Origin of the sequence: Nostoc sp., assembly GCF_036919555.1 — a bacterium.
Taxonomy (GTDB): domain Bacteria; phylum Cyanobacteriota; class Cyanobacteriia; order Cyanobacteriales; family Nostocaceae; genus Nostoc.
Genome location: NZ_JBALCS010000104.1, coordinates 115,343 through 173,013 on the forward strand (window position 1 = coordinate 115,343; position 57,671 = coordinate 173,013).

At 43.0% G+C, this 57,671-nt stretch carries 56 protein-coding genes and 2 pseudogenes (2 of these 58 running past the window's edge); 30 read left to right on the forward strand and 28 right to left on the reverse strand.

The features are described from left to right. Positions 1–42 (forward strand): annotated as a pseudogene (tnpA, locus tag V7K36_RS29485) (IS200/IS605 family transposase) (its annotated part extends 237 nt beyond the left edge of the window); the annotation flags it as partial. Positions 43–234: 192 nt separating this feature from the next. Here the strand turns inward: tnpA and V7K36_RS29490 are convergent. Continuing rightward, positions 235–378: a hypothetical protein gene (locus V7K36_RS29490; RefSeq protein WP_335121198.1), complete on the reverse strand. Its 144-nt coding sequence runs from the start codon at positions 376–378 to the stop codon at positions 235–237. A gap of 66 nt (positions 379–444) precedes the next feature. Here V7K36_RS29490 and V7K36_RS29495 point away from each other — a divergent pair, with 66 nt between their 5' ends. Both V7K36_RS29495 and V7K36_RS29500 read left to right on the forward strand, forming a co-directional pair. Further along, positions 445–903: a Panacea domain-containing protein gene (locus V7K36_RS29495; protein WP_335121199.1), complete on the forward strand. Its 459-nt coding sequence runs from the start codon at positions 445–447 to the stop codon at positions 901–903. Continuing rightward, positions 903–1,343 (forward strand): MAG6450 family protein, encoded by a 441-nt coding sequence (locus tag V7K36_RS29500; RefSeq protein WP_335121200.1) that lies wholly within the window; start codon positions 903–905, stop codon positions 1,341–1,343. The genes V7K36_RS29495 and V7K36_RS29500 overlap by 1 nt, the downstream gene beginning before the upstream one ends. Positions 1,344–1,799: 456 nt before the next feature. Here V7K36_RS29500 and V7K36_RS29505 read toward each other — a convergent pair whose 3' ends face one another. From V7K36_RS29505 to V7K36_RS29515, 3 genes are all read right to left on the reverse strand, one after another. Then, positions 1,800–1,925, reverse strand: coding sequence for a hypothetical protein (locus V7K36_RS29505; protein WP_335121201.1), 126 nt, complete (start codon positions 1,923–1,925; stop codon positions 1,800–1,802). 87 nt (positions 1,926–2,012) lie between these two features. Beyond that, on the reverse strand, positions 2,013–3,608 hold the full coding sequence (locus V7K36_RS29510; protein ID WP_335121202.1) for a nickel-dependent hydrogenase large subunit: 1,596 nt from the start codon (positions 3,606–3,608) through the stop codon (positions 2,013–2,015). Positions 3,609–3,765: 157 nt separating this feature from the next. Beyond that, complete coding sequence (locus V7K36_RS29515; RefSeq protein WP_335121203.1) at positions 3,766–4,728, reverse strand: hydrogenase small subunit; 963 nt, start codon at positions 4,726–4,728, stop codon at positions 3,766–3,768. A 675-nt stretch (positions 4,729–5,403) separates the two neighbouring features. Between V7K36_RS29515 and aroA the strand changes: the two genes are divergently transcribed. The 3 genes from aroA to V7K36_RS29530 all read left to right on the forward strand — a co-directional run bounded on the left by aroA (position 5,404) and on the right by V7K36_RS29530 (position 9,746). After that, the gene (gene aroA, locus V7K36_RS29520; protein ID WP_335121204.1) at positions 5,404–6,684 is read left to right on the forward strand and encodes a 3-phosphoshikimate 1-carboxyvinyltransferase; all 1,281 of its coding nucleotides are present in this window, start codon (positions 5,404–5,406) and stop codon (positions 6,682–6,684) included. Positions 6,685–7,228: 544 nt separating this feature from the next. Further along, a complete protein-coding gene (locus V7K36_RS29525) occupies positions 7,229–7,795 on the forward strand; it encodes a PEP-CTERM sorting domain-containing protein (protein WP_335121205.1) in 567 nt (188 codons plus the stop codon). A 361-nt stretch (positions 7,796–8,156) separates the two neighbouring features. Then, entirely contained in the window at positions 8,157–9,746 is a 1,590-nt protein-coding gene (locus V7K36_RS29530; RefSeq protein WP_335121206.1) for an alkaline phosphatase D family protein, read from the forward strand. Positions 9,747–9,906: 160 nt separating this feature from the next. Here the strand turns inward: V7K36_RS29530 and V7K36_RS29535 are convergent, their stop codons facing one another. Then, on the reverse strand, positions 9,907–11,589 hold the full coding sequence (locus V7K36_RS29535) for a DUF262 domain-containing protein (RefSeq protein WP_335121207.1): 1,683 nt from the start codon (positions 11,587–11,589) through the stop codon (positions 9,907–9,909). Between the two features lie 282 nt (positions 11,590–11,871). Between V7K36_RS29535 and V7K36_RS29540 the strand changes: the two genes are divergently transcribed. The 4 genes from V7K36_RS29540 to V7K36_RS34340 all read left to right on the forward strand — a co-directional run bounded on the left by V7K36_RS29540 (position 11,872) and on the right by V7K36_RS34340 (position 14,633). After that, positions 11,872–12,051, forward strand: coding sequence for a high light inducible protein (locus tag V7K36_RS29540; protein WP_334943517.1), 180 nt, complete (start codon positions 11,872–11,874; stop codon positions 12,049–12,051). 338 nt (positions 12,052–12,389) lie between these two features. Next, complete coding sequence (locus V7K36_RS29545) at positions 12,390–12,713, forward strand: hypothetical protein (RefSeq protein WP_300420998.1); 324 nt, start codon at positions 12,390–12,392, stop codon at positions 12,711–12,713. Positions 12,714–13,757: 1,044 nt separating this feature from the next. Further along, a complete protein-coding gene (locus V7K36_RS29550) occupies positions 13,758–14,054 on the forward strand; it encodes a hypothetical protein (RefSeq protein ID WP_335121208.1) in 297 nt (98 codons plus the stop codon). 306 nt (positions 14,055–14,360) lie between these two features. Further along, positions 14,361–14,633 carry a DUF3011 domain-containing protein gene (locus V7K36_RS34340; RefSeq protein ID WP_442948530.1) on the forward strand — a complete coding sequence of 91 codons (273 nt, stop codon included), beginning with the start codon at positions 14,361–14,363 and terminating at the stop codon, positions 14,631–14,633. A 182-nt stretch (positions 14,634–14,815) separates the two neighbouring features. On the opposite strand, the gene V7K36_RS29560 is transcribed toward V7K36_RS34340, so the two are convergent. The 7 genes and pseudogenes from V7K36_RS29560 to V7K36_RS29590 form a co-directional block, all read right to left on the reverse strand. Next, complete coding sequence (locus tag V7K36_RS29560; protein WP_335121210.1) at positions 14,816–16,030, reverse strand: glutathione S-transferase family protein; 1,215 nt, start codon at positions 16,028–16,030, stop codon at positions 14,816–14,818. Between the two features lie 509 nt (positions 16,031–16,539). After that, a complete protein-coding gene (gene chrA, locus V7K36_RS29565) occupies positions 16,540–17,751 on the reverse strand; it encodes a chromate efflux transporter (protein ID WP_335121211.1) in 1,212 nt (403 codons plus the stop codon). Positions 17,752–17,915: 164 nt separating this feature from the next. Then, a pseudogene (locus tag V7K36_RS29570) lies at positions 17,916–18,252 on the reverse strand (XisI protein). A gap of 37 nt (positions 18,253–18,289) precedes the next feature. After that, positions 18,290–18,928: a Uma2 family endonuclease gene (locus tag V7K36_RS29575; protein ID WP_335121212.1), complete on the reverse strand. Its 639-nt coding sequence runs from the start codon at positions 18,926–18,928 to the stop codon at positions 18,290–18,292. Positions 18,929–19,079: 151 nt separating this feature from the next. After that, the gene (locus V7K36_RS29580) at positions 19,080–19,715 is read right to left on the reverse strand and encodes a transaldolase family protein (RefSeq protein ID WP_335121213.1); all 636 of its coding nucleotides are present in this window, start codon (positions 19,713–19,715) and stop codon (positions 19,080–19,082) included. Between the two features lie 86 nt (positions 19,716–19,801). Continuing rightward, entirely contained in the window at positions 19,802–20,053 is a 252-nt protein-coding gene (locus V7K36_RS29585) for a type II toxin-antitoxin system RelE/ParE family toxin (RefSeq protein WP_335121214.1), read from the reverse strand. Further along, positions 20,050–20,340 carry a type II toxin-antitoxin system Phd/YefM family antitoxin gene (locus tag V7K36_RS29590; protein WP_442948528.1) on the reverse strand — a complete coding sequence of 97 codons (291 nt, stop codon included), beginning with the start codon at positions 20,338–20,340 and terminating at the stop codon, positions 20,050–20,052. Before V7K36_RS29590 ends, V7K36_RS29585 begins: the two co-directional genes overlap by 4 nt. 906 nt (positions 20,341–21,246) lie before the next feature. Between V7K36_RS29590 and V7K36_RS29595 the strand changes: the two genes are divergently transcribed. Beyond that, a complete protein-coding gene (locus V7K36_RS29595; protein WP_335121215.1) occupies positions 21,247–23,772 on the forward strand; it encodes a cyclic nucleotide-binding domain-containing protein in 2,526 nt (841 codons plus the stop codon). On the opposite strand, the gene V7K36_RS29600 is transcribed toward V7K36_RS29595, so the two are convergent. Continuing rightward, on the reverse strand, positions 23,759–23,971 hold the full coding sequence (locus V7K36_RS29600; protein ID WP_335121216.1) for a hypothetical protein: 213 nt from the start codon (positions 23,969–23,971) through the stop codon (positions 23,759–23,761). The genes V7K36_RS29595 and V7K36_RS29600 overlap by 14 nt on opposite strands. A gap of 74 nt (positions 23,972–24,045) precedes the next feature. On the opposite strand from V7K36_RS29600, the gene V7K36_RS29605 reads away from it, so the two are divergent. After that, entirely contained in the window at positions 24,046–24,384 is a 339-nt protein-coding gene (locus V7K36_RS29605) for a hypothetical protein (protein WP_334826753.1), read from the forward strand. A gap of 241 nt (positions 24,385–24,625) precedes the next feature. Here the strand turns inward: V7K36_RS29605 and V7K36_RS29610 are convergent, their stop codons facing one another. Beyond that, positions 24,626–25,063: a hypothetical protein gene (locus V7K36_RS29610; RefSeq protein WP_335121217.1), complete on the reverse strand. Its 438-nt coding sequence runs from the start codon at positions 25,061–25,063 to the stop codon at positions 24,626–24,628. After that, positions 25,060–25,761 carry a DUF433 domain-containing protein gene (locus V7K36_RS29615; RefSeq protein ID WP_335121218.1) on the reverse strand — a complete coding sequence of 234 codons (702 nt, stop codon included), beginning with the start codon at positions 25,759–25,761 and terminating at the stop codon, positions 25,060–25,062. Before V7K36_RS29615 ends, V7K36_RS29610 begins: the two co-directional genes overlap by 4 nt. Before the next feature lie 185 nt (positions 25,762–25,946). On the opposite strand from V7K36_RS29615, the gene V7K36_RS29620 reads away from it, so the two are divergent. Both V7K36_RS29620 and V7K36_RS29625 read left to right on the forward strand, forming a co-directional pair. Next, on the forward strand, positions 25,947–26,090 hold the full coding sequence (locus tag V7K36_RS29620) for a hypothetical protein (protein ID WP_335121219.1): 144 nt from the start codon (positions 25,947–25,949) through the stop codon (positions 26,088–26,090). A 99-nt stretch (positions 26,091–26,189) separates the two neighbouring features. Next, on the forward strand, positions 26,190–26,351 hold the full coding sequence (locus V7K36_RS29625) for a hypothetical protein (RefSeq protein ID WP_335121220.1): 162 nt from the start codon (positions 26,190–26,192) through the stop codon (positions 26,349–26,351). A 631-nt stretch (positions 26,352–26,982) separates the two neighbouring features. Here the strand turns inward: V7K36_RS29625 and thrS are convergent. Further along, positions 26,983–28,833: a threonine--tRNA ligase gene (gene thrS / locus V7K36_RS29630; protein WP_335121221.1), complete on the reverse strand. Its 1,851-nt coding sequence runs from the start codon at positions 28,831–28,833 to the stop codon at positions 26,983–26,985. Between the two features lie 393 nt (positions 28,834–29,226). On the opposite strand from thrS, the gene V7K36_RS29635 reads away from it, so the two are divergent. The 4 genes from V7K36_RS29635 (at position 29,227) to V7K36_RS29650 (ending at position 31,654) form a co-directional block, all read left to right on the forward strand. Continuing rightward, a complete protein-coding gene (locus V7K36_RS29635) occupies positions 29,227–29,544 on the forward strand; it encodes a DUF2605 domain-containing protein (protein WP_335121222.1) in 318 nt (105 codons plus the stop codon). A gap of 303 nt (positions 29,545–29,847) precedes the next feature. Then, on the forward strand, positions 29,848–30,177 hold the full coding sequence (locus tag V7K36_RS29640) for a DUF2973 domain-containing protein (protein ID WP_334823531.1): 330 nt from the start codon (positions 29,848–29,850) through the stop codon (positions 30,175–30,177). A 386-nt stretch (positions 30,178–30,563) separates the two neighbouring features. Beyond that, positions 30,564–30,974, forward strand: a complete 411-nt coding sequence (locus tag V7K36_RS29645; RefSeq protein WP_335121223.1) for a RusA family crossover junction endodeoxyribonuclease — start codon at positions 30,564–30,566, stop codon at positions 30,972–30,974. Then, positions 30,974–31,654: a hypothetical protein gene (locus V7K36_RS29650; RefSeq protein WP_335121224.1), complete on the forward strand. Its 681-nt coding sequence runs from the start codon at positions 30,974–30,976 to the stop codon at positions 31,652–31,654. The genes V7K36_RS29645 and V7K36_RS29650 overlap by 1 nt, the downstream gene beginning before the upstream one ends. Positions 31,655–31,783: 129 nt before the next feature. Here V7K36_RS29650 and V7K36_RS29655 read toward each other — a convergent pair whose 3' ends face one another. Next, the gene (locus V7K36_RS29655; RefSeq protein WP_334823525.1) at positions 31,784–34,075 is read right to left on the reverse strand and encodes an amylo-alpha-1,6-glucosidase; all 2,292 of its coding nucleotides are present in this window, start codon (positions 34,073–34,075) and stop codon (positions 31,784–31,786) included. 856 nt (positions 34,076–34,931) lie between these two features. Here V7K36_RS29655 and V7K36_RS29660 point away from each other — a divergent pair. From V7K36_RS29660 to trpE, 3 genes are all read left to right on the forward strand, one after another. After that, a complete protein-coding gene (locus V7K36_RS29660) occupies positions 34,932–36,944 on the forward strand; it encodes a DICT sensory domain-containing protein (RefSeq protein ID WP_335121225.1) in 2,013 nt (670 codons plus the stop codon). A 173-nt stretch (positions 36,945–37,117) separates the two neighbouring features. Beyond that, positions 37,118–37,540: a photosystem I reaction center subunit II PsaD gene (locus V7K36_RS29665; RefSeq protein WP_335121226.1), complete on the forward strand. Its 423-nt coding sequence runs from the start codon at positions 37,118–37,120 to the stop codon at positions 37,538–37,540. Positions 37,541–37,684: 144 nt separating this feature from the next. Then, complete coding sequence (gene trpE, locus V7K36_RS29670) at positions 37,685–39,199, forward strand: anthranilate synthase component I (RefSeq protein ID WP_335121227.1); 1,515 nt, start codon at positions 37,685–37,687, stop codon at positions 39,197–39,199. Positions 39,200–39,660: 461 nt separating this feature from the next. On the opposite strand, the gene V7K36_RS29675 is transcribed toward trpE, so the two are convergent. Further along, the gene (locus tag V7K36_RS29675; protein WP_335121228.1) at positions 39,661–39,900 is read right to left on the reverse strand and encodes a hypothetical protein; all 240 of its coding nucleotides are present in this window, start codon (positions 39,898–39,900) and stop codon (positions 39,661–39,663) included. A gap of 63 nt (positions 39,901–39,963) precedes the next feature. Continuing rightward, on the reverse strand, positions 39,964–40,176 hold the full coding sequence (locus tag V7K36_RS29680) for a high light inducible protein (protein ID WP_335121229.1): 213 nt from the start codon (positions 40,174–40,176) through the stop codon (positions 39,964–39,966). 893 nt (positions 40,177–41,069) lie between these two features. Between V7K36_RS29680 and V7K36_RS29685 the strand changes: the two genes are divergently transcribed. Then, positions 41,070–42,032 carry an orange carotenoid protein N-terminal domain-containing protein gene (locus V7K36_RS29685; RefSeq protein WP_335121230.1) on the forward strand — a complete coding sequence of 321 codons (963 nt, stop codon included), beginning with the start codon at positions 41,070–41,072 and terminating at the stop codon, positions 42,030–42,032. A 4-nt stretch (positions 42,033–42,036) separates the two neighbouring features. On the opposite strand, the gene V7K36_RS29690 is transcribed toward V7K36_RS29685, so the two are convergent. After that, positions 42,037–42,183, reverse strand: a complete 147-nt coding sequence (locus V7K36_RS29690; RefSeq protein ID WP_335121231.1) for a hypothetical protein — start codon at positions 42,181–42,183, stop codon at positions 42,037–42,039. A gap of 63 nt (positions 42,184–42,246) precedes the next feature. On the opposite strand from V7K36_RS29690, the gene V7K36_RS29695 reads away from it, so the two are divergent. Beyond that, positions 42,247–42,378: a hypothetical protein gene (locus V7K36_RS29695; protein ID WP_335121232.1), complete on the forward strand. Its 132-nt coding sequence runs from the start codon at positions 42,247–42,249 to the stop codon at positions 42,376–42,378. A 422-nt stretch (positions 42,379–42,800) separates the two neighbouring features. On the opposite strand, the gene V7K36_RS29700 is transcribed toward V7K36_RS29695, so the two are convergent. The 3 genes from V7K36_RS29700 to V7K36_RS29710 form a co-directional block, all read right to left on the reverse strand. Next, positions 42,801–43,256: a nuclear transport factor 2 family protein gene (locus tag V7K36_RS29700; RefSeq protein ID WP_335121233.1), complete on the reverse strand. Its 456-nt coding sequence runs from the start codon at positions 43,254–43,256 to the stop codon at positions 42,801–42,803. 333 nt (positions 43,257–43,589) lie between these two features. Then, positions 43,590–45,575 carry a serine/threonine phosphatase gene (locus tag V7K36_RS29705; protein ID WP_335121234.1) on the reverse strand — a complete coding sequence of 662 codons (1,986 nt, stop codon included), beginning with the start codon at positions 45,573–45,575 and terminating at the stop codon, positions 43,590–43,592. Positions 45,576–45,944: 369 nt separating this feature from the next. Beyond that, the gene (locus V7K36_RS29710; RefSeq protein ID WP_335121235.1) at positions 45,945–46,736 is read right to left on the reverse strand and encodes a basic amino acid ABC transporter substrate-binding protein; all 792 of its coding nucleotides are present in this window, start codon (positions 46,734–46,736) and stop codon (positions 45,945–45,947) included. Positions 46,737–46,963: 227 nt separating this feature from the next. Between V7K36_RS29710 and V7K36_RS29715 the strand changes: the two genes are divergently transcribed. After that, complete coding sequence (locus V7K36_RS29715) at positions 46,964–48,163, forward strand: aminotransferase-like domain-containing protein (protein WP_335121236.1); 1,200 nt, start codon at positions 46,964–46,966, stop codon at positions 48,161–48,163. A 178-nt stretch (positions 48,164–48,341) separates the two neighbouring features. Here the strand turns inward: V7K36_RS29715 and V7K36_RS29720 are convergent, their stop codons facing one another. The 4 genes from V7K36_RS29720 to V7K36_RS29735 form a co-directional block, all read right to left on the reverse strand. Continuing rightward, complete coding sequence (locus V7K36_RS29720) at positions 48,342–48,563, reverse strand: hypothetical protein (RefSeq protein WP_335121237.1); 222 nt, start codon at positions 48,561–48,563, stop codon at positions 48,342–48,344. Positions 48,564–49,083: 520 nt separating this feature from the next. Then, complete coding sequence (locus V7K36_RS29725) at positions 49,084–49,704, reverse strand: J domain-containing protein (protein ID WP_334823501.1); 621 nt, start codon at positions 49,702–49,704, stop codon at positions 49,084–49,086. A gap of 228 nt (positions 49,705–49,932) precedes the next feature. Further along, a complete protein-coding gene (locus tag V7K36_RS29730; protein WP_334943465.1) occupies positions 49,933–50,544 on the reverse strand; it encodes an ATP-dependent Clp protease proteolytic subunit in 612 nt (203 codons plus the stop codon). A gap of 136 nt (positions 50,545–50,680) precedes the next feature. Beyond that, positions 50,681–51,343 carry an ATP-dependent Clp protease proteolytic subunit gene (locus V7K36_RS29735; protein WP_196517261.1) on the reverse strand — a complete coding sequence of 221 codons (663 nt, stop codon included), beginning with the start codon at positions 51,341–51,343 and terminating at the stop codon, positions 50,681–50,683. 238 nt (positions 51,344–51,581) lie between these two features. On the opposite strand from V7K36_RS29735, the gene V7K36_RS29740 reads away from it, so the two are divergent. The 6 genes from V7K36_RS29740 (at position 51,582) to V7K36_RS29765 (ending at position 56,896) form a co-directional block, all read left to right on the forward strand. Then, positions 51,582–52,838, forward strand: coding sequence for a vWA domain-containing protein (locus tag V7K36_RS29740; protein WP_335121238.1), 1,257 nt, complete (start codon positions 51,582–51,584; stop codon positions 52,836–52,838). Beyond that, the gene (locus tag V7K36_RS29745) at positions 52,835–54,115 is read left to right on the forward strand and encodes a vWA domain-containing protein (RefSeq protein WP_335121239.1); all 1,281 of its coding nucleotides are present in this window, start codon (positions 52,835–52,837) and stop codon (positions 54,113–54,115) included. The genes V7K36_RS29740 and V7K36_RS29745 overlap by 4 nt, the downstream gene beginning before the upstream one ends. Before the next feature lie 282 nt (positions 54,116–54,397). Continuing rightward, entirely contained in the window at positions 54,398–54,598 is a 201-nt protein-coding gene (locus V7K36_RS29750; protein ID WP_335121240.1) for a hypothetical protein, read from the forward strand. Positions 54,599–54,792: 194 nt separating this feature from the next. After that, complete coding sequence (locus tag V7K36_RS29755; RefSeq protein WP_335121241.1) at positions 54,793–55,065, forward strand: DUF2281 domain-containing protein; 273 nt, start codon at positions 54,793–54,795, stop codon at positions 55,063–55,065. A 575-nt stretch (positions 55,066–55,640) separates the two neighbouring features. Next, entirely contained in the window at positions 55,641–56,318 is a 678-nt protein-coding gene (locus tag V7K36_RS29760) for a potassium channel family protein (protein WP_334823479.1), read from the forward strand. Positions 56,319–56,323: 5 nt separating this feature from the next. Beyond that, complete coding sequence (locus tag V7K36_RS29765) at positions 56,324–56,896, forward strand: DUF3124 domain-containing protein (protein ID WP_335121242.1); 573 nt, start codon at positions 56,324–56,326, stop codon at positions 56,894–56,896. A 7-nt stretch (positions 56,897–56,903) separates the two neighbouring features. Here V7K36_RS29765 and V7K36_RS29770 read toward each other — a convergent pair whose 3' ends face one another. Beyond that, positions 56,904–57,671: the 3' end of a cation:proton antiporter gene (locus V7K36_RS29770; protein WP_335121243.1), read on the reverse strand. It continues 786 nt past the right edge of the window; only the last 768 of its 1,554 coding nucleotides appear in the window; the start codon falls outside the window, past its right edge — the gene reads right to left on this strand; it ends in the stop codon at positions 56,904–56,906.

A 57,671-nucleotide genomic window follows, 5' to 3' on the forward strand; every position in this document is an offset into this window, starting at 1 on the left:
GTGCTAAAAAAATATATACAGAATCAATTAAAGCCGTCCTAGAAGGACGGGGCTTTTACCCATTTTTTTAGTAAAGTGTCTCATTAGTTTTTCCTTGGCTTTAAGGAGGACAAACTCCAGGGCAAACGCATCTAAATTATACTTGCTTATAACCGAATGGCACGCTCGTTAACTGCAAACCTAAGAATGAACGTGACACTTTTTTCAAGTCGAAGCGCAGTTTTTCTCCGCTTTTCAATGGTCGAGTGAGGCGATCGCAATACCTATGAGTGAAAGCCCAAAAGCAGCGCTAAAATCACTAAGGAAAGAAAAATTTTTCACAATCCCGAACAGGGCGATCGCTTTGCTTTCATTAAAGTTTTTGCCTAAGCATCTCACTTGACAAGCTAATTATGCGAGAATAGAAGTGTCGGAACAGTTGTACTACTTTAAGCAGTAAACAGTATGCCAAGCGCCCTTGATGTTGCCAAATACTTTATTTGTCGGATTGACAGAGAAGCTGGTGACACAATATCAGCATTAAAGCTTCAAAAGCTTGTGTATTATGCTCAAGCTTGGAGTTTAGTATTGCAAGACCTGCCTCTGTTTCCTGAACAAATTCAAGCATGGCCTCATGGCCCTGTAGTATACGATGTCTGGAATAGTTATAGGGATTATAAACATACTGCTATCCCTGAACCAGAGACATATGACCTAGATTTTTCTGAAGACGAGATTGAAGTACTAGAAGAAGTTTGGAATGCCTACGGTGAGTTAGGTGCTAGGCAACTTGAAAAATTAACTCACGACGAACATCCTTGGGTACAAGCTCGTAAAGGCTTAGACCCTGGTGAAAAGTCCCAAGAAGTTATTTCTCATGAGACAATGAAATCTTACTACGAGAAATACCTAGTTGAAGATTGATGCCCAAAAAGCGTCTACCAAAACAAAAGATTGAAAAGAAATCCAAGAAAATCTCTGAAGAAGCTACAGCCAAAGCAACACAAGGAGAAACAACCGATCATCTAAATCCAAGCTTTAGGTTCACACACGCAGATCAAAATCGATGGTGTTTGTCAAATTGGGAAGCAGACGAAATAGACGATTTAATCCGAGCGCTACAAAAAATTGAAAGGCATACTTGGCTCCAAATAAAATCTCAGGGGTCTAGAGCTAAAAGTGAATCAGTCGGTTGTGGATTTAAAGTCATCAAACAGCATCCAACTGTTCCAACCAGCGTCAGTGATGATGCTACTATTTCAGAAATGCGTGTTTGCCAAAAGAAACGTATCTTCGGCTTTAGGATAGATTCTATTTACTATATTGTTTGGTTTGACCGTGACCATAGTGTTTGCCCAGAGTGACTTTCGCCGCATCATCCACAGGCTGAAGACTCGAAACCGTGAGACTACGCGGTGTGTTAGCCAATATAATAATCGCACCTCTAAAAGCATCTATTGGATATAGGGATTTTAGCTCTCTACTTAGAACTCCCAAAAGCAGCACCAAAATTACTAAGGAAAGAAAAAATTTTCATAATCCTGAACAGGGCGATCGCCCTCCAGTTCTCAATTCAAAATAAGTATTTTTCAAGCACTGCAAAAATAGATGCTCTTGGGTAGGAGCGATCGCTCAAGGCTTTACCTACTTTATTGGACACCTAGATATCCAATCAATAAAGATGCTCTTGGTGAGAGCGATCGCATAAGGGGTAAAGTAACTGAAATCGTTACCATTTATCCCTGCTACATCACACGCTGCGAGCGCAAGTGCAGCAGAGATAAAAACTCTGCCAACTCAACCAGCCCTTCTGCTTCTCGTCATTCTGCTTGGGTAATCACTTCGCCTGTATCTTGGCGATCTAGCAGAAATTGCAGACGCTCTTGGACAGCTTCAGGAAGTTGAAAATGAGTCAACTCAACAGGTATCTCAATAATTTCAGCCATACAAAGTATGTCTAGCAAAATTGCAACCACTTGTAGAGCCAGTGTAACTCAATATGCATTGTGCTAGACAATCTGAATATTTGAGAATTAAGCTGTCCGAAAACGCGCCAACTCTTCACCAGTCTTAGCATCATGGGCGTGAACTGTACACACTAAACATGAATCAAACGATCGCGCCACATGACCAACTTCCACCGGGTCGCTAGAATCGTAAATGGGTGTCCCAATTAAAGCTTCTTCAATTGGGCCGCGGATACCTTCACCGTCACGAGGGCCAATATTCCAAGTACCTGGGGCAATCACCTGGTAATTCTTAATCTTACCGCCCTCCACTTCTACCCAGTGAGATAAGGAACCTCGCGCTGCTTCCGTTGCACCCCAACCGCGACCATCTTTTTCTTTGGGTTTGATATACCAGGGGTCGTTTAATTTGAATTCGCGCAAACAGTGTTCGGCTTGCCGATATAACTTGACAAGTTCGTGAAGTCGTGCTAACTGACGCACATGAATACTAGCACCACCCATCTTTTTGAAGACATCAAGGATCAAGCCGTCGTAGTGTTGCCAAGATTCGCCATGTTTACCACCCGCAACTAACTGACGGGCTAAGGGTCCAGTTTCCAAACGTCCGAAGTCTTTGTGAAGGACTGCACTCGACCAAGAGTAGGCGTTATCAAAGTCTTTTGTATTGATTGCGGTCGGTTTAGTGGTGCGATCGCTAGGGTGAATGTCTGCTGTCCCTTCATCGTACCAGGAGTGAGTTGTATTCTCGCGGGTAAATGACTGATCCATTAAGGTGTGAGTGTGTGTGAAGCTGTCATACACTCCACTTTTCATGATCATCGCCGCATTTCGTCCTTCAATAGTCGGCTTTTGGTATTTATCTTCATGGGCTAAATATCCCCAAGTGACATATTTACCAACACCAGCGCCATATCTATCTAAACCGATGTCTAAACCCATGCGCCAATAAAAACCTAAGTCAGAATCTCGATGATTTCGGTCTTCATCTAACCAGTCTCTGAAGTCGTCATAAGTCTCGATTTGTTCGTAACGTTCTAAAGAACAACCTAACCACACTGGTTCTAACCAATTGGTGCGGAAGTATTCGAGAATTGCCCAAGCGCGGGTAATGTCTGTAAGGGTTGGGGCGCACATCACGCCACCAGGCACCATATAACTGCTGTGGGGCCATTGTCCGCCCAGTAGTGCATAAATTTCTACAGGTTTCGCGGAAATTGTGATGCCTAGTTCGTAAGATTTGCCTGTGAAGGCGGCAAAGCGTCTCACAGCTTCGTCATAAAAGCGACTATTACGGTATTTCTTATTAGTTAAATCAATGGCAAACAAACCATAAAAATAACGGGGTATACTTTGGATTGTTTCAACAATTTGACCTAAATTTCTGGCCAAAATTGCATTACGAGGAACTTCTGTTTCCCAAGCTGTATCTAATGCCCAAGATGCACAAGTTAGATGAGAACCGCCGCAAATACCGCAAATACGAGGCGTGACAATTAATCCGGCTTGGGGATCTTTACCGCGCAAGATTACTTCAAATCCTCGGAAAAGTTCGGCATGTGTCCAAGCGTTGACTACCCGCCCGTTCTCAATATCAACTCGGACATCTAAATCGCCTTCAACTCTACCAACTGGCGATATATCTAATGATTGAATTCCCATTCTCTTCTCCTAATTTTTTATAAGCATTAAAGTTTTGTAGTTTTGTAGGGTGCGTTATGGACTTTAGTCCTAACGCACCTAAAATTTGAGGTGGTGCGTTACGCTACGCGATAACACACCCTACAAAATTTAATGACTAATGACTAATGACCAATGACTAAACTGTAAAAAAGTCTTCTTCTGCCCAAGGTGGTGCTGCCTCTTTGGCGACCATTGTGAGTAAGGCGTAGTCTTTTTTGTTCACTCCTGGCGGTAATTCTTTGGGAACTCCCATGACTGTTTGGGTTTTAAATACAGTTCCAGGTTTGAGGTCAAAAAAGGGAAATTCTGGTTCGGTGCAACCTAAACAAGGCATCCCAGCGCGGGTTTTGGAAGAGACGCGATTCCATAAGATGCGGTTGCAGGAGGAATGAGTCATAGGGCCGCGACAACCCAAGTCATAAAATAGGCAGCCTTTACGCTGACCAAATTCGGCGGTTGAGGCTTTGTAGGCAAAGTGGACGTTGCGGGTACAACCTGTTTGGGTATAGGTGTTGAAGAAAGTTTGGGGACGATTTAGTTCATCGAAAGCAATGTCTGCTATGCGTCCAGTAGCGATCGCAACTAATATCTGTGTAATCCAGTCGGGATGGGCGGGACATCCAGGTATATTAATTACAGGTAATCCGGCTTGCGATACGAAATCTTTCCCTAAAAAGCCGCCTTCTTGACGTTTGAGAAATTGCAAACCTTCTGATTCGCTGGGGTTGGGTGACATAGCGGGAATTCCTCCCCATGTGGCACAATCTCCCACCGCTACGATAAATTTAGCAACTTGGGCCAGGTCTGCTAACCAATCTTTCATGGCGCGATCGGCAAAACGATTCCATTCGCCGGTGCCGTTGGGGGCGTTGACAACACTGCCTTCAAATACCAAGATATCTAGGGGAATTGTGCCAGAAATGCAATTTCGTAGCAGTGTTTGTAAGTTGTTACCTAGTTCCAATCCCAAGGAAGGATGCCAAAGTAAATTGATACCAAAATCGGCAATCAAATCGCAGACAGTCGGTTCTTCAGCGTTGAGAAATGACATGGTGTTGCCTGAACAAGCACCACCCTGTAGCCATAGTACGTTAATCATCGGCTATGCGTTTTTCTATTGTTTCCCAGGCATGATGTAGGTGATTATGCTTGTAAAGTTTCACCTGTTTATCAATATTTATTTTTCAATTGTAAGATATTTTTTTGTTTAATTCACTTTCATTAAAGAAGAATTAATCATTAACAATAACTGAAATCCCATCAAGATTAAGTTACTTACTTTTCACGTCATGTGGAAAAGCTTGCGTTAAACCTAACCCCCTAACCCCCTTCCCGCATCGGGAAGGGGGAAAATTCAAAGTCTCTCTCCTTCTAGGAGAGAGAAATAGAAGTGAGGTTTTCCAGATCCCGTGAAAAGTCAGATTAAGTTAAAGGGTTATGTCTGTTATATAGCAATCTGAAATCAAATATAAGTTCTATATGTGTAATATAGGACTCCTACTTGATTTTTGAACAAAATTAGGTATTGTAGGGTGTGTTAGAACGAAGTTCGTAACGCACCATTATCAAGGGTTTGGTGCGTTACGCTGTCGCTAACACACCCTACATATCTTTTCATAAATCAAACCGGATTCCTATATCATCTCCGCTAAATTAGTCAGATTGAGCATTGGTCAATAATCAATAATTCTTCTTCCCCTGCCTCCCCTGCCCCTTTTGCTTACGATATGGCAATATATAAAGTTGTAGCTGATCGCCTACGTAGAGGTTTAACGTGGATACCATTGCAATACCTGCTTTAAATCGGCCAGTAGATGCCACGGTAGAAATTCCCGGTTCTAAAAGTCTTACCAATCGGGCGTTGCTTGTCGCAGCTTTGGCGCAAGGTGACTCCATTTTAGAAAATGCCTTATTTAGTGAAGACAGCGAGTATTTTGCCAAATGCGTAGAGCAATTAGGCATTCCCATTACTTTGAATCCTGATTTGGCTCAGATTCAGGTTACAGGAAGGGGAGGCGACATTCCAGCTAAACGGGCAGATTTATTTGTGGGTTTATCAGGTACTACAGCACGGTTTATTTCGGCGCTAGTGGCACTGGGTAACGGCGAATATCGGCTAGATGGCGTGACTCGGATGCGAGAACGACCGATGGGCGACTTGTTGACGGTGCTGCAAATTGGTGGAGCAACTGTTAACTTTGAGGGAAATTCCGGGTTTATGCCCTACACCCTCTATAGTCGGCAATTCGCTGGCGGAAATTTTCGCCTGAAAGCCAACCAAACAAGTCAGCAACTTTCGGCATTGCTGATGATTGCGCCTTATGCTCAAAAGGATACGATTTTTGAGGTTGAGGGTACACTGGTTTCTCAGTCTTACATCAAAATGACCTGTCGCCTAATGACGGATTTTGGCGTGGAGGTGATTGAAATCGGCGAGAACCAATTTCAGATTAAAGCTGGTCAACCTTATCAAGCTCGACATTACACAATAGAACCTGATGCGTCAAATGCTTCTTACTTTTTTGCCGCCGCCGCCGTCACGGGTGGACGGGTGCGCGTCAAACATTTGACTAAACAATCCTGTCAGGGTGATATTCTGTGGCTGAATGTTTTAGAACAGATGGGTTGCGAAATTAAGGATTCGGATGATTACACTGAAGTGACGGGGCCAAAGCAATTGCAAGGCATCGACATTGATATGAATGATATATCAGATTTGGTGCAAACATTAGCAGCGATCGCGCCTTTTGCCAGTTCACCGATTACCATTCGCAACGTGGAACATATTCGATATAAAGAAACCGAACGCATTCGCGCCGTTGTTACCGAGTTGCGTCGCCTGGGAGTCAAAGTTGAAGAATTTGCAGATGGACTTTATATTGAACCTAGCCCCATTACCCCGGCGGCGATTGAAACCTATCACGATCATCGAATGGCGATGGCTTTTGCTGTCACTGGCTTGAAGGTTCCAGGAATTGTAATTAAAGATCCTGGTTGTACAGCGAAAACTTTTCCAGATTATTTTACCCGATTCTTCCAAATGTTAGAACAATAGGAGATTAGCAGTATTATCGTAGGGTGTGTTATGCCGGAGGCTAACGCACCAACTCTTTTTACCTTTCGGATCAGCGCTAGCAACCTTTAAAGATAGGGCTGAAACTCCTGAAACTGTGTGCATAATAATCACTCCAAAACTTTTAATATAAATATCTTAGTTATCAGCTAAGGAATAAGAATTAAATAACATACAATTTATGCCCCTGGCTTACCTCACCCTCAATCCCTCTCCTTATAAAGGAGAGGGAAGCTAGAGACAGGATGAAGTTTTGCGTAAGTCCTATCCACGTTCCTAAGTCTTTCATTAGCAAATTTAATTTAGATTTTATTTTTACCTCTAATTAAAGTTTGCTTAAACTGATCATTCTAAAATATAGTGACTCCAATGACTTGGAGACTTCTCTCTTTATCTTAAAAAAGGAAAAATCACTGTTTTCATTAGTGATGAATACCAATTTTGGAAATAAGTAAGTTAGAAACTAACTATTTCTATACTTTGCAGTGTGGATTGCTTAGAAAAGTTTATCGTGAGGAAAGCTGAGATGAAATTAGTTCCAAAATTAGTGCTTGCTGCTGCTACTTTGACTTTAGGTTTTGCTACTGTAGATGCAAAATCTGCATCTGCTGCAATTATTAATTACGCTTTCACAGTCGATAGCCCCGTAACTAAGGGAAATGGCTTTTTTAGCTTTGATGACTCAACTTTTAGTAATGACTATAATCCCGAAGCTCCTATTAAGTCACTCTCTTTAAAACTTGACGGTGATTCTACCATTTACACAGAACAAGATGATGCCAACTACCCAGACTTTCCTGTTGTCTTTCCAAGCACATCCTTAACGAGACAAACATCTTTGGCATTAGATTATCAGTTCAACGATAAAGCTAATCCTTCCAGTTCTATCAGTTACGAAATCATCGGTAAAGATTTTACAATTTTCTCTAGAACCTCTCCAAATGCTGAACTTATATCAGGTAGAGTTTCGTATACACAAGTACCTGAACCTACACCTTTAGTTGGCGCTCTCTTTGCTTGTAGCCTTGGCTGGATGATGAAAATAAAAGGAGCATCAATGAAAAAGGTTAAAGCCTCACCTTGGTTAAGTTGATATTAACGCTTTCTTTGCCAAGGATTAATCTCTTATTAGTAGGCTTTTACGTAGCAATATAACATCTATAGGAATCATATTTGATTTTTGAACAAAATTAGGTATTGTAGGGTGTGTTAGAACGCAATTCGTAACGCACCAAACCGTTGATGATGGTGCGTTACGCTGTCGCTAACACACCCTACGTATCTTTTCAGAAATCAAATACTAGTCCTATAACACATTGATACTAAGATAAAAATTGGGAATTAAAACCTGATTTTGCTAAGGGAATTAATTACGAAGTATGCCTACGATTACCCTGGCTTCTTTGTGTTAGCTGTTGCTGTGGTTTAACTTACCTGTTAGTCAGGAGTAGAGAATGGTAGATTACCGGAATTTTGAGCAGTTCCTGCATAATCGAATCAAACGACGCAACTTAATTGTCGGGGCAGGAGCATTGTCTGGGTTAGCGATCGCTAACCAATTTTCTCATCAAACAGCGATCGCTAAAAGCAGATTTTCCAATTATCCTTTCACTTTGGGTGTAGCGTCGGGTGATCCTTATCCCACCAGCGTAGTGATTTGGACTCGTCTAGCTCCCGAACCCTTAAACGGAGGTGGAATGCCATCTGCTAATGTGCCAATTCGCTGGGAAGTAGCAGCTGATCCCGACATGAGGCGCATTGTCTCCAAAGGTACGGTACTGGCAACTCCACAACTAGCTCACTCAGTTCGGGTTGTGGTAGAGGGACTGCAATCTGATACTTGGTACTGGTATCGGTTTCTTGTCGGCCAAGACGCTAGCCCCATTGGTCGCACTCGTACAGCTCCGCTAGCAGGTGGCTACTTAAATAAATTAAACTTTGCCCTTGTCTCCTGTCAGCACTATGAGCAGGGGTACTATACTGCTTACAAATATATTGCCCAAGACGACCTCGACTTGGTAGTCCATGTTGGCGACTACATCTATGAAGGAGGAATCTCAAATAATCGCCCCAGACAGCATAACAGTGCAGAAATTGTGACTTTGGAAGATTATCGCAACCGTCACGCCCTCTATAAAACTGATACCAATCTGCAAGCAGCTCATGCAGCGTTTCCCTGGATTGTTACCTGGGATGACCATGAGGTGGAAAACAACTACGCCAACGACATCTCAGAAATTGATACTGAACCAGATCAGAATCGGGCAATCTTCTTAAAACAGCGGGCTGCTGCCTATCAAGCTTACTACGAACACATGCCACTGCGCCCCTTCTCGCGTCCCGTTGGCCCCGATATGCAACTTTTTCGGCGGCTCTCCTTTGGTAACTTAGCCACCTTCCATGTCTTAGATACTCGCCAATATCGCACCGATCAGCCCTGTGGTGATGGTACCAAAGAACGTTGCCCACAAAATTTAGATCCGAATGCAACAATTACTGGCAAGCGTCAGGAAAATTGGCTATATGATGGTCTAAATAGCTCACAGGCTAAGTGGAACGTTTTGGCCCAGCAAGTTGTAGTTGCTCAGATAGACATGAAACCAGGGAAAGGCGGAACCTACAGCATGGATAAGTGGGATGGTTATGTGGCTTCCCGCGATCGACTGATGCATTTCTTAGAACAGCGCAAACCATCTAATCCAGTAGTTTTATCAGGCGATATCCATTCCAACTGGGCAATGAATTTAAAGGCTGACTTTAATAACCCAGAATCTACTACAGTTGGGAGTGAATTTGTCTGTACCTCAATAACCTCCGGTGGAGATGGGGCAGATACCACCCCAAATGTTGAAGCTTACTTACCCGATAACCCCCACATTAAGTTCTTCAACGGTCAACGGGGATATGTTCGCTGTGCGCTGACTCCCACAAGCTGCAAGACAGATTATCTAGTTTTATCAAACGTCACAACTCCATTTGGCACGATTAGTAAGCGGGCTTCATTTGTGGTTGAAGATGGTCGTCCCGGAATACAGCAAGTCTAATCGTTTAATTCCCAGGTATTGAAACCAGACAAACACAGATGGATACAGATAAATACTAATGATTTATCTGTGTCCATCTGTGTTTTCATTTTCAGAAAATTGACTTTTGCAAGTCGATGCTTTCTAGCGTCAACCCAATCGACAAGATTAGCGATCACACTTACAGCCGCCATATTTTTCTCAGGCTTTGCAAAGAATCTTCTTGTCGCTGCTCAATAACTGCTGGAGTCCATTCAGATTTTTGTAAAACTTGGGTTGTCAGAACAAAAGGAGAAATCCCTTTTTTGCCAACAAAATACTTTTCTTTCTTTTTGTCAAAATCGTAGTTTTGAGCCTCGGCATTCTTGTTTCGAGAAAGTAACGCCAAGTTACCTATGCGATGCACATACTGGATGCGTTCTTCTTCATTCGGAAACCACTGAAGCCAGGTACTGCCAACACTTGGGTTCTGAGGAAGTACGTGTTCAACTGTAATAACTGAATAGTCGTACCTCGCTTCACCTTGGGAAAGCGTAGAGTCAAGGCGCAGGAGAACATATTGCCTAATTCGCTTAATAAGATATAAATCTCCATCAAGCGTTTTAATGATTCGATTAATTTCTTGAGGAGTTAGCTGTAAGGGTGACTCAAGTGCGTATAGATCGACATTTTTTTCAATAGCAGCAAGAAGTTTTGCATACCGTCCGATCCGGTCGTTAATATCTGCCCGCAAAATGAATAAGCCTGCTGCTAATCGCTCAAGATCAGTGAAAAACTGGTTTAATTTACCAGGATTATGGCTATTTATAGAAAAATAGAGAATTGCTGGGGGAATCCAATCAAAGTTGTCTATTTGATTCAACCATCGAAGCAAAGAATTAATCGTTTCTGCATCTTTATCGCTTCGGTAATTTGCCGTATTGATAATTTCTAAAGCATCAGAATAAGGCTTTAATACTTCCTCAATAAATTTCTGTGGCTCTATCTTAGGCAATATATCTTCGCGAAATTCCTTGAGAGTTGTCTTACGCGGTTTAGCCTTACGCTCAATCATGCGGATATGGGCAAATAGTTCTTGAAACCTCTCTCGACCTAAATCTTCTTCTTCAGATTCCCAGATTTTTGTGTATTTCTCTTGTTGAGATTGAGGAATTGCTCCAATAACCTCTGATTTAAGGAAATCACTGAGTGTTAGGTTTAAACCACGCGCATTTAGAATAGAAAATATACGATAAGCTGAGTCAAGATCAGGTGTGGAAACAACTACTAAGAAACAGCAGGTCATTAAATAATGAACAAAGCGCTCTCGCTGCTGTTCAGAGAGTTGACTTAGTTCTTTAAAGAAATAGGTTACATTTCCTTGAATATTTTTTTGACTATCTGTCAATTGTGAAGTATCAAGTTTGAAGAGTTCATCTAATCCTTTCTCATTTTGTATATAGCAACGGAAGAAATCTTCATTTCTTTCTTGTACTTTGAGGCGATAGTGATCGTCAGGTACACCTACAAGTTTATTACCTTTTTGATAAATGAATTCTGTAATTTGTGATGCGCTATTTGTATTTACCAAACTTCGTAGAACAGATAGAAGAATTGTGAGAGTCGTCAGTCGTTGCTGTCCATCAACTACATCAGCCTCACGTTTATCACCTTTAATCAGAACTATACTCCCCAAAAAATAAGGGTTGGCATCAGTTACAGCTTCTGAACCATCCCCTAAAAAAGACAATAAATCAGTTAACAACTCACTTGCTTGGTCTTTTGTCCATGCATAGGGACGCTGATAAGCCGGTATGGAAAACGCGAAGTCGTTACTAAAAACCTTGAATAGTGCTTTCTCTGTGGCGTGAATGGCTACTGGCATAAAATTTCAAGTACTCCCTGAGTATAATCTGATGCAAATTTCCCTAATTAAACGCAGTTTAACTCACTGATTACTGCGATCGCCACACTGATATCAGGAGTAGTGTTATCGCTATTTGACGACAAGGGAATGCCACAAAATGGCTTTTTGCGATCGCACCATGTTTTCAACCTCAACCTGCAAGCAGAACTATTAGTACTCGTTGCATTTTTTTAAACATCTGTTACATTACTTTACAGACGGTTGTAACTGCTACAACACTTAAACTTTGGAGTTTTACTTATGTCAGGTTTTAAGAATCCTGCGCCTATTATTTCAGAAGATCCTAATGCTGTGCGTTTTGGCTTCACTCCTCAGAGTGAAAATTGGAACGGTCGTCTTGCAATGATTGGTTTTCTATCTGCAATTTTGATTGAAGCTTTTTCTGGTCAAGGCTTACTCCATTTCTGGGGCATCCTCTAAATTGATGATAGTTAACATGAAATAGGCGGTTAGAAACCGCGTCTACAGGAGACTTTACCTGCCTTTGCAGGTTTCTAACAAGGGGCTTAAGCCCCTTGTTCCTCTTAGCTAACAGAGGGTGAGCTTCTGTTAGTGTGGCCGTAAACTGAGCGAATTCCATTCGTCATTGCTCAAGTTGACACACATAACGGGTATACCTTATTGTCTATATTCCACACAAGTCATTCGTTTCTAACCTATGGCGGTTAATGGAATTGGTGCAAAATATCAGATTTTTCCGGTTGAGCCGAAATATAAGTGAATAATTACTTTACATTGAATATGTATAGCTAAAACTCATGGAAATACCCCAACGCGTATCAGTCCGCTACAAAGACGCGTCCTTCAATAGTAATGAAATCCGCTTGAGAACCTTGCGGCTTGGGTTGCAAATATGGGATGAACAAACCAAACCTAGAAAAACAGAGCTTTATCAGTTTATATTGTCTTGCTTGAAACAAGTTGACCGCCAAGATCGTTTTATGTTTTCGCTGTTGTTCATAGAATTAACAGACCTCATACGCAATTCTTCGCTGGAAAGGGGAACAAAAGAGGTTCTGATTAAAACAGCTTTTAGAGAATTTGCTTGTGCGATAACAGACTTTGAAGACGTTCCCAAATAAAGTTGGTGATGGAGGTGCTGGTATTGCGTAGGTGTAGCCCAACCCAAGCATCCTCCTGAAGTCAGCTAACCTAGTCGAGTAGGATATCTATAGCAGCTTTCCAATCAGATTAGTTTTTTTTTGCTGAATGCGCGGATGGGTAGGTCTTGGGGAAGGGATGACTAGAAAAATAGCTGAATTGCACTATATGCAAGAACTTGAGAGCTTTAGCATTTGTAAACCATCCGCGCACCTTATTAGGACTAGTTTTCAGCCATTTACCTCTAGCCAAATCACGACTCCTGATGTTATGATTTCTGCATTCGCGCAACCAAACCTTGAAAATCAAATAAGGCAGGGTTTTCAGAAGCCAGCGATCGCAATTACCTAAAATCCCTATTAGGGATTGAAACAATGGGTAGAAAGAGAGCGATCGCAATCATCAAATCGTAATTACATAAAATCCCTATTAGGGATTGAAACAACTTTATGTAACTAAAATTTTTATTTCACTTTCATCGCAATTACCTAAAATCCCTATTAGGATTGAAACGGTCAGCGCGGGTTAATTGGTAGTTTTAGGCACATTACATTTACCTAAAATATTTATTAGCTTAGTAATTAAAACACCATTATACGTATTCCTAAAGAAGTGTAACAGAAGAATTAGATGTGTAGACCAATGCTCTATCACATCACCGCTTGGCGATGGTTTTTAATATAGGAATCCGACTTGAGTTTTATTAGGCTGCCCTGAGAGTATAACCCATATCAGGTAAGGTTTCTACCATTACACGATTTCAAAAATCAAATATAAATCCTAGTAAGTAAGTCGGCGTTAAAAAATCAACCTATGTGATGAAATGTAACCTCAGCGAACAGCTTATAAATGACTAATTCCACAGTTTTTACAAAACTAAACATACAGATGTTTTATCGTGCCGACTTACTTATTTGTGACAAAAGTAACGATTTAAACATGACTTTTGTCACAGGCGTGTACCTGATTATTCCGATTAGATTGAGAGTATACAAATCAAGTAATGCAAGGCAGATAGAGGATATATGAACCGCTTTAAATCTCTTATTCTTGGAGGCTTATTAGCAGCTGCTTCAATTGCTGCTTTTTCCCAAAATGCTAATGCTGCTGAATTTAAATCTGAGCATGATTATTTGAATCGCAATACTGTAGCTTTTAATAATGGTAGAGTCCAACACGAACGTCAAGTTCGTGAACGACATATTCGTGAATTGCGTGAACGTCAAGCTCGTGAACGACACGTTCGTGAATTGCGTGAACGTCAAGCCCGTGAACGACATATTCGTGAATTGCATGAACGTCAAGCTCGCTTTCGTCACTAAGAAAACGTGAATTCGACGGCTCATATAGTCTTTGCCTAATTAGCTAAATTAAAAGACCTCTAAGAGGTTTTACTAGGCAAAAACGTCCCTATCCGACTCGGAGAGAGACAGACTTGAACTAAAGTTCAAGGTAGTGAAAGGTTCGTTGAACTGCTGTTAAGAATGCAAATTTCTTTGCATTTAATTGATTTGAAAATTGGCTCTTAATGCAGTTCACTACAATTACTATAGTTTTCGTTTTGAAATTTTTGAATAAGTCTAACATTGAATATGGTAATGCGTCTTCCCATAGTTGCTGCCACCTTCATGGTTGCCAGCGTTAGTATAGGTACAGTTTTGGGCGTTGCAGCTCCCGCTTCAGCTCAGGAGGTAATCACTTGTTCAAGCCAGAATAATCAAAGGAATACTTGTTCAATATCTACTAGAGGCAGAGTGAGGCTTGTTAGGCAATTGTCTGATGCCAGTTGTAGAGGAAATTGGGGCTATAGGAATAATCGTATTTGGGTGAAAAATGGTTGCCGAGCTGAGTTCTTAGTTGGCGATCGCAGAAACGACAGATATGACAGATATGACAGATAGGAAATTGGGTATTTGGGGTCGCCGTATCCAAACGGTCTAACGGGCGAATCGCGGCTGTTGCTCTTGGTGTCAGCCATGCTATATCTACCCCAAGATAAATTGGTGAGAAAAACAGGTGGTAGTTAAAAATTGTCCACACTACCACCATGCGAAATAGAATCTTAACCTGTCACTAGCGATCGCTAATAAATAGATGCCAACACCTTATCTGCTGCTGCCCGGAATGCAGTTGCTGCACCAGCGCTCATATCCCGTGGCGCACAGATCCGATTTCTGACATAGGCGAGTGTGATGGCTCCAATCGCAGACACAATCGGATCAGCATTGTCTTTGCCACCCACGCGCCCCCACGGTAATGCTCCGCCATTAGCATTAATCAGATAGTCAGCCAGCAGTCTGAGGTGAAAATCAACCGCTTCTTTAACAGCTGTTGTGTCGTCATTAACCGCCAATGCTTGCACCCCGGAGTTTTTCAGGATGTCTCCTAAAGCAACTTCTCGGTTGTCAGTCAACCTCTCAGCCGCTTCTGCCCGAAATTGGATTTCCTGGCTAATTGCTGGGTCTGGGGGTAAGGGATTGCCGATTGGTGTCAAGCCCCATCGGCGACGCATGAGTAAATTGTTGGTGGTTTCATCCGATTTGACACGGTGATAGGCGGGACGCTGTTTGAGTGCTTCAAACCAAGCGTTGATGCGAGGATACCGGGGATTTCCCTTGAGGTGATATCCTCGATAAACGGGTAAGTTAGCTGCCAATCTGTCTAAATGGGGGCTATAGGTAATATCTACGATGCTAAATGTTGACAAAAAGTAAGGACCAGGATACTTTCCGAGAAGTTGCTCCAACTCGTCTAATTTGGCTTCAAAAGCTGCCTGTAAGCTTGCTAATTCATGAGGATCTTCAGGGGCTTGTATGAGGAATTTGTAGGCGATATATACACCATTGATTTCAGCATCCTCAAGCCACTGTCTAGCAACGGCGTTTTCCTCTGGATCTTCAGGGAGCAAGGTAGGCCCAAATTGTTCTTCTAATGCTAACAGAATGTTTTTGGATTCATAGACTAACTTTCCCTCAATTTTGGCAGCCGGGACAAGAGCTGTGGGAACTAAATCTGTATACCATTTAGGTTTATTAGTCAAGTCGATAAACTCTGTCGCAAAGGGAATTTCTTTTTCTTCGAGAGCAAACCAAACCCGTTCGCAAAATGGACACCAAGAGTTAGTATCACGGTAGAGCAGTACTGGCGGTTCTGTATCTGGTGGCAGTTTATGAAGACTACTAGGGATGGGAGCGGTAGAAGGGGATTGCCCTGGTCTACGCACCCGTCTAGCAGGGGTATTTTTTTGGGCAATTTCTAACAGTTGTTCCCAATTAGTTACTGTGTCTTGAATTGACATATTTCACCTTAATTTAAGTTAACTTTTATAGGTTGGTAATGTTCGAGAGTATATTAAGATAAAAACCTTTTTACTATTACAGATACCTATAGTTTAAAAGCTGAAAGTTCAAAAATAATTAAATAGTTTTCAACTCAAAGATTTTGAACTGCTCGAATTTGGAATTAAGAGTTTAAATTTTAGCCACGATTTCAGAGTAACTAATTTTAGTTTTGTGCTTTTTCATTAAAGTAAAGTAGCAATCTTTTTATAGATAGCAGCACTCAAGCTATAGACTGGTATGTTTATTACCATATTTATAGTTTTCAAACAGATAAAAAGCTTAATTATTGAACTTTATTTGCAAAATACGGTAATTTAATTTATTTACCGGAGTTGATGGTAATTATTGCATAAAAATAGTTTAGAAGCAAGATTTAATATATCTATTTTTTGACTTGTTTAAGTCGGCAAAATCAGAAAAATCTCTATAAATGCTAGAATATACAATACTTGCAATTTTATCGAGTCTAGCCCAAGAGTGAAGCACCCCATCCAATTAAAGCGCTACCAAAGACTAGCCATCCAGCATTGAGGTGGAAGCGAATGGCTAAAATGGCTGATACGATCGCGATCGCAAAACCGAGAAAATCTACAAATGGGGCTTGTGGTAATGTTAAAGTCGCTGCCCCTAGTTGCAGAGTAGTAATAACCATTAGCGCTACAGCACTAACATTCACAGCATCCAAAAAGGCTCTAGTCCAAGAAGAAGCCCGTAAGCGTGGGATTAGGGGATTCAGGGCAGCAACGAAAATAAAAGAAGATAGAAAAATTCCGATTGTGGCAACAATTGCGCCAGGTATACCGGCAATGATATAACCAATAAATGTAGCAGTGGAAAGTACTGGGCCTGGAGTAAATTGACCAATTGCGATCGCATCTAATAACTGTTGTTGTGTCAGCCAGCCGTATTTTTCAACTAATCCTCCTTGGAGAAAAGCCACCAAAAGGTAGCCACTGCCAAACAAGATACTACCGACTTTGAGAAAAAACCAGCCCAACTGCCATAAAGAAACGTTGCTTACAGTAGATGCAGTAGCTACCGATGCCGCAACAGCCGCCGATGCCTTTAAAGTCGCACCTGTGCCGAGACTAGCAATCAGAAAGTTGGCTTTATCTTCTGGTTTGTCGTTTTTATCGCCAGAATGTAACCAAAGCATACCCAGCAATCCCCCAATTAATAGGGCAATTACTTCATTTAATTTGAATAATAATATCAGTAATACCATAGCCAAAGCAATCACTAGTAATTGGCGAGTTTTCACAGCCTTTTTTGCCAAGCCCCAGAGGGCATTAATGATGATTGCTAAAACAGCCGGTTTAATGCCATAAAGTAAGGGAGCGACTTGAGGTAGAGAACCATAGGTAACATAAATCCAAGCAAACCCACCAGTAATTAGAACCGCAGGTAAGATAAAACAAACGCCTGACACAATCAGCCCCAGCCATCCTGCATAGATGTATCCTATATGGATAGCCATTTCTGTGGAATTTGGGCCAGGAATTAGGTTAGTTGCGCCTAGCAAATCTAAAAAATCCTCCCTTGTCAACCACTGACGCTGCTTAACTACTTCATCTTCAATCATGGCAATATGAGCAACCGGGCCCCCAAAGCCGATGACACCGAGTTGAAAAAACAGGTTGGCGAGTTCTCCCAAACGACTTGGTGCTGAGTTAGTCACGTCGCTTTGCTCCAAATTCAAAATTCAAAATTCAAAATTAATAATCCCCGTGGCGAAGGGAATTAGCGACAACCAAAATCTCTGTACTTTATCGTACTAAGTGGTCGCCGTTGATAAAGATTGTCAGCGCTGTGATCCTTGATATGCTATGGTTTCACTTTTCTTTAAGCTACTCCATACCCCGTATACGGGCGGTTATACGGTGGATGTAAACCTAGAATAATATCCTCCTTTAGCACACCAATTTCTACTAATTCCCGCGCAATATCTACATCAGTCATATTGCGCTGAATCCAAATTTTCCCATCTTTAAATGTCCAAATGGATGATACAGTTGTAAACTCGCTTAAGTCCCTGCCAGCCAACTTCTAAAAGCTGGTAGTGGTCATGTTCTGTATCAAACACAAGTTGCGACTCAATCTCTGAATTGCTACTCTCAAAAGTAGTGTGAGACGTTAATATTTGGCGGATACATTGGCGGTACTGTTCTATTCTTTCCACTTGTCCTCAGATTGCAGCGATCGCAATCGCAAAATATTTAATTCTCACTCGCCAATTTCCGCCGTAATTCTCGAATAGCAGCGCTAGTATTACGTTCGTAGGCAATTTTTAAACACTCTGTGACTACTTCTGAGACATTGATGTTAGGGAAATAACGGCTACTGTTTTCAATAGTGTAGCGATCGCCTTGCAATCTGTAAATCACAAGCTGGTTCTTCCTGAACAACCAAACTTCTGGTACTCGATAAGGCAGGTAGTCATTCACATCGGTGTAGCTGGTGATGTCTATCTCCACCACTAAATCGGGTGATGGATCAACGCCCCAATTGATGAGGTTTTTACCTGTGATTGCCTCCCAGTTATCAATATAAAAACAGTAGTCTGGTTCAATACCACTTTCCTGTGGCAATTCCATTGTGATTGGGGTAAATGCCTCGTATTCTCGTCCCAGATGGTCGAGCAAAACTTTGACTACATCTGCAATTACACTTACTTTACGTCCATGTTCTGGTAGCGGTGCCATCAAGAGAATTTCTCCATCTCGATACTTAATACGAGGAGAGGAGCGATCGCCTAGTTGTTCATTCAGTGCTTGATAATCTTGCCAACTTCCGGGTAGGCGTATTACCGCGCCTGGAGGCAAATGGATTGTATCGGGTGTGACAACAGCGAACATACAACTGAACCTTCACTGTAATACTTAAATATCAACTGCTGCGGCTGAAAAATACAGCAGCGACAATAATTAAACCTAAAAGCGCTAGAGGAACCCAGAGATTAGGGATATCTGACAAACTCATATTTAATTACGAATTACGAATTACGAATTATCTTAAGCCAATGCCTTCTTTAGCGAATTCTTCAACAGTTTTTTGTGATAATTCATGAGTAGCGATCGCCTGCAACATTGCCAGTGGTAGAGTCAAATGATCCGCCCCGGCTTGCAACGACGCGGCTGCTTCTTCGGGAGATTTGATACTAGCTGCCAAGATTTCAGTATCACTGCCTTTGAGGACGCTAGCCATATCCCGCACTAACGCAATACCGTCACCTAACAACCGCGTAGCGCGATTTACATAAGCTATAGCAATTTTAGCACCTGCTTCCCGTGCTACTGCTGCCTGTGCTGCACTGTAAATCGCTGTCACCGAACAGGTAATTTCTGAGGATAGACTCGCCACCACTTCAAAACCTATCGGTGTTGCGGGAATCTTCAAAATTGTTTGTGAACCAATAATCTTGAAAGCTTTTCTACCTTCAGCTAGCATCCCAGCTTTATCAGATGCCACGATTTGATAGTATAACGGGCCATTCGTCAAGGCTACCAATTTTTTGAGCGTGATTTCTGGTGGGGTATCGCTTTGAGACAACAGCGTGGGATTTGTTGTAATGCCTTTCACCCATCCCCAAAGCTTAACAACTTCGGCTTCAGATGCGATCGCTGAGTCTAGATAAATTGCCATAATTCGTCCCCTTAATAGTCTTGCTATAACTCTGCATTCATATCTCGTGCGCTATGAAGCACACGAAGCACTACAACGGTTTCATCTTAAATGGTAAAAACAATGCGGTATACTTCCTTTCCCTTTCTATAAAGGAGTTGCCGTATTTCTTCTTCAAAGGCATCATCAATAGCAGCCAAGGCACATCTCGCCGTGAAGGTATTAAGGGATGCAACAGCGTCATTGATTTCATTTACCCACACTTTTGCCTTCTGTTGTGAGTCGTTCTGACGAATCCACTTTGCTGCTGCGTTGATATCAGCCTTTGCCACTGGAAGAATAATAACTCGGTACTTCATTCCTCATCCAGCGATTTGATTATCTCCTGAAATACCTCATGAGCAGGCTCGCCTTTTCCTGCTTTCATCTCTTCGAGTGCCATCTTAACCGCCTCAATCGTCTCAAGCCTTTCAACAAGCTCTAGGAGTTTCTGGTACGACTCTACATCCTGCACAACAAGTTCGGCTTTACCGTTAACGGTCAGCACTATCGCCTGTCCAGTCTCCCGTAGCTGCTCCATAAATTCTGTGGTGTTCCGCTTAAAGTTTGAGAGGGAATTACAGCAGAATTCAAGTATTTGAACCACATCTGTCGTCAGGGCACAGCATTGCTGTGCCCCTACCGCGTGGTCTATTTACCTGAAAATAGCTGTAATACCTTTACTGATATTCAACATCAAACCTCCTATGCACAAAATTTAGTAAAGTTCACTAAATTTGCATCAAATTTAATTTAGGCTTAATACGAGTGTAATGCAAAGATTTTTAGCTTAGGAATAAGAATTAAATAACATTTATGTCCCTGGCTTACCTCACCCTCAATCCCTCTCCTTATAAAGGAGAGGGATCGTGAGACAGGATGAAGTTTTGCATTTTATTTAATCCACGTTCCTTAATAGCAAGAACAAAGATTGCAGATTGTATATTAATGCACAACAACTGAACACAAATCTTTTGACCGTACCAATTTCGGATTTTAGATTATTTCGGTTCATGCCCCGTCGCTTGTAGTCGGGTTCAATCCCTCCGGGTGACGCTCCTACGGACGCTCGATTACTCCCTCTAAGCGTTCGCATAGCGTCTCGTAGAGAAGCCATGCCGTTGGCGCAGCCTCTCGTAGAGAAGGCTTTACACTGCGCTAAAGCGTCTCCCCTTCTCCCAAAGCTACGGTGTACACACAAGTTATCAGATTACCCAAAAATCCTCTAAAACCTCACCCTGCCCTATCTTTAATCCCTCTCCTTAATAAGGAGAGGGACAGGTTTTACGTAGTAAAATCAGAGTGAGGTATCTGAGGAGCCATGAGACTTAACCGTAAATTGCGTTCAGAAAGACTTGTATGTACACCGTAGTTTCTCACATTGGCAGAGGTTAGCGTCAAGGGAGAAGACCGCGCTACTTCACCAAAATCCAAAATTTAAAATCCAAAATCGTTTGACATACCCTTTCAGGGATAATTCTTGTTATACAGCAGCCTACACGGAGAACTTAAGATGATATCTCCAAAAACGGTTACATGGCTACAAGAACGGACGACTTTAGGAATTCTCTCGCCTGAAGTGTTAAATGCGATCGCTCAAGTAATTGAAGAACAAGTTGTGCCACCCGAAACTGACTTAGTTAGCGAAGGCACTCCTCCAGAAGCCCTTTATATTCTTGTAGAAGGTCAACTCGAAAGCAATAGCACCAATGAAACCAACCCAGCCTTAGCTTGTGGATTCCTCCCCGGAGCAGTGATTCAACTTCAAGAATTGCTGTTGGATGAATTAACTCCATTCACAATTACTACGGTAACAGAATGTCACTTGTGGGTTGTGCCTGTTGCTAAATTTCGTGAATTAGTCAGCCAATACCCTGAAATTGCTCAGGCTTTTTCCCGCCAATTGGTTCAAGAATTAGCTCAGGTGACATCTGCACTTGGCTACGAACAAGAACGTTCCCTCGCCTTGCGACCATATTTAGTCACCAAAGCGCAACGCGGAATTATCGGTACAAGTCGCTATGCTGTGCGGCTGCGGGAGCAAATTCGAGAAGCAGCTGCTGACCGTAAATCTGTGGATATTTTTGGAGAACCAGGGTTAGAAAAAGACAATATAGCAGCCCTAATCCACTTTGGTTCTCCAAAACGGCGAGAACCAATTATTAAAGTAAATTGTGGTATTCTCCAAACGAGCGGTGCAGACTTATTTGGTCGCGCTGGCGGTAAATCAGGGCTGTTGGAATGGTTGGGGGAAGGTACTCTAGTTCTCAACAACATCCAAGAATTGCCCGAAGAATTATTACCGCCCGTGACGCAGTTGCTCAAAACTGGCACATATACCCCCGTGGCTCGTTCTGGAGAACCAGCACCCCAAGCTCGCCCCAGTAAAGCCAGAATTCTGATTGTTTCAGAAAAAACTCAGCCGACAATTGAACGCTCTGTTGGTCACATTATTAAAGTACCACCGCTACGAGTGCGGAAAACCGATATTCAGGCACAGGTTGAATATTATACTAGTCTCTACATCCGGGCTAGAGGCGTTCCCAAACCGCACATCACCCCAGAAGCTTTACGTCGCCTCCAGTCCTATGATTTTCCTGGCAACCTCAAAGAATTGAAAAATCTGGTAGAAAGGGCGATCGTGCAAGCGGAGGGCGCCAATGAATTAACAGAAGAAATTTTCTGGCCAGCCGAAACTAAGAAAAAACGATTTCGGGTGAATCTGTTAAATGCCTATCCTCCTTTACGGCGGTTTTTACGTAGTCCCTGGTGGCCCGATCGCATTAATTATGGTTTTACTGCAACGGCTTTTGCCATCATTGTTGCAGTGTTATTTATTGGTCCTCAAACCCGCGATCGCAATTTCGTATTAAATTTCTTTTGGGCTTGGTGGTGGACTTTCTTCCTATTTCTTTTTCCCTTTTTGGGACGTGTGTGGTGTTCTGTTTGTCCCTTCATGATTTACGGGGAAATTACCCAAAAGTTATCTCTCTGGCTGTGGCCGCGAAAACTCAAGCGCTGGCCGAGAGAAGAAGCTGAAAAATGGGGCGGATGGTTCATGTTTGGTTTGTTCTCCCTAATTTTCTTATGGGAAGAACTCTGGCATTTAGAAAATACTGCTTACCTCAGCGCTTGTTTGCTGCTGTTAATTACCGCCGGGGCGATGATTTTCTCTGCCATTTTTGAGCGACGGTTTTGGTGTCGCTATCTCTGCCCTATCGGCGGGATGAATGGTTTGTTTGCCAAACTCTCAATGACGGAACTCCGGGCACAGCAAGGTATTTGTTCTGCCAGTTGCACCACGTATCAGTGCTATAAAGGTGGACCGCAAAAGGGCGAAGGGATGGAAACCAATGGATGTCCTTTATACTCGCATCCAGCGCAGTTAGAAGATAACAGAGATTGCGTACTGTGCATGACTTGCCTCAAAGCCTGTCCCCATCGTTCCGTTGAGTTCAACTTGCGTCCCCCTGGAATTGAACTGTGGACAACTCATGTACCCCGCAACTATGAAGTAGCATTATTGTTTTTGCTGTTGGGTGGGATATATTTGCATCGCTTGCCAGAGTTGCTATCTTGGTTGGGCTTTCAACTAGATTTAACTCAGTTTTGGCAGCACTTCGGATTATCGCTGCTAGTGTTAATTATCCCAGCGATATTTACCTTTGCGGCTTATGGCTTGCTCCAAGTGTTCAACTTTAACCGTAAGTCTCGCTCATTTGTAGAACTTGCCTATGGCTACCTACCATTGGTGTTGGGGGGAAACTTGGCTCACTATCTGCGCTTGGGCTTAGGCGAAGGTGGGCGGATTTTACCCGTAACTTTTGCTACTTTTGGTCTGAGTGGTGAACAACTGCCAATATTGGTTGCTCACCCGGCTGTGATTGCCTTTTTGCAAGGTGCAACCATAATTTTCTCCGTGTTGCTGACTATGTTATTAACGCAAAAGATTGCAAAACAACCAGTGCGATCGCTCATGCCGCAACACCTAGCAGCGATCGCTTTGGGAGTTAGTATGTGGGCAATTATCGTGTTTTGAGCTTCACATCTAGCGATCGCTCCTTATCTCGTTTATCTCCTTTTATCTCGTTTCCAGGTTCTACCTGGAAATGCACCTTATTGCGGCTCTGCCGCTTTTGTGGGAGGCAGAGCCTCATTTTAGGCATTCCTAGTCTCTGACTAGGAACGAGGAATTTATAAATCGCCTGGGCTAGTTGCAAAATGTGATTTAAAAACATTCTTCCCTACGAACGTGATACAAAATACTCATATGATTTATGATTTTTTGCTCATAGTGTAAGGATTACAGATAATGCACGTTCTAAAAAGATCGATCAAACCAGCAACCTATATATCGTTCCTGCACATCTACCAAACGACTTGGGGGACTGCTGGTGATATTTGTTTAATCCGTGAATCTGTCGCTGATGAAAGTACAGCGAAGTTTGTCGGTCATAAAATCGAGTTAGCAATTCCAAAAGGGCTGGAGCGCGATCGCATCGCCAATTGTCCGATAATCAAAGTTGCAGGTAATGTCGGCGACGGACATCCTAAAGAGCATCCCTTGGAATGGGAGGCTTATGAAGGTGTAGATCCAGAAATAGCTCTAGCGGCTCTCAAACCTTGGGGCTTCAAGTTAATTGAACTCTAATGTAGCGAGTTGATCAGCTTAACTCGCTGGCACGTAGCTGATTACGTTAGCGCAGTGTTAGCGAGTATTCGAGGCTGATTACGAATTGGCCTCAACCATGCCTAAGCATCTACACCAAATTACAAAGCGATGTCTACGACGGGCTACGCCTACGCCTTTTTTCATTTTTTCCTTTATCCTGCTGTTGACTCTCCTCCTCGCCCTGCCTGGGGTGAGTATCCAAAAAAGGCGATCGCGCAATCTAAAAAAACCGTTCTAATTCTTCTACTAGTGCCTGACTGTCTTTCCATAAAGCAATGCTTGCATCACGATAGATTTTCGCAATGAATGGAGCAGGATGTTTCCGAACAAATTCTTGCATCGGCACAATTGCTTTTAGAAAAATTGCGGCCATATCTGCCCCTGATACACTTTGGGAAGCAAATATAAACATCTTGACCTGAGCGCGCGCAACAGCAATCCTTTCTAATAAGTTGTTGCTAATCTTGCCATCTTTGGTCAAAACAACCCAGCCCATTTTGCCGACCTCTGGCAACCAGTCCACATCTTGAGCGCCTTTGTCAAAAAAGTGTTCATCATGGATTTTGATAGTGACACCTGCGGCCCGAAGCGTTTCTACAATGCGTCTGTTACCTAGACATCTATCTATAAAAAAAGTAATGGACTGGGGTTGAATCATGCAACAGCAGGTAGTTCACACCGGATAGCTTCTTCAATCTTGAAGCGATCGCTGTCATAATCATAAGCGAGATCGTCAATTGAATCACCTGCTTTATAGCGTTCTGCTAACACGCTGGTGGTAATTCCTGTTCCAGCAATAACAAGGCGACCAAAGGCGATTCGGGAATCAATGACGACAACACGAGGACTATCTTCCTCGTGAGAGCGAGTAAAGGGATACAGTTTAATTGCAAGCCCAGTGTCGTCGGGTTCAATTCGCTCAAGATGAGCATTAAAAGCGTCTTTCATCTGCGTTTGTACGCTTTTCGATGCATTAATGAGAGAGCCATAGCGCTCAATGAACAGGTCAACACCATCGGTAAGAAAACTTTCACCAGCAAGCGGGTGGGATGTTTGAAACCGCTCATCAATGAAATCAAGAGCGGTTCGTACATTGCCTAAATCAATTTTGTGATTTTTGCGAATTGCTCTTAAAACATGAACTTCAACTAGGTTGTTAAATGAGAGGAGTCGTGGTTTAAGATCACGAATTGGGATAAGGGGTTTGAAGAAGTTGGAACCTTTTGAAATCCGGTAGTGTCGCCCAACTGTCCAAGAACGAATTGTGCCTGCTGGAATGCGTAAATAACGAGCGGCATCGCTAATGGAGTAGGCGGGAATGTCTCTTGGATCGGTTCCTCCGTAAAGCTCGTTCATTTGCGTGCCTGCCAGAGATGCTTAATTTTATTATCTTCGATATCGATAATATATTAAAACAAGCAAAGTCTTAGCTTTATGAAAAATTATTCTTAGTGAGGTGATCGCTTTCTCTCGAAGGCTCGGCTTGATTGGATAGCTAGCTATCCAGTTATAAAACAAGCGATCGCACTTTGATTATTGCTTTGACATATTTACTGGCTGGTGGCAGTGATTATGTGAAAAGACTGCTTACATGGCTGGGCTTTCCTGAAACTAAAACGATTCCTGCTTCATTAAGCCATGATCAAGGTGTTAAAACTCTCAAAATATCTGCCCAAGTCTGGTAACCTAGTCGAGATTTTGCACGATTACACCAAGAATTAGCAAAGCAAATTGCTATAGTTGCGACAAAAGTCTCTTAGCGATCGCATCGGCTGATTGACCAGATGGGCGACTCCCGTTTTCGGGGTGTGTACTTTTTGCTAGTCAACTTACTGCCTTTAGATGCTGCTAAAGAACTGAAGGAAAAATTAGTTCAATACGCTGCCGATACCAAAGACCATACTGTGAGTGATACCTTTGTGCAACTGTTGCGCCCCAGGTCGTGATATTAATTCGTAATTAATAAAGAGACTTTTAGGCTGAAGGCAAATTCTTGATTTAATTAAACGTGAGTTCGGCGAACCTCTCCCTGTCTTGAACTAAAGTTCAAGTCTGTCCCTCTCGCCCGTCGGAGAGGGACAGGTTTTGCGTAGTAAAACCAGGGAGAGGTCTTTTGATTCGTGTGACCCGTTGAACTGACATTGATTTAATTACAATGAGTCTTTTAGCTCCGTCAACGAGTCTTTGATACTCGTGAATGAGTCTTTGAACTCCATTAATGAGTCTTTGATACTCGTGAATGATATCATGTCCGCTTGATTGCTTATTAAACCCGAAGAACCCCACCCCGCCAGAGCTATGCTTTGTCTCCCCTAAGAGCCGGCTCTTAGGGGATTAAGGTGTGGGGTGCAATGACTATGGGAATCACAACGAACGAATTACCCGGACATGATATGAGCCTTTGAACTCCATTAATGAGTCTTTGAACTCCATTAATGAGTCTTTGAACTCCGTTAATGAGCCTTTGATATTAAATACGTTACGATCGCACTTTTGCCAAAACCTACCAGCTAGCCTCAGTGCCCTACTAGACAAAACGCACACCAATTGTGATTAGTGTGCGTCTGCGGTTAGATTTTAGAAATTCTCGAACTTAGCGATCGCATCTTTCATCTTATCTACCACCTCATCTACAGCTATAACTCCCAATTCCCCAGAGGCGCGGGTACGGATACTCAAGGTGTTGGTTTCCACTTCCTTCGCTCCCACCACAGCCATCACGGGTATTTTTTCTTTCTCTGCATTCCGAATCTGTTTACCCAAGCGATCGCCACTGGTATCAACTTCTGCACGAATACCCAACGCTCTCATCTTCGCCACCACATCTTTAGCAAAATCTAACTGTGTATCACCCACTGGCAGTAATCTAGCTTGCACAGGCGCTAACCATAAAGGGAAATCGCCCGCATATTCTTCAATTAAGATCCCAATCAACCTTTCCAGTGAACCAAAAGGCGCACGGTGAATCATTACCGGACGTTTGCGAACCCCATCTTCGGCGACATACTCCAACTCAAAGCGTTCTGGCAAATTGTAATCTACCTGCACAGTTCCTAATTGCCACTCCCGATCTAAAGCATCACTAAAGATAAAGTCGAGTTTCGGCCCATAAAATGCCGCTTCTCCAATACCTTCAAAGTGTTCCATCCCCAAGGTTTCAACTGCACGGCGAATTGCACCTTCGGCTTTGTCCCAAACTTCATCATCACCGATGTACTTATCACTAGCAGGATCGCGGAAACTGAGTCTAGCTTTAAAGTTCTTCAGTTGCAGACTATTGAACACCGACAAAATCAAATCCACCACACTGAGGAATTCACTATCTAGCTGTTCTGGAGTGACGAACAAGTGAGAATCATCCACAGTAAAACCGCGCACCCGCGTTAAACCGCCCAATTCCCCTGATTGTTCGTAGCGGTAAACAGTACCAAATTCTGCTAGTCGCATCGGTAGTTCCCGATAGGAGCGTAACTCACTTTGATATATTTGGATATGGAAGGGACAGTTCATCGGCTTGAGGACAAAGCCCTCTTCTTTGGCAGCAGCTTCCTCGTCATCCGCCATCAAAGGGAACATATCTTCTTTATATTTCTGCCAGTGTCCAGATTTTTTAAATAAATCGACTTTAGCAAGATGGGGAGTCACCACAGGCAGATAACCCCGTTTTAGTTGTTCTTGCTTGAGGAAGTCTTCTAAAGTACTCCGCAACAGAGTACCCTTTGGCGTCCACAAAGGTAAACCCGGCCCGACTAGATCAGAAAATATAAATAATCCCAGTTCCTTACCCAGCTTCCGGTGATCTCGCCGCAGTGCTTCTTCTTTGCGTCGCTTATATTCAGTGAGTTGTTCTGGGCTTTCCCAAGCGGTGGCGTAGATGCGTTGTAGTTGGGCTTTTGTTTCATCCCCACGCCAATAAGCGCCAGCAACGCTTTCTAGTTCAATTGCTTTCGGGTTTAATTCACTGGTATTTTCCACATGAGGTCCCGCACACAAATCCCACCATTCGTTCCCCAGGTGGTAAATCGTGATTGGTTCCTTTTTGATATCTGCCAGGATTTCTAACTTGTAAGATTCTTTAATTTCCTGAATCCGACGTTGGGCTTCTTCGCGACTGACTTCTTCCCGAATTACTGCCAGTTTGCGATTGATAATCTTCACCATCTCTTTCTTGATGGCTTTGAGATCATTTTCGCTAAATGGTTCTGGGTTGTCAAAGTCATAGTAAAAACCGTTTTCAATCCAAGGTCCGATTGTAACTTGTGCCTTGGGAAACAGCTTTTGTACTGCCATTGCCATTACATGGGAAGCAGTGTGGCGAATCTTTTTTAAGTTCTCCGATTCGCTGGTACGCGGTAAATAAATTTTTTCAACTTGTTCTGGCTGTTCTGATTGATTAGATGATTTTAGCGACATTGGCTGCTGAACCATTGGCGAAGTGATTACAAAAGGTGATTTATCTGAATCTGTAGGCTTATTCAACTATAACGACTTTGATTTTGGCCAGCTCGGCTTCATGTTCCCACTACTGGATTAATTTTTAATTGGGGATAAAGATAAATTTTTGATTGCTTACCTGAGTGTCAAATTCAGGATTCCACGCGATCGCAAAATTATCTTATGAATTGCAACTCGGTGTCAGTTATACCTATAGACGCCTCTCCAAAGGAACTATACAAACCCGATATCAAGACTATATAATACATTTTGTGTTCCTTGTTACATATTTTTACATCCTCGGAATTATGAGAAAAATAAGAAAAATGTTAAGAAACATAAATAACGTTAATATTAGTAAGCAAGTTGAAAATATGCTTCTCATTTATGTCAGACTCAAATTTACCAGGGACTGAATTGCTGAAAACGGTCTTAGAACCCCTGCTTGAAGATTTTCAGCATTGGTTTACGCGATCGCGCCATTTACTCGAAACTGAGCAAATATCATTTATGAGTGAGCAAGAGCAATCAGACTTGCTCTCGCGGGTTAAGCAAGCGCAGGATGAACTAAACACAGTGAAGATGCTGTTTAATGCTACTGATAAACAAGTCGGGATTGAGATGGCAACGTTAATGCCTTGGCATCAATTAGTAACAGAATGTTGGAATGTCGCAATGCGCTTTCGTCAAGGGCGTGAAGTCTAAGCAGCAGTTGAGAGCATCTGCTTAATTTCGGCAGACTACTTAGTAATGTCTAACGACAAGACGCTAGCTCAGTCGTCAAAGAGATAGTAGAAAATTCTTAACAACTTCTTAACGTTATTTGGATTAACAAAATAATGTATCCTATGCTACCGTAAGTTGAATAACGGTTGACAAATAGCTTCATATAAAGGTAATCGCACAAACAGTGCGTCAAATACTCGTCTTAACTGTGAGTCACAGTGTTGGCGAAGCAAAGCGTTACAAAATAAAGTTTTAAAAATTACTGCCCTGGAGGAAAATCCAATGTTACATCTGCTTTACATTCTTGCTTTTACAATCCTTGCATTTATAGCTGTTGGCAACTTAATTCGTAACCTGATCATGTTCAGTTTTGATCGGGAGCGAACTTACCCGACGAATTCCTCGTCAATGAATAATCAAGGCAACTATGGTTATTATTCATCAAAGAAACAGTTTGCACCCCATCCAGAGTTATTAGATAGCGCGGGCAACTTAATTAAAGAGCCACTTTTAGTAATGCGCTCGATTAACGTTGAAGATGCGCGTCAACATCTTGATGCACTTTACGAAGCATCTCCAGGACATAAAAGAGAAAATTCTGAGGAAGCGTAAAAGAGACGCGATTAATCGCGTCTGTACAGGAGTTAGGAGACGCGATTAATCGCGTCTCTTTGGGTGTAAATTATGATTCAGCCTTGAATTGTAATTGTAAACTTTTACAACAAAGCGTATTGACAACGTAAATACATCTTGCCTAGATTATGAGGTATGGATGTTTTTTCGTGGTTAATGGTGTCACCTTCCTTTGGAACGAGTAGAAAGCTGGGATTAATCCAAGCAATCATGACGGCATAACATTTCAGCAAGCCGTAGAAGCTTTCTTCGATCCTTTTCTAGTGGTTGTTGATGCAAGCCGCAATAATGAGTAGCGGGAGTTATCTGCTTGTGTTCAGGGTTACTAGCATATAATAACCTGTGATCTATTATTTAGAAGTGTATTGACCAGATTTGAGTTCATAGTAGATGGTTCACCAGTATCACAACAGGCTCGTAAGCGCGGTAAGAGTAATCCCCTTGAAGCTTGGAAAAAGACAGTGCGACAAGAGGCTGAAAAATACTGGTCTTCGGAACAAAAAACAGCTACTGGGTGGGTTATGCTCCAGATAACCTATTTCTATCATTCTGATCAAATGGATGTAGACAATATAGTGAAGCCTATTCAAGATGCAATTAAAGGATTAGCCTACATCGATGATAAGCAAGTAAGCGACCTCCTAGTTAGAAAGAGGAATTTATTCGGTGACTTTACACAAAACATGACTTCGACATTGACGGAAGGCTTTGACCGTGGCAAAGAGTTCTTACATATTGTCGTAATTGATGCTCCTGATCAGGGGGTAATTACTTGATGGCAAATTCAACTGCAAACTTAGAAAGAGAGCGATTACTGAAACTAGCAGAAGAGTATCGTGAGAAGGGTTACGAAGTTTTTTTTCATCCAAATCTAGAAGACTTGCCTGACTTCCTTAAAACCTATCGCCCCGACATGATAGTACGTCGTGGAGAAGAAAATGTAGTTATTGAAGTCAAGTCACGCTCCTCACTTAACTCTTCTTCTAATCAATACTTAGGTAATTTAGCTCAAGCGGTAGAAAAACATCCTGGTTGGAGATTTGAATTAGTAATGACCAACCCGGAGGATATAATGTATTCTCTGAAAGCAGAGGGTTCTCTTGAGGAACATGAAATAGAATCACAGTTGCAAGTAGCAAGGCAACTTACAACGCAACATCCAGAATCAGCTATTCTATATTCTTGGTCTTTGGTAGAAGCAACTTTGAGACTTCTTACGGAAAAGGAAGAGCTAAGTTTAGAAGGATTTGATCCACTCTACTTAGTAAAGCAATTAGCAACTGAAGGTGTAATTTCAAAAGCTGAGTATCAGTTACTAATGAATGCACTCTTATTACGTAATGCGATCGCTCATGGCTTCAAAACTACAGAACTTACGCAAAATTTTGTATATGAATTGATTGAGCTTACAGAGCAACTCTTGAAAACTCTACACACTGGCGATGAAGCAGACTAACACTGGGTTGGTTGGAGTGGATGATAGGACAAGCCCTAGTACTGAATTTCAGGTTATGCTGCTGATCGCTCGCACTTAGCATAAAATAGGGAGTGGTAAATTCCCTCCTCCCTACTCCCTACTCCCTTTCTAAGCTTCGATAACTACCCGCAAATTACCCCGTTTTTTCGCAACGCGACAAGCTGTGGTAGTTCCAGAACGCTCGAATTCCAAATCGAGGATGGTGGGGCCAACTCGCAAATTATGAAATGACAGGCGATTAATCGATTCTGGCAAAGCGGGGTCGATTATTCGCAAGCAGTTATTTTGAGCATCAGGTACCAAGTTGACCATCATTTGTAGTAGTTGGAAGATACTACCAGTAGCCCAAGCTTGGGGAGTACAGGCAACTGGATACTGCACAGGGGCATTATCACCATTCCGTTCGTAGCCGCAGAAAAGTTCTGGAGGACGTTGATAAGGCTGCCGATTTGTCATATCGAATAAACCTTGGAAAAGTTCCAGGGCTTGATCTATAAGACCGAGCGATCGCAATCCCATTGCAATCAGAGCGTTATCATGAGGCCAAACCGAACCAATGTGATAGCCCATCGGATTATAAGCGGGTGACAAGCTACTTAGGGTACGAATGCCCCAACCATTAAACATATCTGGTGCCCGCAACCGTTCTGCTACACTATAGGCTTTTTCGGGTGTGAAGAGGCCCAAATGTAGACAATGACCAGGATTTGAGGTAATACTGTCTACTGGCTTGCCATCTCCATCCAAAGCCAAAGCGCAGAAACCCTGGTCTTCCACCCAAAAATCTCGATTAAAACGAACCTTTAGACTTCTGGCCTCTTCTTGCCAACGATCTGCCAAATCAAGCCGCTTTTTCATCCTAGCTATTTCTGCTAGGCGCATTTTTGCAGCATAGACGTAAGCTTGCACCTCACACAGAGCAATTGGGCCGTTGGCTAATTCTCCCTTGTGGTCTACGATACAGTCGCCAGAGTCTTTCCAACCTTGGTTAACAAGACCGCGTTTGGATTTACGGAAGTAACTGAGGTAGCTGGTTTGTTGGCTATTGCGATCAATCCATTCCATTGCTGCTATAGCATTCGGCCAAAGTTGCTCTAGGAGTTCTTGATCGTGAGTCCAAGCATAATGTTCGGCATAGAGCATCAGCCACAGGGGAGTGGCATCAACTGTACCGTAATAAGGTGTATGGGGAATTTCTTGACAACGAGCCATTTCTCCCAAACGTAACTCGTGCAAAATCTTACCCGGTTCTTCTTCGCGCCATTCGTCGTCGATTTTACCTTGGTATGTCGCAAGTAGTATCAGGGTTTCCTTGGCGATTTGCGGGTTTAACATCACGGTTTGAGAAGCTGTAATCAGCGAATCTCGCCCAAACAGTGTCGAAAACCACGGCACTCCCGCAGAAACAGTCTTATGCTTACCAAAAGATTGGCGCAACAAATACATATCTTGTTCAGCCCGCTCAATCACTCGATTGAAGGTGTTCTTATCTGAGCTAATGCGTGTAATTTGCTGTACCCAATTTTGCTCTTCCATCAACTCAGCAGCTTTCGCCTGTCCTAAGGTGAAGGCGGCACTCACAGTTGAACTGGACTGGTTGTTTCTCAACATATTCACTCGGTAGCCCAGCTTTTGAGTTTCGTGAGAAGCCAACTCTAGCTGCCAAACAGCAGTGTAACCCTTGAAATAGTCTGGTTGCCGATGTTGGAATAGAAGACGGGATTCCATCACGGAGCCATCCAGACCTTGATAGGCAAGTGTCAAGGATTCTTCCCTAGAGGCAGATGGCTCTTTGGGTAGAGACGCAACGCCATCGACGAGAGAAAATGTTCCTTCCTCAGCCGTCAGTTCCGCTAGGCGTAAAAGCCGACCTCGTTTTTCTCTGTCATAGCCCCGGACTTCAAATAAATCAACAAAATCCGCATCAAAGCTGATGCTTAGTTCAAAATTGACAGTTGTTGTGCTGTAGTTAGATATCTCAATTTCTTCAAATAATGCCCCATTCAGCACTATTTCTCGACGAATTCCCACAGTTTCCGCTCTTAGGCGTTCATCAATTCTGGGGTTGGTACACAAAACTGAAAGTGAAAACCCTTTCTCGGCAGTACTACTCAGGAGTACAGGCGATCGCCCTTCAATTTGCAACTCCAAGCGATTGAGAAATCTCGTATCGCAACAAAACAGTCCCATGCTGGGATTGCCATCGTTGAGGGAACAGCCAGAAATGTTCCCGATAGTATCTGTCACAAAAAATAAATCATCATCTTTGACCGTTAGTGTCGGTTGTGGCCTTTGACTCACAACACAAGGCCACTCCGGAATCGGTAATTGTTCGGCAGGAATAAAAGTTTTTCCATCCAGGAAAATTTTTTCCGGGGTCATTAGCGTATCCGGTGTCATTAGCCAAAGTTCCGTGTACAGGTCGTAGATATTTATGGTATTCGCAGTAGAGGTCTTGAAGCCTCACAAATTGCAGAAAAAAGACCCTCTATAAAACTTGTTTGAGCCATTCTAGCCAAAAAAATTTTTACGTACTGCTGACAAAATAGCAGCGCTCAAATCAATATAAGTAAATTTTGATAATATTTATATTGTATAAGTCTAAACTCAAGACTGAAAACTGAGAATTTTGAGATAATTCCTTAGTCGTTGAACTTTCTCAAGATACAAGACATATAGTATACTCAGCAAAAATGCGAAATTCCTAGTTTTTATCGGGTACAGGTAGCACTTGTTCCCGAAACTATTATACGATTTTGTTTTAAATATCTATGATGTTTGATTATACAAATTTATGATAATTAATTGATTGATTAAAATTAATCAATCATTACGGATTAAATTATATGGTATATGGCAGTAATGGTTTTTGGGTAAGAAAATTTATTGAGTAGGTGTAAATATTAAGTAAGCGATGTCTATCACAGGCTACGCCAATGCGTGGGCTATCAATCATCAGTAGTTATTGGAAATAAAAGAGTTAAAGAATACAATAATTATTTATGTTGTACTTATCATTGAAAGATTTTAGGTGTGCAAGCATATTTCAAAGTTAGTCAAGAATGTATATTGGGCGTAGTAAGTTGTCAATCAACAAATCAATTTGGTAACAAAATGTTGCGCCTGCTTTGGCGGAAAGTGCTTTTTAGCGTTCTTTACATATTGCAACTCTCTATTTAACTTGAGAGTCCCTTGGAATTTGTACAATGCAGCTGTGACGTGGATCTTATCGAGGTTGAGCGTTTAACAATAATTCATGAGCATTTCGACTTCTGTGCTGAGTGATCTGCTAAAGTCCCTACCATACTTGCGGCCCCAGCTATATTTTAAGGCTTCACTAACGGCGCTCTCCCACGCGATGGAAGATCAAGTTTTGGCTGCGACTTTAGCCCAACCCCTTGTAATTGCTAGTTTTCAGCGAGAGCGATTCTACCGCCAAGAAGCTCATCGCTACCAGCGACTTGCCTTGCGAAGTAATCAAGTATACGTATTATCTGCTCCAGAAACGGATTTCACCAACAGTTCGGAACACTATGAAAAGGTGGCTTTTGACCCAAAGGATGGCTTAAGTCAAGAGTGGCATTTGGTAGTTATTGCTGACAATTATGCAACTTGTCTGGTTTGCCGGGAAAGCCTTGCTTCTATTGCTAAAAACAAGCAACTACCAGAACTAAGCCCTAATCTGGATATCGACACAGCGCGAAGATTTGAGGGAATTTGGACATCGGAAAGGGGAGTTAGCCTCAAAGCAGCCGAATTGCTGTTAGACAGGATTTTGGTTTACAGACCAGAACTGGCAAGTAAAATTGAGGAGGCACGTCAGAGGTTTGGCATCGGGGAGCCGAGAAGCTACTCTGGAACAGAACAAGTAAACGAATATGCTTGTGACATCGATACAGATCCCTTTGTGCAGCGCTTAGTAACTTATTTGCAAGCTAGCCAGTACAAATTGCACAAAGCCTATCGTTCAATTGCTGCCCAAGCACGAAAAGAACGATTAGTCAACTCCATTAGCACTGCCATTCGGCGATCGCTCGATCCTCACGAAGTTCTCCAGGTGGCGGCGCAAGAATTAGGACAACACCTAGAAGCTTGTCGCTGTTTAATTTACCGCGCTCAAGCCGCAGATAGCCAAGCCATAATTGAACACGAGTTTTTGACTCCGGGTATTTTATCTGTTTGTGGGCAAACCTGGGAGTTAGAGAAAAATTCCCTATTTCGGGACATAGTAGAACAAGGCGAAGGGGTTTGTGTAAGCGATACGCTGAGTGACCCTCGCGTTACCAATTCGCCAGGACTTTCATTGATCGCCAAAAAGTTTGCGATTCGTTCTTGGCTGATGGAACCAGTGTTCTATCAAGGGCGATTGTTAGGCATTGTGGAGTTGCACTATTGCCGGATGCCACCTCACGAGTGCCAAGTTGGGGAATTGGATCTGGTAGAAGCGATCGCTACCCAAGTGGGAGCAGCTCTCATCCAAGCGGAAGCTTACGCCAACCTAGAAGAACTTAACCAGCAACTAGAAGCCCTAGACCGCACCCGCAGCAACCTCATAGCCATTACTGGACACGAACTACGTACCCCACTATCTACAATTCAAGTCTGCCTAGAAAGTCTCGCTAGTGAGCCGGATATGCCCTTGGAGTTGCAGCAGATCATGCTCAACACTGCTCTTTCCGACTCAGAGCGGATGCGAAAATTGGTACAAGATTTCCTGACGCTTTCAAATTTGGAAAGCGGTCGGGTGGAATGGCATCCAGAATCCCTTACCTTACAAGAGTGTGTGGATTTAGCACTCAGCCGAAATCGCACACGCTCCTCAACGGAAAAGCCGCCCCAAATCAAAACTCAAATTGCTCAAAACCTACCTCTGGTGAGAGCTGACGGTGATTGGCTAGTAGAGGTACTGGCAAAACTCATGGACAATGCTTATAAATTTACGCCACCCGAAGGAGAAATCACTATTAAAGCGATTCACAACAGCCGTCAAATGGTCGTCGAGGTGACTGTGGCTGACACTGGACGCGGTATTGAACCGAATCGTTTAGAAGTAGTTTTTGACCGCTTCTATCAAGAAGAGGGAGCGCTACGCCGCACCACTGGCGGGACTGGACTTGGTTTAGCAATTTGCCGTCAAATTGTTAATGGCTGGGGTGGGGAAATTTGGGCAGAGTCAACTGGCAAAGACCAGGGTAGTCAGTTTCACTTCACTATACCGATTGTTCACAATAGCTATGAGGAAAAGCGGACAAAAGTCAAGAGTAAATAGGTCATTAGTCATTGGGCATTGGGCATTGGGCATTGGGCATTGGGTACTAATTTTTAACAAAGGACAAAGGACAAAGGATAAATGACTAAAAACTATTACAGTCTATGACGCGATCGCAATATGATCCTGGTTACGGTGTTAGGATTCCCTAAAAACGTTGAGAGAAATCACTTATGGCAGAAACACTCTCTGGAAAAACCCCGCTATTTGCTGGCAGCACTGGTGGCTTGCTAAACAAAGCAGAAGTGGAAGAAAAGTACGCTATCACTTGGACTAGCCCGAAAGAGCAAGTATTTGAATTGCCTACAGGTGGTGCTGCTACTATGCAAAAAGGTGAAAACCTGCTGTATATAGCTCGTAAAGAATATGGCATCGCTTTGGGCGGTCAGCAACTCCGGAAACTCAAAATTACAGATTACAAAGTTTACCGGATTTTACCCAACGGAGAAACTACTTTACTTCACCCAGCTGATGGTGTCTTCCCTGAGAAGGTGAATGAAGGTCGTGGAAAAGTCGGTTATGTCCCACGCGGCATTGGGCAAAACCCCAATCAATCACAACTCAAGTTCAGTGGTAAAGCTACCTACGAGCCATAGGGACTAGGGACTGGGGAGGAAGCAAGGGCGCAGGGAGCAGGGAGCAAGGGAGAAGAGTTTTCCCCTCTGCCCCCTGCTCCCCGCCCCTCTGCCTCTTTTCAATACCCTATGCCCTATGCCCCATGCCCTATCCCTAAGCAATTTATGGTATTCCCCGATTTCTCCGAATTTTCTCAGCTAGCTCTACAAGGTAACTTCGTCCCGGTATATCAAGAATGGGTAGCGGACTTAGATACGCCCGTATCTGCTTGGTATAAAGTTTGTGCAGGTCAGCCCTATAGCTTTTTGTTGGAATCGATAGAAGGTGGGGAAAAACTAGGACGCTATAGTTTAGTGGGCTGTGATCCGGTGTGGGTTTTGGAAGCAAGGGGCGATCGCACCACCCAGAAAAACCGCGATGGTTCGCAAGTCGTTTTCGCAGGCGACCCTTTTTCAGCTTTAGCCGAATGTTTAGCATCTTATCACCCAGTCAAGTTACCACAGCTACCGCCAGGAATTGGCGGTTTGTTTGGGTTTTGGGGCTATGAATTGATTCGCTGGATTGAGCCGCGCGTGCCAATTTATCCACCAGATGAGCGAAATATCCCTGATGGGTTGTGGATGCAGGTAGACCACCTATTGATTTTTGACCAGGTGAAGCGCAAAATTTGGGCGATCGCTTATGCTGATTTACGTGAAGAGAAAGTAGATTTCAAAGCAGCATATCAACAAGCGTGCGATCGCGTCACCCAAATGCTTGAAAAGCTATCTCTACCACTATCTTCAGAAAAAACCAGATTGGAATGGAAACCGCCAGGAAGTCGCGTATCTGGAGGAGCAGAGGAATACACTAGCAACTTCACCCGTCCTGATTTTTGTGCCAGTGTCCAAAAAGCAAAAGCTCACATCAAAGCAGGCGATATTTTTCAAGTAGTAATTTCCCAGCGACTATCAACACCATACACAGGCGACCCATTTGCCCTTTACCGCTCCCTACGTCAGATAAATCCTTCGCCTTACATGGCTTACTTTAACTTCCAAGATTGGCAAATTATCGGTTCCAGTCCCGAAGTGATGGTGAAAGCCGAAACCGATAGAGATGGTGGAGTGATAGCAACGGTACGCCCAATTGCCGGGACGCGTCCACGGGGTAAAACTAGCCAGGAAGATGCAGCCTTCGCTCAAGATTTACTCGAAGATCCCAAGGAAATTGCCGAACATGTGATGCTTGTAGATTTAGGGCGGAATGATTTGGGGCGTGTTTGTCAAAATGGTAGCGTCAAAGTTGATGAATTAATGGTAGTTGAGCGCTACTCCCACGTGATGCACATTGTCAGCAATGTTGTGGGTAAATTAGCGCTTGATAAAACAGCGTGGGATTTATTGAAAGCTTGCTTCCCAGCAGGTACAGTAAGTGGCGCACCCAAGATTCGGGCGATGGAAATTATCCACGAGTTAGAGTCTAGCCGTCGCGGAGTTTATTCCGGTGTGTATGGATATTACGATTTTGAAGGACAATTAAATACTGCGATCGCAATTCGCACAATGGTAGTGCATGATAATACGGTCAGCGTACAAGCTGGCGCAGGTTTGGTGGCTGATTCTGAGCCAGAGAAAGAATACGAAGAGACGCTGAATAAAGCTAGAGGTCTATTAGAGGCGATTCGTTGTTTGCGTTGAACTAGGGACTGCCGCGATACGTTTAAAATTCAAAATTCAAAATTAACTCCTACCTTTTAACTCAGCACTCTTTAAAGGTAGGTCTAATATCGTTATCAATGCCTATTGTATAGTTACTTTCGCCTATAATTCAATACACTTGGTTAAAGATAATTGTAGGTTGGGTTGAACGTAGTGAAACCCAACAAAGTCCAGAAAATGTTGGGTTTCGTCCCTCAACCCAACCTACGCCTAAAGTCCTTATACCAATTCTATATAAGGCTGCGCTTTATTCACGTAGGGGCAATTCATGAATTACCCTTACAGTCTGTAGTTTTGTATCAGTCGTATGGGCGCATCTTCAAACAGAAATGGTATTACTAGGAACTTGCTCACCCATCAATTTAAACTGAAAAAAGTCCTGGTATCCAAATCCAAGACCTCCATTGAAGTTACTACACACTAGAAATGAACAAAATTGCTCATCCCAATTGGCTGAAGTAAATCGCCCAAAGAATTCCAGTTGCTCCAATGGCAATTAAAAAGTTAGTGAAAAATCTGCCGAATTCAATTTCTTGTCCCAGTCCCTTGTCGTCTTGACCGACTGTGAAAAACAATGACCAGGCTTGATTTGCATTGATAATCTCAAAGTTGTTGAAATCAGGTCTAAAAACAACAGGCCCAATTAAATCTTTTTTGGGGTAATCAAAATCAGTTTTCATAGTTTCTCTCTAAATTGTTTTATTTGTCAAGTAAGGAAAAGTTGTAAATCTGAAGTGTCTTATCTAAAGGCTGGTTAGCCATCCAATCAAACCATGTCCGGTGAGAACTTCCAAAGCGATGAGTGAGACAAAACCAATCATTGCCAAACGGCTATTGAGTTTTTCGGCATATTCGGTGAAGCCTGTCCGTGAGGTTTCATCAACATAAACCTTGGGTTCAATCGCAAATCTGTTGAGTTGACCGCGTTCGTTAATGGTAAAACCTCTATTTGTCATCTTTTACTCCTTATTTTTGTTATCTGTAAATTAATATAAACTATTGTAAATATTTTTTGCAAGTCCTTGACATAAAGACAAAGGTAGTAAAATCCGTACTAAGCAACTAGGTATTTTGGATTTGTGCGAGAAGGTAGGCATCGCAATATAACGATTTTTACCTGAATTCTGGCTTCTGACTTCCCAATAAGCGGGCGTATTGCACCCAACACAGAGCCGCTATAGGTTCAATTAAGGATTGTTTACGGAAATTTGATGCGTGTAGAGATGTGCGATGTCTACGACGGGCTATTCGGTGTCGCTCTTATATCATGTCCGCTTGATTGCTTATTAAACCCGAAGAACCCCACCCTGCCAAAGCTATGCTTTGTCTCCCCTAAGAGCCGGCTCTTAGGGGATTAAGGGGAGCCAGTGCGGTCTTGGGGTCTCCCCAAGTGGAGCATCTGGCGTGTGGGGTGTAATGACTATGGGAATCACAACGAATTACCCGGACATGATATTAGAAGTGAATACACACAAAGGCATCAATTGCCTTTAATCTAACTTCAGTAAAACTTATTATTTATATAAGCAGAAACTATCAAGGTATAACCGAGAAAGTCTTGCTTATTTGTAACAGAATTGTTATATTTCTTTACATTAAGAAACATAACAAAACAAATGCGTTAAACCACAGATAACTAAGGCTTTCTAAATAAATATGCAGTTGAGCCTGCAATCTGATTTGCCGAGTATCAAAACTCAACGGCAACGCAATTGTCATGCCTTTGGTAAAGCAATCGCAAAGACTGCTGAGTGCCTTTGTTAATAGCTAAACGCATTTCTCCTTCGTCTTTGCACACTTAATTTTTCAGATTCGATAGAACTGTAATTTTCTTTTGGGAATTTCTGCTATGCCTTTTACCATCCAGTCGGCTCAAAGTATTTTTCCCGGCACCTTAGTTGCTGACGTTGTTCCAACTATTGTCGAATCATTCTCTCAGCTCAATGCTGAAGATCAACTAGCATTACTCTGGTTTGCCTATACCGAGATGGGTAAAAGTATTACGGTTGCTGCTCCTGGGGCAGCCAACATGATCCTCGCACAAGGCTTACTCGAAGAAATTAAGCAGATGTCTTTTGAGGCTCAAACGCAAGTCATGTACGATTTGGCTAACCGTGCTGACACTCCCCTCTGCCGTTCCTATGCATCCTTCACCGTGAATATCAAGTTGGGCTTCTGGTATCAGTTAGGAGAATGGATGGCCCAGGGAACCGTTGCTCCTATCCCAGAAGGCTACAAGCTTTCTCCGAAAGTTGCCGATGTGTTGCAAGCCATCCGCAATGCTGATTCCGGTCAACAAATTACCATCCTACGCAATACCGTAGTCAGCATGGGATTTGACCCGAACGCTCCCGGCAGTTACAAAAAAGTCTCAGAGCCGGTATCTCCTCCCACTGCACAAGCATTTCGGACTAAAGTCACCATTGAGGGCATCAACAATCCTACGGTGCTGGGCTATATCAACAACATGAATGCCAATGACTTTGATGCTGCGGTTGCTCTGTTTCGTTCTGAAGGTGCCTTGCAACCTCCCTTTGAAAGACCGATTGTTGGTCAGGACGGAATCCGGGTCTATATGCGTGAAGAATGCCAGGGATTGAAGATGATCCCAGAGCGCGGTGTCTCTGAGCCAGTGGAAGATGGCTATACCCAGATTAAAGTCACAGGTAAAGTTCAAAGCCCTTGGTTCGGTGCCAGCGTGGGGATGAATATTGCATGGCGGTTTTTGCTCGATCCTCAAGGCAAAATCTTCTTTGTAGCGATTGACTTGCTTGCTTCTCCTAAAGAACTGCTCAACCTAGCACGTAAATAGAGGGCTAGATTAGTTGCCGCTTCAGCGTGGATGAGTGAACGAGCGATCGCCACTCTACCACGCTTCTTTGATATCTTCGTCCTGCGATCGCCAAAAGATAGTTGAAAAATCTAGCTAAAAGCCTTGAAATGTTTTCATGGGGTTTATTCATTTGCTGGGAATCTTAGTTTTACCGTACTGCGGTGTCATGCAGTTTCTCTCAACGGGGCTAATTATGACTGTTAGTTTACTGTTACTAGCGGAATTACAGTGGGATATGCAATCTTCAAGTGATTACAACCAATTAACACCACAACAAAAGCAGTTCAACCAAGCACAATCCCAACGGCGTCAAATGAGCAGGTAACAATTCAAAAATAAAGAATTAAAATCTTACTTTAGATAGGCTTGTATAACCAATATAGCTCTTTCCCTTGGTTACTTAGTATCCTACCCTAGAGTCTGGGTTTTTCACCCAGCTGTTAGCTATTCTTGTAAATGAAAACAAAGAATACTGTCTGGGTGTTATGCCGCTGTGACCCATTATCAGACATCGAAGGAGAGCGCTCGCAGATGTTTGAACAGTATTAATCAATCAAAGGCATTGACGGTGTGGAGTTTTTGTCGCTTCCTCCATTTTATTATCACTAAGGGAAGATTAAACTCTTCATCAGAGCGGTCTGAGGTGGTAAACGTCTTGTGTCTTTGTAAATTATAACTTAGTTCTGATAGTCAAATCTCCTTAATTAATTTTGAACTAAGGAGACTTGACTACCACGGCTAGTGCAACTAGCTGTTAGCTGACGTTTGTGTATCAAAATATTCACGCCAACGACTAATTTGACCATCCTTGAAATCTACGACAATTACATCATCAGCTTTATTACGACGACCTGTCGCCTTTTCCGTATCTTCGTAGTACCATTCTACTGCTGCCTGATTTGCTCCAACGATAATCCTCTGGATGTCTATTTTGACATCTGAATATTGTTGTTTAAAATGGGTAACTTCTTCTCGAATTCTTTCTTGCCCCCGCCAGCATTCACCAGGCACGATTAGTTCCCCATCAACCGTAAACAGCTGTGCAAGAGCATCGACATCTTGAGCAACCCAGGCATCTTTAGCCTTTTCTATTAATATCTGGATATCTTTTTGGTTCATAGATTGACTGGCAAATAAAGGTCTGCTAAAAGTTAAGCTAACAAGTATAGTTCCTAACACTAGCCATCGAGACAACCAAAACATCTAGATTTTTCTACCCTCTAAAATATCATACAAGTATTTATTTTTTCTTTTACGTAACTGAATTCTCAATCAAGTCTAAGGGGCGGTGGCGTCACTTTGTTGTAAGGGTAGGCGTAGACCAATACGCTTGGGTTAGTGCCAAAAGCCTTAATCTGCGTAGGTTGGGTTGAGGAACGAAACCCAACAATTAACGTTTAATGTTGGGTAACACGAATGTTCAACCCAACCTACAATTATCCTTAACCCAAGCGTATTGAGGCGTTGCCCAACCCAGGCATCGCATGAATTGAGAGGTATAAGGACACATCAGTCGATAACCCGCAACTTGGATTATTAACTTTCCAGATTTGGGCGTACTTTTGCCCGAATAAGTATAGCAGTAATGTTGTCGTGACCATTGTGTTGGTTCGCCAAATCAATTAAGTCTATAACACCCCGTTCTAAGTTAACGCCAGAACTAAGTAAGGGTTCTAAGTGAGTCTGCCAATGGGTTTCTAGTAAATCATTATCTGATAGACCGTCCGATGCCAACAGCAGAAGAGTATCTTCATTGATCTCGAAAAAGCCGACATCAGGATTAATCGAGTTTTCATCACGAGGTCCCAAGGCTTGAGTGAGTTGGTAGGCATCCGGGCGGGCATAAGCTATGCTTGCTTCCACTCCGCGCGTAATTTCCCGTTGCCCAACTTCGTGATCTACTGTGACTTGTTCTAGTCTTTGCTTGCGCGTCAAGCGATAGAGACGGCTATCTCCCACATGAGCAACTGCTACTTGAGTATCTTGAATTAAGAGCATTACCAAAGTTGTACCCATGCGCCCCACTCCAGAACGGGCATCTTGTTGATTGAGCTTGTAAATCGCGTCATTAGCTAAATACACTGCCTCACGAATGCTATCTTCTGTTGGTAGTTGGTTGGCAATCCAGTGTTCTTGAAAGTATTGCCGTAGGGTGTTGACTGCTAACTCACTGGCTATCTCGCCGCCAGCGTGTCCACCCATACCATCACAGAGAATATATAAACCATGCCCTTGCAGAACTTGACTTTTAGGCAACTCTAGTTTATTTATTTTGGTTTCAATGCCAAAGTAGTCTTCGTTATGATGACGTTGACGCCCCACATCTGTGCGTCCTGCATCTTCTAAGCTACTTAACTGCATCGCCAGCACAACAGTTGGCATATCATCAATTTTGCTAATGATATCTTCTGGCTCATCTGATTGTGGGATAGTGGTCACAGCAGTATTTTTCTCCTTTATTGGGGGTAAAGTTGCGGTTCCTAGTGTTTCCAGTTCAATAGAGATTTCCTCCAAACGCGATCGCAACTGTGCGATCGTCTGAATCTTACCTACATCTAAATCCCCCAACATCTGGACTACAGAGCCAAATTGAGTGCGTTGAGACTGCTTAAATAGCGCTTGCCAAACCCGCCCCAAAGCTTGGATAGTTAACGGTTGCTCTAGAATAGCAGATGTTTGGGCTTGGGGATCTTCTGATGACTCTGTGGTGGGCTGAGAATTCGATGATTCGACATACAACCTTTGCAGCGCCAGTGTTTGGTCTTCATCCAATCGCAAATTCGACAAATCTAAAAGGCTTTGACGACAATTTACTGGTTCCAATAATGCCCAAAGTTGGGTCATTTGATAACACCAGTGTAAAATTTTTAACGAACTTGTTGTTTCTTCTTGCCAGAGGTCGAGTAAAAGCTGCCAATGCGAGCGGTCTTCGATTATGACTATCTGCATATCCCCCTGCTGCCATCCATCGTGAATCGGCGGTATCCCTCGCTGATCTTGGGATTGTAAGGCAATATAAAGTTTAGCAAGGCGAGGAATTCCACTTGCTTCCACTGATGGCGTGACTAAATCTGATTGCTGACTTGCTAGTATCGCCCCAATGGGTGATATTTCATACGGCTGGCAGTCTAGAACTCTTACGCCTACATCAGTAATGGTGGCAGTTTCCGTTTGGGCAGGTAGCGAATCTAACAATTGATAGCGCTCTTGGGAGTCTAAATAGGAGCCTAATGCAATTTGAGAACTAGGGGATAGAGGAGATGAGGAAGAGATTGCTCCCTCATCTCCCATATCTCCCTTATCCCCCTCTACTACCAAAGTTTCCCCAGTCGTTTCCTTAGCAATAATTGCCCAAAACACTGTTCCACAGTCCGTGCCACATTTATGACAACGTAGTGCATTCACAGCTACATCATCGGTACTGCATTCAGGACAGACTTTGTGAGTCAGAGACGTGCCACAGTTTTGACAGAATTTGTTGCTATTGGGGTTTTCAAATTTACACTGAGGGCAAATCAGCATAGTGGAAGTTCCTTAATTCCCGTTCCAAGGTGCTTCTAGCCACTAAGATCCAAGGTGCCACAATTGGCTGTCCCTGACTACAGTAGACCTACAAGAAATTGTAGTTTATCAATGAATTTTGGTGGCAGTATTAATTGTGACGCATATTAGATAAATATTTAATATATTGGCAGTCAATTGCTTATAAATAGGGAATGGGGCATTGGGCATGGGGCATGGGGCATGGGTAATAAGAAGAAAGAACAATCACCAATTTCCAATAGAGATATCCGCGAATTAACCTCAAAGCCTTATAAATCAGGGGTTAAAATCTAATTTACGATAAGTTTAATGACCAATTCCCAATGCCCAATGCCCCATGCCCCATGCTCAAGAGTCTGGCAATTGCGGAGGTTCAGCGTTAAACCATTTTTGATAAATTTGCTTGTAAGTGCCATTGGATAACAAAGTTTCTATACCTTTGTTAATTGCATCTAAATGGGGAGAGTTTTTAGGCGTAGCAATCCCGTAGTATTCTTGGGTGAGCAGATCGGCAACAACTTTGATGCCTTTGAGTTTGCCATTTTTAATCGCATACAAAGTAGCGAAAGCATCGCTAACCACAGCATCAACGTTGCCATTGAGCAAGTCTTGGAAAAATTCTGGCCCAGAATTAAAAGTACTAATTTTGGCATTGGGGATGGTTTTGGCAAAATCTGCCCCAGTTGAACCAATTTGTACAGCAATTTTTTTTCCCTGGAGACTTTTGAAGTCTTTAATATTTTGGTTGTCTTCGCGGACAGCGATCGCTAGTCCGGCTTTAAAATAAGGTCGTGAAAAAGCAATTGTTTTTAGGCGTTCGGGCGTAATCGTAATCCCACTGATTGCGGCATCGACTCTTTTCGCTTGCAAAGTCGAGATCATCCCATCAAACGGTAGACTTTCAAACTGGACTGCAAAACCTGCTACTTTAGCGAGCACATTCATCAAATCAATATCAAAACCTTCTAAGTTCCCGCTAGCTGTTTGGATTTCAAAAGGGACAAAGGTGGGGTCTGTCGCCACCTTGAGAAGTTTAGCATCTGAGTTAGTAGTGGGATAGAAACTTTTACAGGCAATCATTAGTAGCAGACAGCCTAAGCCTAGAATTAGCTGCTGCCACTTCAAGTTAATTGATTTCACTCTAGTAATTTCATTCTATCAGTCAATATTCACGATACTTGTCATGATGTTATAAAAAAGAATACATTCGTCAGGAGTCAGAATCCACCATAAATTCTGAGCGCCTAAGGAAAGTTTAAGACCCCCACTCTCTTGAAAAGTTTAGATCAGGGGAAGCTTCCGATCTGACTTTTCGCCAATTGCCTTTTTGTGTGTTCTGTATTCTGACTTCCAATTTTGAACTACTTATGGCTCCCACTACTTCTGCTTACCGAATTACTGATTTGTTCGCCAAAAGAGCTAGAAATCTGACACCACCAACCTATGGTACAGAGTTAACCAAAATTATCACTGTTAGCTTTGACTACGGTCTAGCTGACCCAATTCTTTTTCCTCACGCTGACTTGGCTGCTGCAAGTGCGGTTGTGCTGGCAGAAGAGGCTCCGATCGCCCTCAATTACGGGCCACCTTCAGCCCAATTGTATGAGCAAATTATCCTCCGCTTGCAGGCTAAAGGAATTACTGCCGATCGCGATCGCCTGCTCATTGGCTACGGTTCTAGTCAGATTCTCGGCTTGCTGCCAGATGTGTTTGTGGAACCTGGTGATGTAGTAATTGTGGAAAATCCAACTTTCTTGGGAGTAGTTGCCAGATTTGTCCACGCTGGCGCACGCATAATTACCATTCCCGTGGATGAGTTGGGGATGGATGTCGATGCATTAGAAGTAACATTGAGCGACTTGAAGAAACAGGGCATTCGATCCCGGTTTATTTACACCATCCCCACTTTCCATAATCCCACAGGCACGACTATGCCGTTATTTCGCCGCCAAAAACTGGTAGCGTTAGCGGCTGAGTATGGCGTGCTAGTAGTAGAAGATGATGCTTATAGCGATTTGCGCTTCCAAGGGGAAACTGTGCCACCCTTGGCAACTCTCGACAAGGAGGGGTGGGTATTATATGTGAGTACCTTCTCGAAAATTATTGCGCCTGGTATCCGGCTAGGCTGGGCTTGTGGCGATCCAACAATTATTGAGCGGTTGGCAATGTTCAAAAGTGAGGGACCTGTGGGGCCATTTGTCAGCCATGTGGTTGCTCGCTACTGTGCTACAGGCAAACTAGATCATCACATTCAGGAGCTAATCGCCTGCTATAAGCATAAGTGTAATTTGTTGTTAGAAGCGATCGCTCACGAGTTTCCCAGTGATATAGTTGCCTTACGACCAGGCGGGGGCTTCTTCGTTTGGTGTAAATTGCCGCCAGACATCAGCGCCAAAGCACTCCTAACTGCGGCCAGTGAACACGGCATCAGTTTTCTGCCAGGGACTCGCTGCTACGCCAATGGGCAGGGGGATGATGCCATCAGATTAGCTTTTAGCTTTCAGCCAACACAGAAGATTGTTGAGGGAATTGCTACATTAGGATCAGTGTTGCGCGGATTGCGGTAATTCGTAATTCGTAATTTGTAATTTACCTCGTCATCTCGTTCCCAGTCTCAGACCATTGGTGACAACTTAAGACATAATTACTTTTGTCAATTCGTAATTATCCTTGAACAGTAGTGGAAAATAAGGTATTAAATTCACTTCCATACTGACTTTTCAGCGCAAAAACATCATGATAGATTTAAAGGCTAGCGATCGCCGAGCTAAAAATTATGTTTTTTACCCCAGATTTGAGCAATATTTTAAGTATGATTACTTGTTGACAAATTAACCGTAACTTTAAGTTGTCACGAATAGTCTCAGACTGGGAATGCTCTTTGGAGGCTCCCGCCTCCCGTCTCAGCAGCAGTCCAATGAAGACCATTTCCTTGTTAGAACTTGGAAACAAGATTTTGATTTTCAATCTAGCGCTTCTGGGTTGAGTCCAATACAGACCTAACAAGAACTGCCCTTCCCTACAAGGGAAGGGCAGGGTGGTTTCATACAAATAGAGAAAAACTGTAACTAGCTTTCAAAGCCTCTTTCCGCTTCGGGGAGAGGTTTGGAGAGGGGTCAAAATCTATGGTTATATACGAGAAATAAAGACTTCCATATTTTTATTTTTTCGTATGAAACCACCCTGCTTCCCTTGTAGGGAAGGGGGTAAGATTCAAAGCCTCTCTCCTTTTAGGCTACGGTGTAAATACAAGTCTTTGGTGAGGCCATTTACGGTTTATCGAATAGCCCAAAGAAACCTCACCCTGGTTTTGCTTGTGCAAAACCTGTCCCTCTCCTTAGTAAGGAGAGGGATTAAAGTCAGGATAGGGTGAGGTTTTGGAGGGCTTTTGGGTAATCGGATAACTTGTGTGTACACTGTACGCTTTTAGGAGAGAGGTCAAAGCGTATTGCATACAAACCAGAAGTGCTATAAATTTTGTAAATCTTTAAAAAATTTGTTCTAAACGTTGGAAATCGCGCTGCACTTCATACCAAAGACTCTTGTTATGGGGGTCTGTCTTCAGAGCTTTTTTGAGATAAATCCTGGCTTTGAGTAGCTGATTTTCGGTAATTAGTGCCCGTCCCCAAATTTGATAGGCGATCGCTAGCCATTGGCGGACTTCTGCATCTGTTGACAAACGATCTGCTAAAGCTTCCGCCAGGGCGATCGCTTGAGGAAATCGTCTTTCTTGCAAAAATCGCTGCAATTGCTCATAAGTCTTCCACTTCAGCCGTTCTTCTATTTCCAACAGATTAGGCGGCTTTAGTTTTCCTGATTGTTGGCTTGTCACCGTTGTTACTGGTGTTTTCTGCCACTGCGTTGCCTTGGCATCATCACGCCCAGTTGACACCTGACTTGAATGTGCAGCTGTTTCCTCTGGCAGTACTACCGTCAGCAGGAGTTTATAAGCCTCTGTCAAGGCAATAAACTTATCTTTGGCTTTGTTGTCATCTGGGTTGATATCGGGATGATATTGCTGGGCCAGTCGTCGATAAGACGCTTTGATGTCAGCAAAAGAAGCTCCCGACCTTAAACCCAATAAACGGTAGCAATCTCCAAGATCCATCTTGAGCTATCGAATATCCAGCTTGGGGCTATCAGCTATCTGCTGTCAGCCTAAACTATTAATAATAAGGGCTAATTTGCGATTTTAAAGTTCAATGTTGACAGTTTGTTTAAGGAAGGGGAGTACAGACGCGATTAATCGCGTCTGTACAGGAGTTAGGAGTTAGAATTCTTCCCCTGCTCCCTCATCCCCCCTACTCCCTACTCCCTACTCCCTACTCCCTACTCCCTACTCCCCTAATACTACAGAGGTTCTTTCTTCAATCACACGGTCAATTAAACCGTATTCTTTTGCCTCTTCGGCAGACATGAAAAAGTCACGATCCATATCCTTTTCAATCTTTGCTATGGTCTGACCCGTTTTATCGGCATAAATCCCATTGAGCTGGTGACGAATCCGCAGAATCTCTCTAGCTTCAATTTCGATATCACTCGCTTGTCCACGGGTGCCACCTGAAGGCTGGTGAATCATAATCCGTGAGTGAGGTAATGCTAGCCGTTTGCCTTTGGTGCCAGCAGCCAGCAGGAAAGACCCCATTGAAGCCGCTAGACCCACGCAAATAGTCACTACATCTGATTTGATATGTTGCATGGTGTCAAAAATAGCCATGCCAGATGTAACCATCCCACCAGGGGAATTGATGTATATATAAATATCTTTACCTGGATCATCTGAGTCCAGATACAGCATTACAGCGATAATTTGATTGGCAATTTCATCATCAATATCTCGCCCCAAGAATATAATCCGTTCCCGGTAAAGGCGATCGTAGATGCTAATCCAATCTGTATATTGTCCTCCGGGCATCCGGTAAGGAACTTTAGGAACGCCTATAGGCATAATTTACTCCGTTTTTAATAATTTTGGGGCGGTAGGAGAGTGAAGAGTTAGGAGTAGAGACGCGATTAATCGCGTCTCTACAGGAGTGAGGAGTTTTGAATAACTCATAACTTATAACTCATAACTCATAACTAAATTAAAGGACACCGGCAGGAAGTGGGGGATTGGCGAGTTCTTCTTTCTCAAAAACTCGGTCAATCAGTCCGTATTCTTTCGCTTGGTAAGGTGTTAGATATAACAGCCGATCCATATCTTTAATAATTTTTTCTGGAGGCTGTCCGGTGGTGCGATGCAAGATATCAACTAACGCCCCTTTGTTTACCAAAACTTCCCTAGCGCGAATTTGAATATCCGTTGCTTGACCTTGGGCGTAGCTCTTGGGCTGATGCAGAATAATCGAGGAGTGAGGCAAACTAGCGCGACAACCTTTTGTACCAGCACTGAGGAGCATTGCTGCCATCCCCATCGCGGAACCGACGCAGATGGTGTGGATAGGAGGTTTGATATATTTCATGGTGTCAAAGATGGCGAAGGCTTCGGTTTCAAAGCCAATGGGTTCGCCACTGTAACCGGAAGTGCCGGTGGAGTTGATATAGATTTTAATCGGCTTTTCGGGGTCGTCGGACTGCAAAAACAGCAATTCAGCCACTATTAATTCGGTGACAGCAGGCACCAGTGGCATCCCAATATAGACAATTCGCTCCTTCAACAAGAGGGAAGGTAAATCTGGCGGCGGTGTCCGGTAGAAGTTATCGCCGTAATAAGGGGCTTGAACAGCCTTGATTGGGGAAATGTCCATAGCAACTGATCGCCTGAAACTATGCCGTTAACTGTAATACATCCTAGCGCGATGCTAGCTTGACTCAAGGTGCGGATTTCTCCCTAATGCTTGAGGCGGCTTAACATCTGCCAATGCTTGGCTTCTAAGATATTCTGATTATATTAGTGTATTTGTGTTGGATAGGTTTTCCGTAGAGCGAAAGTACTGCTTTGAAGTTATTTATTAATATGTATATCCTGAATAGGGACTTTGAGTTATGAAGGTTAGTTTGCAGCCTGCCTTGAATGATGGTAATTTGGACGCGAATCAACTGAATAGTCAACGTCAGTTGGGAATTTCGATTTCAGCGATCGCAGAGACTCAAGACCGCAATGTACCACTGAATTTATGTTTAATTCTCGATCATAGTGGTTCGATGAATGGGCGATCGCTAGAAACGGTCAAAAAAGCAGCGAATCGTCTGGTAGATAGACTTAATCCTGGCGATCGCCTCAGTGTTGTAGTTTTCGATCACCGTGCCAAAGTCTTAGTACCTAGTCAAAGTGTCGAAGATCCAGAGAAAATCAAACAGCAAATTAACCGCTTATCTGCCGATGGTGGGACTGCGATTGATGAAGGACTGCGCTTGGGGATTGAGGAGTTGGCGAAGGGCAAAAAAGATACTGTTTCCCAAGCCTTCCTGTTAACCGATGGGGAAAATGAACACGGTGATAACAATCGCTGTTTGAAATTCGCCCAATTGGCTGCTAGCTATAATTTGACTTTGAACACTTTGGGATTTGGTGACAATTGGAACCAAGATGTTTTAGAAAAAATTGCTGATGCTGGTTTGGGTACTTTATCTTACATTCAAAAACCAGAAGAGGCAGTAGATGAGTTTAATCGCCTGTTCAGCCGCATTCAAACGGTGGGATTGACTAATGCTTATTTGCTATTCTCCCTGATGCCCAATGTCCGGCTAGCGGAACTCAAACCCATTGCTCAAGTTTCCCCAGACACAATTGAGTTACCACTGCAACAAGAAGCTGATGGACGTTTTGCTGTGCGGTTGGGAGATTTAATGAAAGATGCAGAACGGGTAATCTTAGCTAATATTTATTTGGGACAATTGCCAACCGGTGAACAAGCGATCGCTAATGTGCAAGTCCGCTACGATGATCCAGCCGCCAACAAGGTAGGTTTATTTACATCAAATATCCCAGTTTATGCCCATGTAGTCAAAAATTATCAAGCAGACCCCAATCCCCAAGTGCAACACTCTATTTTGGCATTAGCTAAGTATCGCCAAACCCAGCTAGCCGAGACGAAATTGCAACAGGGCGATCGCTCTGGTGCAGCGACGATGTTACAAACGGCTGCTAAAACTGCCCTGCAAATGGGAGATAAAAGTGCGGCGACGGTGTTACAAACTTCTGCTACCCAGTTGCAAGCTGGACAAGATTTATCCGAAAGCGATCGCAAGAAAACTAGAATGGTTTCCAAAACAGTTTTGCAAGATACCCCTCCTCAATGAAAGTTAAATTGCTATCGGCGTTAAATGACAATAATGTTGATGTGGCTCAAACAAGTAGCCAACGTCAATTGGCAATGACGATTTTTGCAATCGCTGGTGAGTTTGAGCAAAATCTGCCCCTTAACCTCTGCTTGATTCTGGATAAAAGTGGTTCCATGCATGGACAACCAATTAAAACCGTGATTCAGGCAGTGGAAGGATTAATAGATCGGTTGAAAGTAGGCGATCGCATCTCAGTTGTGGCTTTTTCCGGTTCTGCGGAAGTCATTATCCCCAACCAAGTCATCCAAGACCCCGAAAGCATCAAATCTCAAATAAAAAGCAAACTCAGCGCTAGCGGCGGTACAGTCATCGCTGAGGGTTTGGAATTGGGAATTACTGAACTGATGAAGGGTACAAGAGGCGCTGTTTCTCAGGCGTTTCTGCTTACAGATGGGCATGGTGATAGCGGTTTGCGGATTTGGAAGTGGGATATTGGGCGAGATGACAACAAGCGCTGTCTTCAACTCGCGCAAAAGGCTGCCAAGCTGAACTTAACTATCAACACTTTCGGATTTGGCAATAGCTGGAATCAGGATTTGCTGGAAAAAATCGCTGATGTCGGTGGTGGTACTTTAGCCCATATTGAGCGTCCTGAACAAGCTGTGGAGCAGTTTAGCCGACTCTTTGGAAGGATTCAGTCGATTGGGTTAACTAATGCCTACTTGCTGTTATCTTTAGTCCCCAATGTCCGATTAGCAGAATTGAAACCCATTGCCCAAGTTGCCCCAGACACAATCGAGTTATCAGTGGAACCAGAAGCTGATGCTAGCTTTGCTGTACGTTTAGGAGATTTGATGCAGGATGTAGAACGGGTAGTTTTGGCGAACATTTATCTGGGACAATTGCCAGAAGGTAAACAAGCGATCGGGCATTTACAAATCCGTTACGATGACCCGTTGGTTAATGAACAAGGTTTACTTTCGCCTCTGGTGTCAGTGTATGCAGATGTCGTGCGGGCATATCAACCAGCGTCCAATCCACAAGTACAGCAGTCTATTTTAGCATTAGCGAAGTATCGCCAAACCCAATTAGCTGAGGTGAAATTGCAACAAGGCGATCGCACTGGTGCAGCTACAATGTTGCAAACAGCAGCTAAAACCGCTTTACAAATAGGAGATAAAGGGGCAGCGACAGTGTTGCAAACCTCAGCCACTCGCCTGCAAGCTGGAGAAGAACTTTCCGAAGCAGACCTCAAGAAAACTAGGATTGTATCAAAGACCGTTTTACAGCAATAGTAAAAATCCAGCCTTGCTGATTAATGGTATGAAAGTTTCGCGCCAAGGCGCAAAGCGAGAAAAAATATTTGATTCCTCAATTGAGCAACAAAGTAAGAAAGCCTACGTATAAAAAACCGTAAAACCAATGTCTACGACGGCCTATTCGGCGTCGCAATTGGGGGAAAATCAACTACCTCACAACACTTTTGCTCAGTTGTGATTTTTTCTCTTGGGACATAATGAACGAAGCTGAAACCCTCGCCGAACTTATTGATTAACAACCACCGAAGAGTTTGACTTATGCTGATCCAAAAGATTGTCCAAGAATTGCAAGACATCCCTGAAGACAAACTAGCAGAACTTTATGACCCAATTCACTACTTTCGACTAGGTTTAAGTCAAGAACGTACACAACCCCGCACCCCTGGTTTATTGAAAGGACAACTCGGCGATGCTTTCTTTGAACCACTACCAGAAGAGGAACTCCAGCAATGGGAATGAGCTACCTCATCGACACTGCTGTGGTGGCTCTTTGACGATCCAAAACTGCACACTGACTGCCGAGACATCATTCGTAACCCAGAGCCTTTTTAATACCAGCCTAGCGGCGACGATAGGCAAGCGATAATTAAATTAATGGAAAAGATTGCTCAAGTAATTTCCGGCTGGACAATTGTGTAAATACAGAGGTAAAAATGACAATTAAAGAACAGATTACCCAAGAGCTAGAAAAATTACCCGAACCGCTATTACAGGAAATTTTAGACTTTGTTCAGTTGTTACAAACCAAACATCAACAAATCGGCATATCTGCAAATAACCAACCAGAGCAACCACTTATAGCAGAGCATACTTTAACAGGTTCCACTGCCGAAGATTTATTAGAGTTTGTGGGAAGTTGGTCAGGTTCGGACATTAAAGAATGCCTGCAACTGGTTCATTCTAGTCGTATGCCACTAGAATTTTAATCATGTATCTAGTTGATACTAATCACTGTAAAGATGTGATGCCTGGGTTGGGCATAGCGATCGCCATCACTTCTATCTGTTAGCCTACAACACAGGTGTTTGATGAAATCAGAGCCATAAAATCCTCAAACGTATTACTCTGCATATCATGCTGTCATTTGTCAAGTTAACTGTAGTTTAAGAGGATATTTAAAAAGTATTGGGTGAATAGAATAGAGCCTCCGGCACGCTGACGCGAACGCTACTACACAAACAAAATCCACCTCCAATACGCTTGGGTTAAGGTTATTTGATGAAAATAATAGATCCCAAAGACGCGATAAATCGCCGTCAGGACGAAGGACTGATTATTGTAAAGATGGCGATTTATCGCGTCTCTTGCCTTAACCGAACCGAATAGTATTGAGTTCACCTCTACCCCCTTCTTTCCTGTTCCCTGTTTCCTGCCTAGGCAAGTAATTTCAGGAATCAAATCGGATTGCCATATCAAACAAGCCTGTTAAGCTACCCCTTCACCAACTTGCTAACTTGTTAATTAAAGTAAAATAAGAAGTCTTTGACTATTAGGAGCAGCCATGTACGTACTAATTGGTGGAGCAGGCTTAGTGGGGCTTACTTTGGCTCAAAAATTGGTAGAACTAGGGCATACGGTTGCCGTCATTGATATTGACCCTACCGCTTGCCGATATGCCCGTGAACAAGTTGGAGCAATAGCTTTTGAAGGCAGTGCTGTCAGTACAGATGTATTATTAGAAGCTGGGATTCGTAAAGCCAACGCTCTAGCAGCTGTCCTCAGGAGTGATGCCCTTAACTTAGCAATGGTAACTCTCGCTAAACACTACGGTGTTTCCCATACTCTGAGTCGAATGCGCCACCCCGATTTTGCCGAGCCACTTCGTCTAGCTGGAGCCAACCATATCATCAGTACTGTTGAGCTAGCGGTTTCAACGATGGTGAATGCCATTGAGTATCCACAGGTAGAATCAATGATGCATTTTGAGCAGGGACAGATTGAGGTGCTAAAACTTTCTATTCCCAACAGTTGTTATGTAGCCAATCGTAGCGTTGCCGAAATTGCCCAAGATTCTCGGTTTCCCACTGGTTCTCTGATTATCGGCTATCAACCTCACCCTCACGAGGATTTAATGATTCCTAATGGCAGTACAGTACTAAAACCGGGTTCGACTCTACTGATTGTCACCAAACGAGGGTCTTTACATCAAGTTATTGATTTTATTGAAGGTTGTAAATAGTTTTGATGAAGCTGTATCCACATATTTATTTAGTAATTGCAGTTATTCTGCTTACGTCTTGTAAACCAACTCAAATTTCACCAAAGTCACAACTAGTTACTAGTCAGACAACCCCACCTAACAAGATAGTGACTTTAAATAATAACTTCAAGATAGCAATGGGTCAAACCATTTATGTACCTGTCTATTCTCATATTTATCATTACAATCGACAGCAGATTTTTAATTTAGCGGTTACGCTCAGTATTCGGAATACAGATTTAGTAAATCCGCTCATTATTAGTTCTGTGCGCTACTATGACTCGGCTGGGAAATTAGTTAAGCAGTATTTAGAGCGTCCTATTCAACTTGATGCGCTAGCTTCCACAGATTTTTTTATTGATACAAATGACATCAGTGGTGGCTTAGGCGCAAACTTTATTGTAGAGTGGGTATCTCAAACAGAAATAGCTGAACCAATAGTAGAGACAGTGATGATTGGTACTGACTTTCAGCAAGGAATTTCTTTTACCAGTCGTGGTAAGGTGATTAAAAGTCAAAACAATTACAAGGGTTCATTGCCGAAACAAGGGTCTTGAACAGCTATTAATCATCATCAAGTCGCAGCAACTGTTCATCAATGATTTGTATCCGCCCTCGCGCAATATCTTCGGAGAGAATTCGTTTACGCATTGCTTCGTTGAGCGCTCCTTTCTCGGCTAACAGTAAACGACGGCGAATAGGATCAAGTTTAATGCGCTCACCACTTTTAGCTTCAAACTCATCAGGACGACGATTATAAAATTCTCGTAGCGCCTTTTCTGCCCCTGCTATTCGCACCTGATAAGTTGAGCGCATTTCTTCATAGATAGCTCTTGGTAATACCCCTGACTTCAACAAGCTATCTAATTCATCTTGTGCTGCTTTACCTGTCATCAGTTGAGCTTGCAATCCTTCAACCTGCTGCTGAGTCTCTGAAAATTGAGATAATTTTAAACGTTTTACCAACCAAGGCAAGCTTAAACCTTGTCCTACTAATGACACCAGCACACTGCCGAAGACTAAAGTAATGAGGAATTCTCGCCCTGGCAATGTGGTGGGTAAACTCAAAGCCAAAGCCATTGAGAGTGAACCCTTGATGTTACCTAAAAAAAGTAAATGTTGCCAGCGTAGCGGAATTGGGCGGTCAAACCAACGAACCACTGCCAGCAGTGGATAGACCGTAAGAATTCGCCCTGCTTGATAAGCTAAAACTGCAAGGAGAACAGCAAGTAAAGTTCTCCAGAGCGTCACTGGGTTTATTTCTGCACCAATCAGCAGAAAAATAAAGGTGTTGACAGTAAAACTGGCATATTCCCAGAAACTCAACAAGGT

Coding starts and splice junctions, on each gene's coding strand:
- V7K36_RS29495 (WP_335121199.1), top strand. CDS start 445: ATGCCAAGCGCCCTTGATGTTGCCAAATACTTTATTTGTCGGATTGAC.
- V7K36_RS29500 (WP_335121200.1), top strand. CDS start 903: ATGCCCAAAAAGCGTCTACCAAAACAAAAGATTGAAAAGAAATCCAAG.
- V7K36_RS29505 (WP_335121201.1), bottom strand. CDS start 1,925: ATGGCTGAAATTATTGAGATACCTGTTGAGTTGACTCATTTTCAACTT.
- V7K36_RS29510 (WP_335121202.1), bottom strand. CDS start 3,608: ATGGGAATTCAATCATTAGATATATCGCCAGTTGGTAGAGTTGAAGGC.
- V7K36_RS29515 (WP_335121203.1), bottom strand. CDS start 4,728: ATGATTAACGTACTATGGCTACAGGGTGGTGCTTGTTCAGGCAACACC.
- V7K36_RS29525 (WP_335121205.1), top strand. CDS start 7,229: ATGAAATTAGTTCCAAAATTAGTGCTTGCTGCTGCTACTTTGACTTTA.
- V7K36_RS29530 (WP_335121206.1), top strand. CDS start 8,157: ATGGTAGATTACCGGAATTTTGAGCAGTTCCTGCATAATCGAATCAAA.
- V7K36_RS29535 (WP_335121207.1), bottom strand. CDS start 11,589: ATGCCAGTAGCCATTCACGCCACAGAGAAAGCACTATTCAAGGTTTTT.
- V7K36_RS29540 (WP_334943517.1), top strand. CDS start 11,872: ATGTCAGGTTTTAAGAATCCTGCGCCTATTATTTCAGAAGATCCTAAT.
- V7K36_RS29545 (WP_300420998.1), top strand. CDS start 12,390: ATGGAAATACCCCAACGCGTATCAGTCCGCTACAAAGACGCGTCCTTC.
- V7K36_RS29550 (WP_335121208.1), top strand. CDS start 13,758: ATGAACCGCTTTAAATCTCTTATTCTTGGAGGCTTATTAGCAGCTGCT.
- V7K36_RS34340 (WP_442948530.1), top strand. CDS start 14,361: ATGGTTGCCAGCGTTAGTATAGGTACAGTTTTGGGCGTTGCAGCTCCC.
- V7K36_RS29560 (WP_335121210.1), bottom strand. CDS start 16,030: ATGTCAATTCAAGACACAGTAACTAATTGGGAACAACTGTTAGAAATT.
- V7K36_RS29575 (WP_335121212.1), bottom strand. CDS start 18,928: ATGTTCGCTGTTGTCACACCCGATACAATCCATTTGCCTCCAGGCGCG.
- V7K36_RS29580 (WP_335121213.1), bottom strand. CDS start 19,715: ATGGCAATTTATCTAGACTCAGCGATCGCATCTGAAGCCGAAGTTGTT.
- V7K36_RS29585 (WP_335121214.1), bottom strand. CDS start 20,053: ATGAAGTACCGAGTTATTATTCTTCCAGTGGCAAAGGCTGATATCAAC.
- V7K36_RS29595 (WP_335121215.1), top strand. CDS start 21,247: ATGATATCTCCAAAAACGGTTACATGGCTACAAGAACGGACGACTTTA.
- V7K36_RS29600 (WP_335121216.1), bottom strand. CDS start 23,971: ATGTTTTTAAATCACATTTTGCAACTAGCCCAGGCGATTTATAAATTC.
- V7K36_RS29605 (WP_334826753.1), top strand. CDS start 24,046: ATGCACGTTCTAAAAAGATCGATCAAACCAGCAACCTATATATCGTTC.
- V7K36_RS29610 (WP_335121217.1), bottom strand. CDS start 25,063: ATGATTCAACCCCAGTCCATTACTTTTTTTATAGATAGATGTCTAGGT.
- V7K36_RS29615 (WP_335121218.1), bottom strand. CDS start 25,761: ATGAACGAGCTTTACGGAGGAACCGATCCAAGAGACATTCCCGCCTAC.
- V7K36_RS29625 (WP_335121220.1), top strand. CDS start 26,190: ATGGGCGACTCCCGTTTTCGGGGTGTGTACTTTTTGCTAGTCAACTTA.
- thrS (WP_335121221.1), bottom strand. CDS start 28,833: ATGGTTCAGCAGCCAATGTCGCTAAAATCATCTAATCAATCAGAACAG.
- V7K36_RS29635 (WP_335121222.1), top strand. CDS start 29,227: ATGTCAGACTCAAATTTACCAGGGACTGAATTGCTGAAAACGGTCTTA.
- V7K36_RS29640 (WP_334823531.1), top strand. CDS start 29,848: ATGTTACATCTGCTTTACATTCTTGCTTTTACAATCCTTGCATTTATA.
- V7K36_RS29650 (WP_335121224.1), top strand. CDS start 30,974: ATGGCAAATTCAACTGCAAACTTAGAAAGAGAGCGATTACTGAAACTA.
- V7K36_RS29655 (WP_334823525.1), bottom strand. CDS start 34,075: ATGACACCGGATACGCTAATGACCCCGGAAAAAATTTTCCTGGATGGA.
- V7K36_RS29660 (WP_335121225.1), top strand. CDS start 34,932: ATGAGCATTTCGACTTCTGTGCTGAGTGATCTGCTAAAGTCCCTACCA.
- V7K36_RS29665 (WP_335121226.1), top strand. CDS start 37,118: ATGGCAGAAACACTCTCTGGAAAAACCCCGCTATTTGCTGGCAGCACT.
- trpE (WP_335121227.1), top strand. CDS start 37,685: ATGGTATTCCCCGATTTCTCCGAATTTTCTCAGCTAGCTCTACAAGGT.
- V7K36_RS29675 (WP_335121228.1), bottom strand. CDS start 39,900: ATGAAAACTGATTTTGATTACCCCAAAAAAGATTTAATTGGGCCTGTT.
- V7K36_RS29680 (WP_335121229.1), bottom strand. CDS start 40,176: ATGACAAATAGAGGTTTTACCATTAACGAACGCGGTCAACTCAACAGA.
- V7K36_RS29685 (WP_335121230.1), top strand. CDS start 41,070: ATGCCTTTTACCATCCAGTCGGCTCAAAGTATTTTTCCCGGCACCTTA.
- V7K36_RS29690 (WP_335121231.1), bottom strand. CDS start 42,183: ATGAATAAACCCCATGAAAACATTTCAAGGCTTTTAGCTAGATTTTTC.
- V7K36_RS29695 (WP_335121232.1), top strand. CDS start 42,247: ATGACTGTTAGTTTACTGTTACTAGCGGAATTACAGTGGGATATGCAA.
- V7K36_RS29700 (WP_335121233.1), bottom strand. CDS start 43,256: ATGTTTTGGTTGTCTCGATGGCTAGTGTTAGGAACTATACTTGTTAGC.
- V7K36_RS29705 (WP_335121234.1), bottom strand. CDS start 45,575: ATGCTGATTTGCCCTCAGTGTAAATTTGAAAACCCCAATAGCAACAAA.
- V7K36_RS29715 (WP_335121236.1), top strand. CDS start 46,964: ATGGCTCCCACTACTTCTGCTTACCGAATTACTGATTTGTTCGCCAAA.
- V7K36_RS29725 (WP_334823501.1), bottom strand. CDS start 49,704: ATGGATCTTGGAGATTGCTACCGTTTATTGGGTTTAAGGTCGGGAGCT.
- V7K36_RS29730 (WP_334943465.1), bottom strand. CDS start 50,544: ATGCCTATAGGCGTTCCTAAAGTTCCTTACCGGATGCCCGGAGGACAA.
- V7K36_RS29735 (WP_196517261.1), bottom strand. CDS start 51,343: ATGGACATTTCCCCAATCAAGGCTGTTCAAGCCCCTTATTACGGCGAT.
- V7K36_RS29740 (WP_335121238.1), top strand. CDS start 51,582: ATGAAGGTTAGTTTGCAGCCTGCCTTGAATGATGGTAATTTGGACGCG.
- V7K36_RS29745 (WP_335121239.1), top strand. CDS start 52,835: ATGAAAGTTAAATTGCTATCGGCGTTAAATGACAATAATGTTGATGTG.
- V7K36_RS29750 (WP_335121240.1), top strand. CDS start 54,398: ATGCTGATCCAAAAGATTGTCCAAGAATTGCAAGACATCCCTGAAGAC.
- V7K36_RS29755 (WP_335121241.1), top strand. CDS start 54,793: ATGACAATTAAAGAACAGATTACCCAAGAGCTAGAAAAATTACCCGAA.
- V7K36_RS29760 (WP_334823479.1), top strand. CDS start 55,641: ATGTACGTACTAATTGGTGGAGCAGGCTTAGTGGGGCTTACTTTGGCT.
- V7K36_RS29765 (WP_335121242.1), top strand. CDS start 56,324: ATGAAGCTGTATCCACATATTTATTTAGTAATTGCAGTTATTCTGCTT.